Origin of the sequence: Citricoccus sp. GCM10030269 (assembly GCF_042665635.1) — a bacterium.
Taxonomy (GTDB): domain Bacteria; phylum Actinomycetota; class Actinomycetes; order Actinomycetales; family Micrococcaceae; genus Citricoccus.
The window spans coordinates 569,839-626,015 of the sequence record NZ_JBHTCV010000002.1; the positions used below are offsets into that span (position 1 = coordinate 569,839).

A 56,177-nucleotide genomic window follows, 5' to 3' on the forward strand; every position below is an offset into this window, starting at 1 on the left:
CGCGACCATGCCGAAGGTGCCCAGTTCCTGGAACGTCTTCAGGTCGGCCTGGGCTCCGGCGCCGCCAGTCGCTTCCGAACCGGCGATCGTCAGGGCGAGGGCGGGGTTGTGCACGTCGTACGAAGCAGAAGAAGGCATGCCCACCATGTTAGGCCTGTGGGGACTCCGCTGACATCCGCGCAGGTGACGCCGTCGGTTGCGGACGGACCACGGCCACCAACGGCCGCGCGACGCTGCGTCCCAAGGCCATGAGAATGGCGGCGGGGAACCCGATCACCGGGATCAGCATCGGAACCAGCCCGCCGGCTCCCGTGAACAGCACGGCGACTCCGTACAGCATGCCCACCAGGGCATAGCCGAACACATGGACCCACTGGTTGGTCTGATACCGGAAGAACCAGTTCACCAGCAGGCACAGCGGCAGACCGATGACCAGTCCGGCCAGCCCGACGACGGCCAGCAGAGGTGACAGCGAGCCGTACACCTGGAGGGCGGGAACCAGATTGAGTACCACCACGATGGCGGCCATCACGAGATTCGGCGCCAGCCAGGCCACCAGGAAGCCGTAGAGGGACATGCTCAGTCGAGGTCGAGAACCAGCGGCGCGCGCCGATCGTGTGCGTCGGCTCGGCGCGACCGGAATGGGGGTGGTCATGGCTGCTCCAATGGTGACGGCGGGCTGAAGGCCCGTGCCAGTCTACCGATCAGGCGAACGCCGTGCCGTCCATCAGCTTGCGGGCGGTGCGGACGCTGCCGGTGACCAGCACCGTGACGTCCTCCGCGGTCACGGAGCTACTCGCGGGACTAGCAGGCCGGCGCTCGTCGGCGATCTCGACCTCCACCTTCAGGTCGGTATGGCCGGTGGGGTGCTCCACACGGACGTCCTGCACTGCGTGGTCGCCCTCCAGCCCGGCGACGACGGTGCCGGGAACGGCCCAGGCCACGGCCACGGAGGCTCCCGCGAAGACACCGATCGCCTCGTGTACGCGCTTTGGAATGAAGCACCGCGTGTTGAACGTTCCACCCTGACGTGCCGGAGCAACCAAGCAGACCTTCGGCACCGTGGCCGCCGCGACGTCCCCCAGCCCCATAGCGGCGCCGGCTTCCAGTCGCACGGCCTCCACGGTGGCGCACAGCCGCTCGTCGGCCTCCAGCTCGGACGGTTCCTCCGTGCCGTCCACGCCGAGTTCAGCCGCATCGATCACGACGACGGGCATCCCGTTGTCCACGCAGGTGACCGGAACGCCGGCAAAGGTGTCACTCAGGTTCCCCGTGGGGAACAGGGCGCCGCAGCTGGAGCCGGCCGTGCCCTGGTAGTCCAGGACGACCGGGGCCGCCGTGCCGGGGACACCGGCGATCTCCGTGTCGCCGACGTACGAGACGCGACCGGCCGGCGTCGTGACCGTGGCCAGGGCGTCCGATCCGGTGTTGAGCATGTGGATGGGAACCTCGGTGGTGCCGTCCTGTGCTGGGACCAATCCCCGCTCGATCGCGAAGGGTCCGACGCCCACGAGGATGTTGCCGCAGTTCTGCTGGTCAGAGACGACCGCCTCGTCCACGGCGACCTGCAGGAAGAGGTAGTCGACACCGCCGTCGGGACGGGTGGAGACGATGGCGACCTTGCTGGTCAGCGGGTGGGCGCCGCCCAGGCCGTCGATCTGCCGTGCGTCCGGCGAACCCATGAGGCGCAACAACAGGGCATCGCGTTCGGCCCGATCGGCGGGCAGATCATCGGCGAGGAAGTACAGGCCCTTGGAGGTCCCGCCGCGCATGATCATGCAGGGAACTCCGTGGGTGGAGTACTCGGCAGTCGAGATGTTCGTGGCGTTCATCGGAGCAGCTCTTTCCTTCGGTGGAAGTGACTCGGGGTGTCCGTGACAAAATTGTTTACAATCGGAACCATCATGACTGACGAGCGGGGGAGATGACCAGTGGCAACTGCAGCGCGCGGCAGTACCGCCGTGAACGCGTCTGAGGTCGCGGGGAAGATCCGCCGGGCCATCTTCGCTGGCGAGCTCGTCCCCAATCAACGTCTGGTCGAGGCGGACCTGGCCGAGATGTACGGGGCCAGCCGTGGTCATGTGCGCACCGCCCTGTCGGAGCTGACCGTCGAGGGTCTGGTGGAGCGGATCCAGAACCGCGGGGCGCGCGTTCGTTCCGTCCCGCTGGAGGAGGCCCTGGAGATCATTGAGGTTCGTGCCGCTCTGGAGGCGCTCTGTGCCTCGCGGGCAGCGACGCGGATCACCGATGGTCAGATCCAGGATCTGCGCGAGATCGGTCGGCGGATGGAGCGGGCCGTGGAGGCGGGGGATCAGGGTGCGTATGCCCAGGGCAATACCGATCTGCACTCCACGGTGATTCGGCTCTCGGGACAGCAGACGGCCGCTGCCACCATCGACCGGCTGAGAGCCCAGGCCGTCCGGTTTCAGTACCGACTGTTCGCCAAGCCGGGGCGGGCGCTGCAGTCACTCCCGGAGCATCTGGAAATCATCGAAGCGGTCTGTTCGCGCGATCCCGAGCGGGCTTCGCAGGCCATGGAGGTCCACCTGCTCTCCGTGGGCGCGGCCATTCAGGAGTCGGTGGAGGAGGCAGGTCAGGAGGCAGGCCGGGAAGCAGGTCAGGAGTCCTCCCGGGAGCCGGTGCCCTCACGGTCCTGAGTGCGGGAGACCCGTCTGCTCTTGCGGCGCTACGGCGTCGAGGAGTTGATGTCCTGGACGTTGTTGCGCAGGGTGCGGAGAGCGGTGGAGAGGGACTCTCGCTGGTCATCGTCCAGGCCGGCCAGCAGGCGTTCCTGGAGTGCTGCCACACTGTCGTGGAGATGTGTCACCGCTTCCCGGCCTTCCCTCGTGGCATGCAGGAGCAAGCGCCGCGCATTTCCCGGATCCGGCGCGCGGCTGATCAGCCCCTGATCGATCAAGGGGCCGATGGTTCCGGCCATCGACTGCGGCCGGACGAAGGAGCGTCTGGCCAACTCTGACGAGGTCACCCCCGGCCGGGACAACAGGACGGTCAGGGCCGTGTACTGAGCCGCCGTGAATCCCTGCTCTCCGACGGTTGTCTCGAACACCGGGCGCACGCCGGTGTCCAGCAGCTTGATCATGTAGATGAACCAGCCGTCAGCGTCACCGCTGAGGCCGTCATGGCCGTCGTGACCGTGGGCGGATCCGGTCGCGTGGGCGGACATGGCGGCTCCTTGGTCGGTGGCTCTTGACGATTGTTTCAGGCTACCTGAGACTGAGGAGGTTCCCGATCATCATGATCATCAACTGCTGGAGACAAGGGCCCCTTCATGCACGAAAACTACGCCGTGCTCTGGAACGAGATCGCGCGCCGCGCTCCGGAGCGACTGGCCGTGCGATCCCCCTCGCAGGACTACACCTACGGGGAACTGGACACGACGGCTCAGCGCGTGGCTGATCGGTTGTCGGATCACGGCGTCGGGTCGGGGACCAGGGTCGCGTTCTTCCTGCACAATACGGTCGAGTACCTGGTGGCCTTCTACGCCTGCTTGAAGCTGGAGGCGATCCCGGTCTCGGTGAACTACCGCTATCTCGGTTCCGAGCTCGCTGAGCTGATGAGGGTCTCCGATCCGGTGGCGCTGATCTACGGAAGCGCCTATCGAGGGCCGGTCGACGATGCGATGGACCGCCTCGTCGACGGAGGCGGCCGTCCCCGAGTGCTGTTCGAGGTTGGTGACCCCGAGGAGGGCGCCCGCCCCGGGGATGACGGCGACGCCCGACACGCTGGTGTGCACGAGACGCACTTCGCTGACCTTGCCCGGCCCGACCTGGCCCGGCCCGCCCTTGCCTGGCCCGACGGCGACCGGTCACCTCAGGCACCATCGGCTCCGGATCGCTCTGGGCCTGAACGCCCTGCTCCTGAACGTCCCGATCCGGAGGCGGAGCTGTACATCTTCACCGGCGGAACCACGGGCACCCCCAAGGCCGTGGTCTGGGGCATCGGCGATCTGCTGCACATCCAGCAGTCCTCCATCTACGGGCCGATCGGGGTGCCCTTCCCGAAAGAGGTGGAGGGCGCCGTGCGCATCGCCGTGGACGAGAACCGGCCGCCGGTGAGGACCCTGCCACTGGCGCCATTTATCCACGCCACGGCCCTGTTCAGCGCCATGAACACCCTGGCCTTGGGCGGCACGGTCCTGATCAATCCCAACCCGAGCCTCGTGCCGGGCGACGTGGCACGGCTGATCGTGCGCGAAGAGGTGACCCGCCTGATCGTCGCGGGGGACGCTGTCGCCATTCCCCTCCTCGATGCCCTGGAGGCCGAACTCGCCGGTGCTGAGTCGAGTCTGTCCTCCGTGATCAGCTCCGGCATGCGATTCAGTGATGACACCAAGCGACGCCTCCACGCCCTGGGTCAGGTGACCATCGTGGATATCCTGGCCTCGACCGAGGGTGGTCCCTATGCCATGGCCACCACGACGCGGGCCGAGGAGCTGCCGGCGCGGTTCCGGCTGACCGAGGACGCCGTGGTGCTGGATGCTGACCAGCGGGAGGTGCAGGACGTTCCCGGATCCACGGGTGTGCTCGCCTACCGCGGAGCCCTGCCCAAGGGGTACCTCAACGATCCGGAGAAGTCCGCCGAGGCGTATCCGGTGATCAACGGGGTCCGGCACTGTTCCCCGGGGGACTACGTGCGGGTGGAGGAGGGCGGCTACATCGACCTGCTCGGCCGGGGAAGTTCCGTGGTCAACACCGGCGGGGAGAAGGTTTTTCCCGGTGAAGTCGAAGAGGCGCTGCTGTCGCACCCGGCGGTGGCCGACGTCGTGGTGTTCGGCGTACCGGACCCTCGGTGGGGCGAGGCGGTGGCCGCTGTCGTTGAGGTGGAGCCCGGCGCGGAGGTGACTGAACGCGACCTCCTCGACCACGTTGCGGGACGGTTGGCCGGCTTCAAGAAGCCGCGGACGCTGGTGCTGCGGCACAGCCTCGATCGCGGTCCGACCGGGAAGCTGAACATGGCCCAACTTAAATCGTCTCTTGGAGCACGGGCCTCATAGCCGTTGCAAACAACTATTGGCAGGGTGTTGCCCGAATCACACTCTGATACCTATGCTCATAGGTATTGAAGGCCAACGGAGACCACAACAGCAGGAGAGAAGACATGTCAGAACAGAAGTCGTTGCAGCAGGCCATGGAGGCCGCTGGGAACCCCGTCGAGATGATGCGGAACTCGAAGGTGGGCGCCTACATCTACCCGGTGGTCGCCCCCGAGTTCACCAACTGGCGGGACGAGGTCAAGGCGTGGCGCGAGACCGCGGTCATGTTCGACCAGACGCACCACATGGACAACCTGATCATCAAGGGCCCTGACGCCCACAAGCTGGTGTCCTACACCGCGATCAACTCGCTCGAGAACTTCCCGGTCAACCGCGCCAAGCAGTACGTTCCGGTGACTCCCGCCGGCTATGTCATCGGCGACGGCATTCTGTTCCACGAGGAGCAGGACCAGTTCACCTACGTGGGCCGCGCGCCGGCCACCAACTGGCTGAAGTTCCACGCCGAGACCGGCGATTACGACGTCGAGCTGATCGAGGACCGTCGTTCCCCGTCGCGTCCGATGGGCAAATCAGTGACGCGCGAGTACTGGCGTCTGCAGATCCAGGGTCCCAAGGCCTGGGACGTCATCGAGAAGGTCAACGGTGGGCCGGTGGAGCAGCTGAAGTTCTTCCACATGGACACCATGAACGTGGCGGGACTGACCGTGCGCACCCTGCGTCACGGCATGGCCGGCGCTCCGGGCCTGGAGCTGTGGGGCGACTACAAGGACTACGACAAGGTCCGCGAGGCGATCATGGAGGCCGGCGAAGAGTTCGGTCTGGCCGCCGTCGGCGCCCGCGCCTACTCCTCGAACACCCTGGAGTCCGGCTGGATCCCCTCGCCGCTGCCGGCCATCTACTCCGGTGACGGAATGCTCGCCGACTACCGCGCCTGGCTCGGTGCCGACTCCTACGAGGCCAACAACGCCATCGCCGGCTCCTTCGTCTCCGACAACATCGAGGACTACTACACGACCCCGTGGGAGTTGGGCTACGGCAACTTCATCAAGTTCGACCATGACTTCATCGGTCGCGAGGCCCTGGAGAAGATCGACGCCTCGACGCAGCGCCACAAGGTGACGCTGGCCTGGGACGACGAGGACATGGCGCGGATCCACGCCTCCATGTACGGCAAGGATGAGCTGCCCTTCAAGTTCTTCGACCTGCCCAACGCCAACTACGGCTCCTCCAACTTCGACTCGGTCGTCGACGAGTCCGGCAAGGTCGTGGGCTTGTCCATGTTCACCGGCTACTCGTACAACGAGCGCACGGCGCTCTCCCTGGCCGTCGTGGACCCGGACGTCAAGGTCGGAGACCGCCTGAAGGTCATCTGGGGCGAGCCCGACGGCGGCTCCGGCAAGACCACCGTGGAGCGTCACCGCCAGACCGAGGTCAACGTCACCGTCTCGCCGGTGCCGTACTCCTCCGAGGTGCGGGACAACTACGAGGGCTCCTGGCGCAAGAAGGGCGAGGTCTGATCCTTCGCTGCTGTTAGTTTCTGTTTGATCTACTGCTGATCGCACGAGGCCACGCGGGTGAACCGCGTGGCCTCGTGCGTTTCGGAAGCGCTCAACACACCGTCACACCCGGTCTTTGAGCTTCCGGTCCCGGCCGTAAACGATCATGGCCAGGATGATGATGACCCCGTAGAGAATCTGTTGGTCAGCGGTGGTGAATCCGTGGCCCACCATCACCGTGGACACCACCATGAGCATGAGCGCACCGCCGACGGTGCGGGTGTAGTCACCCGGTCCGCCGAGGACGGTGCCGCCGACGACCACGGCGGCGAGCGACTGAAAAAGGTACGGTCCGCCGATGGCTGTGGTGACCGTCCCGGCGAAGGCGGCCAGCATGACCCCGGCCAGGGAGGCGGCCAATGCAGAGAAGGCGAACACGAGAATCCACGTGGTGCGCAGCCTGATCAAGGAGTAGCCCGCCGCGACCGGATTCGCGCCGGCGGCCTGGAGACGCCGGCCCGCCACCGTCTTGTGCAGAAACACCCACATGAGCACGATGACGATTCCCCAGATCACCAGCAGAGGTGGGATGGGGAGGCCGAACGTCGTCGACTGTTGCGACGTCAACTTCGTCAGCCACTCTGGAGCACCGCCGGCGATGACTCCTTCGCTCTGGACCTGGACCACACCGAGTGCCAGTGAACCCATCGCCAAGGTCGCCACCAGCGGGTCGACGGAGAATCGGTGGCACAACCACCCCACGAGCCCGCCGAGTATCAGCGCCACAGGAACCATGATGGCGAAGGCGATCCAGAAATGAAGGCTGTACATCACCGCGATCTGCGTCACCATCACGGCCCCGAAGACGATGAAGTTCGCCACGGACATGTCCACACCGCCGATGAGGACCACCAGGGTCTGACCGATCCCGGCCAGTCCGACGAGAGCAGTCAGAATGAGGATCGACTTGAGGGTTCCAGCCGTGCCGAAACCGTCGATCGTCAGGGCACCGAAGGCGAACGCCAACACCGTGATCGCTAGCTGGAGGAGAGGGAACCTCTGTTGCCAGAGTGCCAGGCGTTGCCAGGGGGAATTGCTCTCACCGGAACCCGGGCCGGAGGGGGTAGCTGCCTCCGCACTCTCCGGCGAAGCGGGGTGCGTCAGTGACGTGGTCATGTCAGTGGGCCTTTCGTTGGGGAGACAGGACCGAGCTCAGAACGATGGCGAAGAGCAACAGGGATCCGGAGACGAGACTCATCCACGTCGTGGGGACATGGAACACCGAGAGCATGTTCTGCACGAGGAAGACCACAGCGGCGCCGCACAGCGCGCCGATGACGCCGCCACGGCCACCGCCGAGCCGGACGCCTCCCAACGCCATGGCCGTGATGGCTCCCAGAATGTAGGCCTGGCTGGAGGACGCATCGATGGAACTGGTCAGCCCGGCCAATGCCAGACCTCCGAGGGCCGCCAGCACACCGCCGAGCACGTACGTCAAGATACGTACAGCGCCGACAGGAATGCCGGAGGAGAACGCGGTGGCATCGTTTCCGCCGACGGCATAGGTGTTCCGGCCGAAGGCGGTTCGGGCGAAGGCCCACCAGATGAGCAGAGCGGTGCCGATGGACAGCAGACCTCCGGGGATAATCCACACCGAGCCGCCCAGCATCTGCACCCAAGACCACTGCAGGTTGAACGGTGTTGGCGCGAGCCGCAGGTTGATCCCGGACAGTACGAACATGCTCGCGAGGGTGGCGACGATCGCCGGAACGCGTAGCCACACGACGATCACTCCGTTGATCAGACCGATGACGGCGCCCACGCCGAGCAACAGAGGGATGGCCGGCCAGCCTCCTATTCCGGCGGGCGTGAGATAACCGATGAACAAGATCGATGTGAGCGTCATCTGTGCGCTGATGGACAGATCGATCCCTCCGGCCACCACCGCCGGAGTACTGGCGATGGCAGCCAGAGCCAGGGGAGCGAACGAGGCGAGCTGAAAGACCGGACCGAAGTTCGGCTGAAGGATCAGATTGATGACCAGCATGACCACGGAGGCCGCGAGGGCGAACGCGAAGGGATAGTCTCGGAGCATTTGCCCGATACGACGGTGTCTGGCGGCCGCCGCGGTGGCTGCTTCGGCCGGGTGTGTAGTGGTCGGATTCTCAGGGGTCGTGAGCACGGTCAAGAGGTCACCTCCATGTCTGGGCTCCTGGGAGAGCTGGAGTCCTTCGCCGTCTCCAACGTGGCGAAGAACGACGTCACGAGGCCGTCCCGGGTGATCTCGTGCTTGCGATGTTCGGCCACCACGTGGTCTTCGTGGAAGACCAGGACACGATCCATGAGCTCAAGGTGCTCGTCGACCTCCGTGGACAGCATGACCACGGCCAGTCCGTCACTGGTCAGCTCGTGCAGCAGGCGGTATAGATCCCGCTTGGCATTGATGTCGATGCCCCGGGTCGGGTCGTTGAGCAAGAGAATCTGCGGGTTGGCTGCGAGCCAGCGCGAGATGACGACTTTCTGCTGATTGCCGCCGGACAGCGTGGTGATGGCGTCACTGCTGCGTCGGAACGTGATGTTGAGCCGGTCGACATAGTGCTCGAATCGGCGTCGAGCAGACCGATCGTCGACGAGGCCGGCGGTGCTGTCACGGGAGAGCGTCGGGATGGAGAAGTTGTCCAGGATACTCATCCACGGAAACAGGGATTCGGCCCGACGTTCACGGGGAACATAAGCGACTTTTTGCCTGGCTGCCTCGTGGGGGTTGGTCAGCGGGTGGTTCTGTCCATTGACGGTGACGACCGAACCACTGACTTGTCCCATTCCGGCCAGCGCCCGCAGGAAATCCGCTTGCCCCTGACCTTCCAGTCCGGCGAGACCGACCAACTCGCCGGCATGAAGGCGAAATTCGATGGTTCCGCCGTCAGGGGAGGTCTGCAGGTCTCGCGTCTCCAGAACGACAGGTGCCACGGTCGCGGCCGGCCGAACCTCGTCCCGGACCGACGCTGGTGCCAGCGAGCCGCTCCCCGTCATCAGCCGAATCACCTCGTCCGGGGTCCAGTTCGTTCCGGACAACGTCCCCACCGTGCGTCCGGACCGCAGAACCGTGATGCGGTCGGCGATCTCTTCGACCTCATCCATGCGGTGGGTGATGAGGATGATGCCCGTGCCCTCCTCGCGGAGTCCGCGCACCGCGTCAAACAGCCTGGACCGCCCATCGAAGTCCAGTGCGGATGTGGCCTCATCGAGGACGAGCAAACGGGGCCTTCGCAGCAGGGCACGCGCGATGGCGCACCCCTGTCGGTCGCTCAAGGACAGTGATTCCATCGGGCTGTCCAGGGAGGGTGGAGTCTGGAACAGCTGGTCCAGAACCTCGCCAGCACGCTCGATCTTGGTCCGCCGGTCGACCACCGTGGAGAACACGCCGTCAACGCCGAGCCAGAGATTGTCGAGAACGGACATCGGCTCCACGGAGAGCACCTCCTGGAAGACCGTCGCGACTCCAGCCGTCATGGCCTGCCGGGGAGAGGCGAAGCCACGCTGAGATTTCCCCGCCAAAGTCAGGGTCCCGGTGTCCGGAACGTGGATGCCGGCGAGCATCTTGACGAGACTCGACTTGCCCGAACCGTTCTCTCCCATGATGGCGAGAACCTCGCCGGGCCTGACGTCGAATTGTGCTTGGGCCACTGCCGTGGTCGGTCCGAAACGCTTCGACACGTCTTCCACCGTGAGTAGGGCGGTGGCGGAACGCTGGGCTTGGCCGGTCTGGCTGGTCTGGTTGGTCTGGTTGGTCTGGTCAGACATGGAAGGCACCACTACTCGCCGGGATGCGTGAACATCAGGTCGGTCTGCTCCTGGGGCAGGAGCTCTCCGTGTGACTGGATCTCCTCTGAACTTGTGGTGGTGGCATCGGGAACCGCGAAGTCGTCCAGATTGTCCTCGGTGATCAGCAGATTGCTGGTCACGATGTGGTTGAACTTGGGGCCCTCTCCCTCAATGATCCTGGTGGAGATGTCGAAGACAGCTTCGGCGCCCATCTTCCCGTTCCCTCCCGTGGCGATGCCCTCGTAACCATCCGGTTGGAGCTTTTTCCACCAGGCCAACGACGCTGCAGAGGCGATGTGGTCGACAACAATCGGCATCGGGCTTCGGCCAGCACTGTCGAAGGCCGAGAACACGCCCGTGCCCATGGAGGCCACCTGATACGCCATATCGATCTCCTGCGGGTGAGTCGCCAGGAAGGTGGAGACAGCTGACTTCGCGGCCGCCTCGGAGAAGTCCCCCGCCGGGGTTCCGACGATGGACACGTCCGGGCAGAGTCCGATCACCCTCTTGGCCGATTCCACGGAGACGGTGTTGACGGACATTCCCTCCATGCCCTGGACAATCATCACATTCCCCTCGCCATCGATCTTCTCGAGGCCTCGGGAAACGGGTTCAGCCACCGTGGTGAACGTGTTTGGAGCGACATCGACGGCATACTCGGAGGGAATGAATCCGGTCCAGGTCACCGTAGGAATACCCTTCTTTCCGGCATCGTTGACCGCCTGTACGAAAGCGTCTCCGGAAACGGGCTGGGCGATGATGATATCGGCGCCATCCTGGACCAACTGACTGTAGGCGCGGAGTTGATCGGCCGCGGTGACCGATCCCCCCGTGCCGCCGGGGTTCTGAACGATCAGCCGATCCACGAGTCCTTCGCTCTCGGCCTCCTTGAATGACGCGGTGATCTGCCCGGCGAACGCGTTCGCATAGGTGCTTCCACTGTCCAGCTGCAGATAGCCGACGGTAGCCGGCTCACCGTCATTCAGCGGGCCTGCGTCAGCCCAGGCAGACGCGTCGATCCGGTAGGGGAAGCCGTTGAACAGCTCCTTCAGTTCCGGGCTTTCCTCCGCCAAGAGGTCGTCGGGATCGTTGGGTTCAACGGTCGGCACCGTCCCGCAGTCGCCCTGCAGTGCAGCGGCGGTCCCGTGGTCGCCGCTGCCGGCGGAGTCGCCGGCGTCGGCCGCCGGTCCCGATTGCCCCGAGCAGCCGGACAGCACCAGAGACAGGGAGGCGACGGCGGAACAGGTCAGGAGTGCGGTGCGGTGGTTGGACTGGCGACCATGGCCAATGTTTGCCTTCATGTGAATTCCTTTAGATGACACGAGTGAGTAATTCTCACGGTGGGTGGAGAAGAGTCGTGACGCCGGACCGCAATGCGGGTGCGGGATATGGAGCGAACGTAGTGTGCTCTGAGTGGGTGGAGGACTCACATGGCCAAGGGGTGCACGCTGAGGCAAGAATGCCGAGAACTGATTCCCCCTGGATCAAATCACTCTCAGTTCGGGCGTGACTCAGGATTGTTCTGTGTCTATGGACATAGGTGGACCATCAACCTAAGGTGATGCGGGTCACATACTGGATTTCCAGTTATGTATTGACGTGCATGGTTTGAGAAGGGTTGCCCATGACTGTCGACTCACGATCTCCTGCGACCGCGCAGGGAGCGGACAACGTCGTTTACAAGAGCGTGTCGGACTATGCGAGGGATGTGTCCGAAGCCATCGCGCCCATGGCCGTGGAGAGTGGCCGTCACCGATTCTCCGGCGCGATCTCCGCACGGCGATTCGGACTGATGGAGCTGTGCTCGATCCACACCAGTCAGCACACCATCACCAGAAGTGAAGAACATATTGCCGGAATGCGGCGCGCGTCCTACAAGTTCTGCCTGCAGATGAGTGGCAGCGGCTTGATCAGGCAAGCTGGCCGTGAAGCGGTGCTGCGCCCTGGAGACATCGCCTTCTATGACTCGGACGTGCCCTACTCGTTGGTGACGACGGATGAGAACTGGTCCATGATCATCCTCATTCCACGAAACCGGCTCGGAATATCGGAGCAGAAGGCTGCGGAATTGACGGCCGTGCGGATGCCGATCGAAGACGGCGTCACCGCAACGGTGAGCGGCTTTCTCGGCCAGTTGATCCGGATGGCCGACCGCGTGTCGACCTTTGACGGTGCACGGCTGGCCCAGAACACGACGGACCTCCTCTCGACGCTCATCGCCTCTGAGCTGGGGGATGACTCGCGGGCGCACTCGACCGGAGAACAGCCCTTGATGCAGCGGATCCTCGCGTACATCGAGTCTCACCTCGACGACCCGGACCTGAGCCCCCAGTCGGTGGCGGCAGCCACATTCATCTCAGTACGCCATCTCCACGGCCAGTTTCACCAGCAGGGCCACACTGTCTCCACGTGGATCAAGCACCGCCGGCTGGAACGCGCGAAGGTGGACCTGGCCGATCCACGGCTGCGCAGTACTCCGGTCGCCGCGGTGGCTGCGAGGTGGGGCATCTTGGACGCGCCGCACTTCTCCCGTTCCTTCAAGGCGACCTTTGGGGAAACGCCGTCGGAGTTTCGCCGGCGAATGGCCGCATAGCGCCCATCGAACGATCACTGCGCTCCTGCGCAAGGAAGATGCCCGCAGTGGCAACCCTGCTTCAGTTCGCCGCCATAGCGTGTGATGACAGCAAGGGTGATCGACGGTACATCCGGAGGTCACCACACGACCGATCCGCGTCGACGCATCGCGTCCCCGCGGTGTGAATGGAGGAATCTCATGGCTGAAACCCTGTCCCACGATCCGCAGACCCTGTCCGCGTGGCGACCGCCTCACCTCTTGGGCATGCATCGGCAGGATCTGCTGGAGCTGTTCGGTCAGTTGCCGGCGCCCGCGGACGGTGAGCTGGACGGCGAATACTCGGGGTACGACTACCTCGGCCATACCCGAGAGGGCTGGGACGCCGGCTGGGCACGGGCCGAGGCCGGCCAGGGCACCTGGTGGTTGGGAAAGGCTTTCCACGGCGATGAGGGATACAACCGGATTTTGAATGCCAACGGCAGCACGACTCGCATGATGCGGTTCGGCGTCCGTCCCGGTGAGTCACTCATCGACGGCAAGCCCGCGCTGCTGCTGGTGTACGGGGACTTCGACAACCCCACTGGCCGCGAGGGACTGGTGGATGAGGTGCGCAGAATCAATGATGACCTCTACGTGGCCGCCTGCACCTTCCCGGCGGAGAACGGACAGCGCAGCGAGCCGTCCATCATCGTGCTCTCCGGTCCCGCCCAGCCCTGGGTCGGTGTCGACGATCCCCGCGCGGAGGCCAGGCTGTGAAAGCGGCGATCACTCCCGCCGTCGGCGAGAAGTTCGTTGTTCGGGACGATGTCGTCCTGGACGAGCCCGGTCCCCAAGAGGTCCTGGTTCAGGTCCGGGCATCGAGCCTGTGCCACAGCGATATCTCCGTGGCGGAGGACTCGGTGGGCTTCCCCATGCCGGCCCTTCTCGGCCACGAGATCGCGGGTGATGTCGTGGCCGTCGGGGCACGCGTGCGGGATTTCGCCGTCGGTGATCCCGTCGTGGCCTGTGGGATCACGGTGTGCGGTCACTGCACTGCCTGCCGCAGCGGACGTCCCTATCAGTGCGAATTCCCACATGAGGTCGGTCGGGCTCCCGAGGACGGACCACGGGTGCGGACCGACGAGGGTGAGCTCTTCCAGTTCATGGGCATCGGCGGATTCGCCGAACAGGTCCTGGTTCATGAGAACCAACTGGTCGCGGTGAGCCCGGACATCCCCTACGACAAGGCGTGCCTGCTCGGTTGCGGTGTCGTCACGGGTGCCGGTGCGGCCATCAACACGGCCCAGGTACGTCCCGGGCAGACGGTGGCCGTGATCGGCTGTGGAGGCGTGGGACTGAATGTGATCCAGGGTGCCGCCATGGCCGGGGCACGGCGCATTGTCGCGGTGGACCTGCAACCGGTCAAGCTCGAGCTGGCTCGTGCGTTCGGGGCCACTGATGTGGTCAATCCGGCCGAGACGGACCCCGTAGAAGCCGTCCGAGACGTGACCGGTGGTGGAGTGAACAGCGCCTTCGAGGTGATCGGACTGACCGGAACTGCCGTCCAGGCGTTGAACATGTGCCGCACCGGCGGAACCGCCTACTTGATCGGTGTGCAGAAGCCGGCAGCGAAGCTCGATTTTCAGATTTTCGAGGATTTGATCCTCCCGCAGAAGGGGCTTCGGGGCGTGTCCATGGGTTCAACCAATCCGCGCGTGGACATCCCCTACTACGCCGAGAGCTATCTGCAGGGCCGGTTGATGCTTGACGAGTTGGTGTCACAGCACATTCGGCTGGACGAGGTGAACGACGCTTACGACTTGTTGAAGGAGGGCGCGGTGGCGCGCTCGGTGATCACTGCCTTCTGATCCATTCGTTACCACTTTCAAGGAAACTCCCATGGCGCAAGCGCTACTCATGGAGCAAGTCGCCGCTCCGTTCATTCTGGGCGACATCTCACTCGACACCCCGCTGGATCGCGAGGTGAAAGTCCAGGTCAGAGCCTCCGGGGTGTGCCATAGCGACCTGACCGCATCGACCCATGACATGGGTCTGGAACTGCCGGCCGTCTTCGGGCACGAGATCTCCGGCATTGTCGCTGAAGTGGGCAAGGAGGTCACTCGGTTCCAGCCGGGTGACCAGGTCATCGCCTGCCTGCAGGCGCACTGTGGCGAATGCCCAGACTGTATCGACGGGCAGATCAACCTCTGCAAGCACCGGGACGCCGTCGCGCGAGACCCTGGACAACCACCCAGGCTGACCTGGAACGGCCGCCCGGTCACGCAGAACATGGATCTGGCCGGTTTTGCCGAAGAGATTCTGGTACACCAGAACAACCTGGTGAAGCTGGACGAACCGGTGGAACACGAGGTGGCCTGCATTCTGGGGTGTGGGGTGATCACCGGGGCCGGGGCGGTGATCGAGGGATCCCGCATCCGTCCGTTCTCCACCGTTGCGGTGGTCGGCTGCGGCGGAGTCGGGCTCAGCGCCATCGCGGCCGCCCGATTCGCGGGGGCCGCGCAGGTCATCGCGCTCGATGTGGTGGATTCCAAGCTCGAACTTGCTCGGGAGATGGGCGCGACTCACGTGGTCAACAGCGCTCAGACGGATCCGGTCCAGGCCGTCCGTGAACTCTCAGGAGGAGGGGTGACGAACGTCTTCGACGTCGCAGGGATCCCGGCGGTGACCGCGCAGTCCTACGACATGGTGGCACAGGGCGGAGAGATGGCCATTGTCGGTATGTCCGCGCCCGGCAGTACGTGGTCCCTGGACATTGGACCGGAGGCCTTGTTCCGGCAAGCCACTATCAGGCCGGTGCTGATGGGCAACAGCAACTTCAAGCGTGACATTCCACGGTATGCCGATCTATACCGGCAGGGCCGATTCAACCTCGACGCCTTGGTCTCGCGCACCATCAACCTGTCCGAGGTGAACGGCGCTTTTGACGACATGGCTGTTCACCCCGGGCGCACCGTGGTGGTCTTCGACTAGCCCGCCTCGAAGCGGAGGGCTCAGCGTCGTCCGCCACCGCGTCGCGCGGCGCCCTCAAGCCGACTGAAGCTCGTGCTCGAGGTGTCCGTCGTCATCGGGGCCGTTGAGCGCTTCGGAGATGCGCTTCGACGTGGTCATCAGGGGCGGGATGAGCTGGTGCGGAGTGAACTGGTCCTTCGGCGCGGTGATCCCGACGGCGGCGACCGTCCGTCCGTGTGGACCGGCGATCGGAGCGGCCAGCGCAATGACCCCGTCGATGATCTGGTCGTAGGCGACGGCCACCCCCCGTTGACGCACTTCCGCCAACACCTGGCGCAACTGGCTGGGATCGGTCACCGTGGACGGCGTATAGGCGATCAACGGCTTGTTCAGCAGCTCGTCCAGAGTCTCCGGCGCCGCCGCGGCCAGCAGGACACGACCCGTGGCGGTGGCGTGCATCGGCCACCGGCCGCCGAAGCGGCTGGTCACCGGAGCCCCGCCCGGAGCGAGCATCGACTCGAGATACAGCACGTCCTGCTGCATGGACACCGAGAGGTGGATGTTCGTCTTGGTGGCGTGGTGCAGGCCGTGGAGGAAGGGGTGGGCCAGTTGCTTCAGGCGCAGACGGTGACCGGCGAGCGAGCCGAGCTCCAGAACCTTCAATCCGATGGTGTACTCACCGTCCGGCTGGCGGTGCAAGGCACCCCATTCGGTCAGCTCACCGACCAGTCGGTGAGCTGTGGGGAGGGTTAGTCCGGCGCGCCGGGCGATCGAACTCAAGGTCAAGCTGTCATGGCGGTCCGTGAACGTGTCCAGAATGGCGAGGACGCGGCCGGCTGCTGTGGGCTTTGACTGCGATGTCAAGGCGACTCCTTCAGCGTGATGGGCATCACATCAGTCTAGCCATTGATCCACTATGTGGATAGGCAATTCTGCCGTTGTGTCCGCACTGATATCGGTTTCCTCAGGACGGGCGACGAATCAGGGCGGGGATCAGCGGCGCCAGCGTGCGGTATCGGAGGCACCCGCTCAGCACGCCCCAGGCGAACGCCGCGTTCTCTGCGGCTCGTGCGGGCAGCGCTGCCGCACCGGCCACCACGGCCAAGACGTCCAGAACGTCACCGTTCCGCCGGGAACGCCGGCTGACGGTGACCACTGTGTCCACCACGAGTCCGCGGAGCAGTAGTCGGCGTGCCGGTCGGCAGACGAGCGCGGCGGGAAGCAGCACCGGCAGGCCGTAGCGCCACGACCAGGATGCTGTTTGTCCCACGTTGGCGCTCAGGCCCGCCCAGGCCAGTCGCCCGGCGACGGCATCGGCCGAGTCGAACCGGTCCATGCGCCGTCTGAGTCGCCACCAGGACAACGAATAGGCGGCCGCCGAGGTCAGTGCGAAGACGGGCCAGGGCGCCATCATGGAGGCGGCGACCGCCAGTCCGGTCGCGTTGTACCGAGCAGGAGCCAAACGTCCGGGATGGCGCTGTGCGAGGGGTGCGGAACTGAGGCCGTAGCCGGCATGCTGACGCCACCAGCCGGCCGCGTCCTCTCGGGTGGTGTGGGCCACGTTAACGTCGGGGACGTATCTGACGCGCCAGCCGGCGTCTGTCAGCCTCCACACCAGATCGACGTCCTCGCCGACGCGCAGCTCCGCGCTGAAGCCGTCGCCCACAGTTGAGGTGCGTGCCACCCAGCACGCCGACGGCACGTAGGTCAGCCGCCGGGACGGACCCACGAGGCCAGGCGTGCTGCCCACGTCCAGCGGCCCCATCCACCGCTCGTACCGTGCCAGCGCCGCGTGGACGCCCCATGCCGGGGGATCGGTTCTCGTCCGTGCCGGAGTTCTCGGCGCCACCACTCGTGGTGCCGTCACCGCCAGCAGTGGATCGGAGAACTCCGCCAGAAGCCGTTCCAACTGCTCTGCCGTCACGGCCACATCGGAATCCACGAACGCCACGAAAGGGGTCTCCACATGCGCGAGGCCGGCGTTGCGAGCACCGGCCGGCCCGACATTGACCGGGAGATCGACCTGGTGGGCGCCGTGACGCGCCGTGACCGCCGACAGTCGTGGAGCATCCGCTGAGGCGTCGTTGACGACGATCACCCGGGGCCGGCGTTCCTCCGGGAGGCCGCCGAGAAGTCGGCAGAGCAGCCGGTCCAGCGCCTCCGCGCGGTCGCGCACGGGCACGACGACGGACAGGTGGGTCAGGCACGGTGGTTCCGGCTGGGCGGAGGGCACGGTGACGGCCAGATCCTGATCCGTCAGGCGACGGGCCAATGCCGCACTGGCTGGGCCGTCCACCTCCAGGATGCCCTGGGCGGGGGGCAGTGATCGTTCGTCGACGTGGATTCGTGCCAGGGCCGGGCGCAGGGTCGATTCGAGCAGGCCACCGGGAAACCGCCGAGCGGCCAGGCGGACCCGGGAACCGTTCGGAAGGACGGCCGTGCTGTCGGGTGGCGGGGTGGGGAGCTGGTGCGTCATGCCAGGCGACCGCCGTCGTCGGTAAGGCTGTGGGTCAAGCGATGGGAGAGGTCGGCGCACGCCTGTTCGGCCAGCACCGCGCCCTCGGCGGCCGTAGCGGTGGTGGGATCGCCCAGCACCCCCGTGGGGCTCACGGCCTGCACTCCGTCGCGGACCAAGTCCGGGAGGATCTTCTCCAGTGGATCGAGCCGACCCGGAGCCGCCAGGTCCATCCGAACCAGTTCCGGCGCCAGATGCAGCAGCAGTGACGTCTCCGTGTGGCCGGCATGGGCGTCGGCGTCCGCCGGGTCCAGACCGGTCCAGGCGACGTCCCGACCCTCTCGGAGCAGGAGTCGGCAGGCACCACGCAGCGCCGGTGCGTTGCCGCCATGGCCGGTGACGAAGCGGATGCGCGGACACCACCGAGTGGCCGACCGGGCCAGCTCGACCAGGTAGCCGCCGAGCTCGGCGTGGCCGATGGAAACGGTGCCGGGGAACTGTTCGTGCTCACCGCTGGAACCGAAGGGAATCAGTGGTGCCAGGAACCACGGCGACCCGGGTCCGTCCGCAGCGGTGAGCCCGGAGGCCACCCGGCGGCACAGTGCTTCGGCGATGATTCCATCGGTTCCCAGGGGCAGGTGTGTACCATGCTGCTCGATCGAACCCAGTGGGACGATGAGCGTTCCGGCGGGACGGGGCCTGGTCTCGTGATGGGCTCCGTCTTCGGCTCGGACGGCGGTCTGCGGCGAGCGAAGCTCGGACAGCCCGGCTGCGCTCGTCACCAGCTCGCCACCGGATCAGTGACGGACAAGGAGCTGGGGTCCGTCAGCGTAGTCCGGAGCCGGGAGAGAACCCGGCCAGCGGACTCTCCGCGCAGGCCGAGGTGGGTGGCTGCGCCGGCGGCTCATCGGGCTTGCGGCGCATCAACTGCACCAGCACCGGCTCGTTCTTGGTGGCGAACGGCCGAGAGTGGTCCTGGCTGGCGTCCGGAACCGTCCGCGTCTCCTTCAGCTTCTCCTCGCTGTTGCCGAGCACGCATTCCGGGTCCGGGCCGTCCATGGGCAGTCCGGTGAAGAACTTCGCGGCCATGCACCCACCACGGCAGGAATCGAAGAACTGGCAGGAGGAGCAGGCCCCGCCCGATTGCGGATTGCGCAGCTCGGCAAACAGCGCGGAATCCCGCCAGACACCAGTGAAGCCGTTGCCGTCGAGCACATTGCCCGCCAGGAACTCCTCGTGGATGGCGAACGGGCAGGCATAGACGTCGCCAATGGGATCGATCAGGCAGACCACGCGGCCGGCGCCGCACAGGTTCAGTCCGGGAAGGGCGCCGCCGAGCGGAGCCAAGTGGAAGAACGAGTCACCGGTGAGGACGTTCTCCCCGTTGGCCACCAGCCAGTCATAGAGCTGCTGCTGCTGGTCGCCGACCAGGTGCAGTTCATCCCACACATCGGCGCCGCGTCCGGAGGGGCGCAGGCGCGTCAACCGCAAGGTGGCGCCGTAGCGGTCGGCGATCTCCTTGAACTCATCGAGTTGGCCGACGTTCTGCCGGGTGACCACCACGGAGACCTTCGCGTCCCGGAACCCGGCCTTCTGCAGGTTGTCCAGGGCTCGGATCGCGGTGTCATAGGAGCCGGGGCCACGAATGTAGTCATTGACCTCCGGGGTGGCGCCGTCCAGAGAGATCTGGACGTCCACGTAGTCCGTGGCAGCCAGTCGACGGGCGTTGGCCTCGTCGATCCGGACGCCGTTCGTGGAGAACTTCACGCCCACGTGATGGGCGACGGCGTAATCCACCAGGTGCCAGAAATCCGGGCGAACCGTCGGCTCTCCACCGCCGATATTGACGTAGAAGACGCCGATGCGCTCAAGCTCGTCGATGACCGATTCGCATTGTTCGGTGGTCAGTTCTCGGGGGTCCCGTCGGCCGGACGAGGAGAGACAGTGCGCGCAGGACAGATTGCACGCATAGGTCAGCTCCCAGGTCAGGCAGATGGGAGCCTCGAGGCCCTTCTCGAAGTAGTCGACCAGGCGAGTGGCTGGCTGGTCCTGGGTGGCAAGCGCCGTCATGTGCTCATTCCTTCGTGACTGGTGCGTACTGCAGCATTCCGATGCTCAGCAGGTGGTCGATGACGCCGACAAGGCCGGCCCGTTCTTCGGGTCCGGCCTCCACGGCGTCGAAGCATTCCGCCACGGTCCGGTCACCGTCCATTGACTCGATCACGGCGGCGAGCCGTGGGGTCTTGAGGAACATGAGCTTCCGGGTGCGGAAGTCGTACAGGAGCGCGCCGAAGCGCTCCGGTCGCACGGAGACCGAACCCGCCAGTACCAACTGGGAACGGGTCGTCTCCGCGCCGTCCGGGCGGGGCAGGGCAGTCATCAGTAGACGCCGCACATCCCGTCGATGGAGACTTCCTCGATCAGCTCCGCGACGTCCTGGGTGGTCTGGCCCTCGGTTTCGGTGACCGACTGGCGGGAGGGAAGATTGTGCTCAGGCATGGTCTGGTTCCTTTCGGCGAATCCGTGGCCTGACATGCAGGCCCCTGTGATCCAGAACACTACGGATGAATGCCGCAACTGTCTATGAAGATAGGCACTTGTTCTGCAGTGTGAGGTGGTGTTCTGGATGGCGTGTTCCGATGCTAGGGATGCCTTCTGCCAGATGGGAGGCCACATCCGTGAGGCGGAAGTGGTGGTCTTCGTGACCGTCGTTGATGGTCATTGATGGTCGTTGATGAAGAGACCGCCCAGGTGTTCACCGAGGAGGACAGCCGTGGCGGCCGGCCCTCGGCTCGGAACCTCCGGCAGAATCGACGTGTCCACCACGCGGAGCCCCTCCACGCCGTGGACTCGGCCGTGGTGGTCGGTGACCGTTCCCGGCCGTTGGTCCGGACCCATGGGCGCGGTGCCGGCCATGTGGACCGCTGTGCCCAGGTTCTCGACCATCCAGGCGTTCAGGTCCCGGTCCCGATCGAACACGGTTCGGTCCCATGACTCGGGGTCCACCCACTCGGCGAGTTCGTCCGAGACCAGGAGCTCGACGGCGGTACGCAGTCCTTCCCGCATGCGACGACGATCCTCGTCCTGGGACAGGTGGTGGTATTCCACGATGGGCGACGAGGAGGGATCCGCGTCGTTCAGGTAGAGCCGCCCCCGACTGACCGGTCGCTGCAACGCCACGATGACGGGCAGCTCGGTACCCTCGTCCGCACCCGCCAGCACGGAGAAGGGACGCAACAGGGGCAGGATCTCCAGATCTCCAGCGTGGCCGGAGCTCTCGCCCGTCTCGTTCCGGCTCTCTTCAGCATCGCCCAGACCAAGGGGGGCGGCCGCCCAATTGAGGGCCCAGGCGAACAGAGGGTCCCGCGGCCCCGGCCGCGCGGGGCGCCTCAGCGGAGCGGTGACGGTGAGATCAGCATGGTCTGAGAACGAGGTCCCGACGCCGGGGGAGTCCACCTGAACCTGAATTCTCGCCTTCGCCACGTCGTGCGCCGGCCCGATGCCCGACATCATCAGCAGATGGGGGGAGCGGACGGCTCCGGCAGCCAAGACGACCTCGCCGGCGCTGATCCGCTGTAGCCGTCCGTCCACCTCGACCTCGACCCCCGTGGCCCGTCCGGCACTGATCAGGACGCGCAGCACACGAGCCCCACCCCACACCGTCAGATTGGGTCGGCGGAGTGCGGGCAGCAGGTGGGTCAGACCGGTGTTCATCCGGACGCCGTTTTCCACGTTGAGGGGCAGCTGACCGTGTCCCGAGAGGGCATGGATGTCATTGAGATCGGGAAGAGGCTGATGGCCCAGGCCCGAGGCGGCCCGAGCGAAGGCCTCCGCCATGGGTGACGGCGCAAAGGCTTGGCGATCCACCGGGACCGGCCCCTCGCCTCCGTGACCCGCAGTGTCGGCAAACTGTCGGTCGCGTTCCAGCGCTGCCAGCACAGGCAGGACCTGATCCGGTGCCCAGTCCGGATTGCCCGCGGCCGCCCATCGCCGAAGGTCGGTGATGCGGGGGCGGACGAAGTAGGCGCCGTTGACCGCGGTCGAGCCGCCGGCACCCTGGCCGCGGCCGACGTCGTACTCCTGTCCGGGAGCCACCTCGGAGCGGTACCACCACGAATGCGGTCCCGGGCCGGTGACGGTGGGCAGCGCGGCGGCGTTCAGCACGTCCGCGGGGAATCCCGGCTGAGCCAGCGGCACCGGCCCGGCCTCCAGGACCAGTACTGTCCGGCTCTGCTCCTCACTGATCCGCGCGGCGAACGGCGCCCCCGCGCCGCCGGCACCCACCACCAGGACGTCGGGGCGGTGCTGAGGATCAGGACCTGACCGGGTCATACCCTGCCGGTCGGACTGCGCGTCGCTCATGCGCTGTAGGGACGTGTTGGCGCGTCAGGACGCCCGGGACGCTGTGCTGACGGCGCCCCCAACGCACGGGAGAGGGCGCGGGCCGTGGCGTTCAGGGCCGGGAGGACGTGGTGGACGGTCAAATCGCCGTCGCGCTTGATGGTCACACTCAGTGCCGCGATCGTCCGGTCCCGTGGTCCGCGCACGGGCACGCCGACGGCGAAGGCCCCCGTCGTGATCGATTCATGCAGGACGGCCACCCCCGTCCGCTTGACCTCGGCCAGGAGCCGGCGCAGGACCTCCGGGTCGGTGATGGTGCTGTCCGTGTAGCGCTTCAGCCGGCCGTTGAGCACCTCATCGCGCACGGCCGAGGGGGCGAACGCCAAGAGCACCATTCCCGTGGCCGTGGCATGGAGGGGCCACCGCCCTCCGAGACGGCTGAGCACGTGGGCTCCGGTGGTGCGTTGCAGGGACTCCACGTAGACCACGTCATGTTCGTCCCGCACGGCGAGGTGCACGTTGGCATCAACGGCGGACTGCAGGTCAGCCAGGTACGCCGGAGCGACGTCTCGCAATTGCAGCATCTGCGGTTCCAGGGTTCCCAGTTCCAGCACGCGCATTCCGATCGTGTAGCGCCCGTCCGGAAGGCGTTCCAGGGCCCCCCACTCCCGCAGTTCGCCGACCAGACGATGCGCGGTGCTCAGGGTCAATCCCGCGCGGCGACTGATCTCGCTGAGCGTGAGCTCCAGGTGGTCCTGGTCAAAGGTGTCCAGCACTGACAGGACTCGCCCGGCAGCCGTGCGGCGATCGTCCGGGGACTGCGCGTCCCGGAGTACCCCTGCCTCCGAGCGCTGCCCTGCGGCGGAGGCGGCGGCCTCCGAGTCCGGTTCCGTCGGCGCTTCCGGGGGAGTGGACGCCGACCCGGCTCGCGGGGTGTGCCGCTGGGCAGCGGAGGCGGTGGACGGGCTCGGCGTCATCGGTGCCCCGGCCGGCGTCGGGCCACCACACGGCATGGCTCCGCCGGTCATGCTCTCAGCCATCGGTCGGCTCCTTTCGGGGCGATGCGGGATACCGCTGTGCGGCCCGGAGACAGGTGTATCCGGAGTCATTCCATGGTGGGATGCGCCGTTCCGACACGCGACGGATTTCCATCCGGCGGAAGCAACGGTGGCCGGACGCCGTCTTCCGTCCAGGGGAATCACGGCTGTGCGCCGCGGACGCGCACCCTAGATTCACTGCTCAGATCGATGAAGCCAATGACGCCTTCACACTCATGACCTCGACAGCAGAGAGATGATCCCATGACGGACCAGAGCAACAGTCAGGGCACCGACGAGGGTGCGAACGGCGTGGCCCACGGGACGGCCAGCGGCACGGCCAGTCGCGACCAGGCCGACGGCCGTGACCTGAACGGTCAGGTGGCCGTGGTCACCGGCTGTGGCAAGCCGGACGGGATGGGCCAGGGAATCGCCCGTGCACTCTCTGCTCGTGGTGCGGCGCTGGTCATCACCGACCGCGAGCCGAGGGGCGTCGCCAATGACCGCCAGCGCCTCCTGAAGGAGACGCCACCCAGCGGTCTGGAGGAGTTCGCGGACGAGCTGCGTCAAGACGGAGTGGACGTCACCACGGCGCTGGGCGACATCTCCGACCGGGCGGACGTGGCCGGCATCATGAAGACCGTGCAAGACCGCTTCGGGCGTCTGGACATCCTGGTGAACAACGCGGCCGCTCCGCAGGGCGCCGATCGGCGGGATATTGAAGAGGTGCCGGATGAGGCCTTCGACCTGTTGATCGACGTGAATGTGCGCGGAACCTATGCCATGTGCCGTGCAGCGGTGCCGTTGATGCGTGCCTCTCGGTACGGGCGGATCGTGAACATCTCCTCCATGGCGGGGCTGTCCTCGGCACCGTTCTCGGTGGCCTACTCGGCGTCCAAGGCCGCGGTGATCGGACTGACCCGCGCGTTGTCCATGGACGTCGGCCCGTGGGGCATCACCGTCAACGCGGTCTGCCCGGGTCTCGTGGCGACCAGCCGCGCGATCCTGGACCCTTCGGCCGATCTCGATGTTGAATCGACCCTGGCCCAGCGCGGCCGCAACATCCCGGTCGGCCGCGTCGGTCGTCCCGCGGACATCGGGGCCCTGGTGTCCTACCTGGCCTCGCCCGACGCCGGCTACGTCACCGGACAGGCCATCCCGGTGGACGGTGGCGGGCTCACCCCCTTCCCCTTGCGTCAGCCTCCGGAACAGAGCTGAATCAACGCATCCCCCTGCAGACAGGAATCACCGTGGACATCAATCTGGACGGCAAAGTCGCACTGATCACCGGTTGCGGCCCGAACATCGGCAGTGGCATCGCCCTGGCCCTGTCCCGCTACGGGGCCAAGGTGGCGTGCAATGACGTCTCGACCGAGTCGATCGACGCCTGCATCCGCCGCATCGAACGCAACGGTGGCACGGCCATGGCGGCTCCCGGCGACGTCACCGACGAAGAGCAGGTGAAGGGCTATGTGGACGCCGTGCTCGAGCGCTGGGGACGGATCGACATCCTGGTGAACAACGCGGCGCTGCTGGGTGGCAAGGGCGTTCTGGATGAGACCGCCGAGGATTTCGAACGATCCGTCCGGGTGTCCTCCCTGGGGTATTTCCTCAACACCAAGCATGTGGGCCGAGCCATGGCGGAGCGGGAGATCCGGGGCTCCATCGTGTGTGTCTCCTCGTCCAACGGTTGGAGCGGCACTGCTGGCGTGATTGCCTATGCGTTCAACAAGGGCGGCGTGAACAACTTCGTCCGGGCCGCCGCCATGGACTTGGCGCCCTACGGCATCCGGGTCAACAGCTTCACTCCGACGGCGCCGACCCCGGACAATCCCGAACTCGTGGCCGCGGGAGTCACCGGCGTGCTGCAATCCCCGCCCCGCAGCGGTTCACCGGCCCAGGGGGCTCCGTCCGGCAGCGGGGGCCGGGCGACCAGTGGCGGGCTGGGCGGAGCGGTCGGCGACGAACCGTGGCGCCGTCCCACCCGGTGGTCCGGCGACCGCGCTCCCATGGTGCCCATGGGAACCACCGGTACCCCCACGGACATCGGACACGCCGTGGCGTGGCTGAGCTCGGATTACGCGCGTCTGATCACCGGCACGGACCTGGTGGTCGACGGCGGCGCGAGGGCGCGGAACTTCGCGTACATTCCCGCTGCGGCGGAGGACCTGGCCGGCCCGGTCCCACTGATCAGCCTGGACGAAGACGACGCCACCTGATCCCGGCCTCACTCCCAGCCTGACGCGGTCAAGAGGGGCCGGCTGGTCCGATGTGGACTGGCCGACCCCTCTCAATTCGCTCAGTCTGTTCAGTGCACCGGGGTGTACACCGGTGCTGGCAGACGGTTCTCCTGCTGATACACCGGGGAGGACAGCAGGAACGGAATGGCCTCTGCGCGCTCCTGGTTCAGCGGTTCGTCGGGGAAGGAGTCCTCGATGGCGCGATGGCGGGCCACCACGCCCTCCTTGAACTCCGGGTGCGTCAGGATGAACATGTCCCCACGGCGCACCCCTTCCAAGACGCGCTCGCCGGCCTCCTCGGCGCTCATGTACGGCTGGCTGAGCTGGAATTCGGTGGCCTCGGGGCCGGGCGCGGTATAGCCGGATTCGCCGTACTCGCGCGGGCGCTTCGCCACCGAGGAGGCGATGTTCGAGTGCGTCGGGCCGGGACAATAGGCCGAGACTCCGATGCGCTCCGGCAACAACTCGATGTGCAGCGCCTCGGAGAGGCCGATGATCGCGGCTTTGGACATGGAGTACAAGCCGGCCACGATCGGCAGCAGCCCGGCCATGGACGAGGTGTTGACGATGTGCCCGCCTTCGCCGCGGCGTCGGATCACGGGAAGGAACGCCTGGATGCCGTTGCCCACACCCTTGATGTTCACGTCGATCAACCAGTCCCAGTCGGCCGCGGTGGCGTCGGACACGGGGCCGGTCAGGCCGATTCCCGCGTTGTTCACCAACAGGTCCACGCGGCCCTGCTCGGCCTCGATCTGCTCTGCCGCCTGGCGCATGGCGTTCAGGTCCGTGACGTCCACCTGCAGAGTGGCCACCGTCAGTCCACGCTCGGAGAACTCCGACTGGGTCTCGGAGAGATGGTCCGGACTGCGTCCGGTGACGTAGACGATCATGCCGGCGCGGGCACACGCCAGCGCGATGCCTCGGCCGATGCCGCTGCTGCCGCCGGTGACGACGGCGACGCGTCCTGTCAGTTCCTTCATGAGCTTTCCTTTGTGTTGTTCGCGCCGGGCAATTGCAGGAGTCGGGCGGCGTTCTCCCGGAGGATCATCGGCCGCACGGATTCCCGGATGGGGAGCTTGTCGAAGGCCTCGAACCAGCGTTCCGGCGTGATCACCGGAAAGTCGGTGCCGAAGAGGACTTTGTGCTTGAGCAGCGTGTCCGCGTACTGCACCAGTTGCGCCGGGAAGTACTTCGGCGACCAGCCGGACAGATCGATGTAGACCCGCGGTTTGTGCAGGGCGATGGACAACGCCTCGTCCTGCCAGGGGAAGGACGGGTGGGCCATGATGATGTCCATGTCCGGAAAGTCACCGGCGACGTCGTCCAGCGGCAGCGGGTTCGAGTACTTCAGGCGCACTCCGCCGCCACCGCGCGACCCAGCGCCCACCCCGGTCTGACCAGTGTGGAACAACGCGATCAGGCCGAACTCCTCGATGACCTCGTACAACGGGTAGGCCATCCGGTCGTCAGGGAAGAAGCGCTGAACGCCGGGGTGGAATTTGAAGCCGCGCACCCCGTAGTCCCGCGCCAGAATTCGGGCTTCCCGGACGCCGGCAGCGCCGCGCGCCGGGTCGATGCTGGCGAACGGGATCAACACGTCCGAGTGTTCAGCGGCCTGCTCGGCGATCTCCCGGTTGCCCGGGACGGGTTCGTCACCGGTCGCGGAGATCGAGTCGACGGTGAACACGATGGCGGCCATCCTCCGGGACCTGTAGTACTCCGCCAGCTCGGGCACGGTGTATCCGTGCATCGTGCCGATGCCGAAGTACTCGCCCATCTGTTCGCCCGACTCGACGGGGCCGGCGTCGTCCTTCACCGAGCGGTGGACGTGAACGTGGACGTCGATCCCCGCCAGGTCGCGCCACTGCTGGAGAGACGGCGACGAGGACGGACCGGACTCGTGGGGCTTCTGTGGCTCTGCCGCGTCAACGCTCATGCGGCAATGGCCTCGACGTACTCGGCCGAGGTGCGCTGGCGGACATCCTCGGGAGTGATGCCGGGAGTGCACTCCACCAGGGTGAGCTTGCCGTCAATCATGTGGAAGATCGCCAGATCGGTGTAGACCCGGGTGACGACGCCGACGCCGGTCAGCGGGAAGGTGCACTCCGGCACCAGCTTGGACCGGCCCTGACGGTCGACGTGTTCCATGCACACCCAGACCTCGGGGGTGCCGGCGACCAGGTCCATGGCTCCGCCGACGGCAGGATTGCGCCCGGGAACGTACCAGTTGGCCAGATCGCCCGACTCGGACACCTGCAGTGCGCCGAGGATGGTCACATCCAGATGACCGCCACGAATGATGGCGAACGAGGTCGCCGAGTCCACGATGGCACCGCCCGGGATCATGCTGGCGGGGATCTTGCCGGCGTTGGTGAGGTCGGGATCCTCGTTTCCTTCCCCGGGATGCGGGCCCAAGCCGAGGATGCCGTTCTCGGAATGAAGGAAGACCTCGAGATCGTCGGGGATGAACTGCGGCACGGCCAGCGGGATGCCCACGCCCAGATTGACGGTGTAGCCGTCCACCAGATCTGCAGCCAGACGCTGGGCGATCTCGTTCCGGCTGCGGCCGGTGATGCGCGGCGCGTCCGTCGTGACGGTTTCGGTGTTGGTCGTAGACATGGTCAGCCCTTCTGAGTCGAGGCGGCCCGCCGTGGCAGGTCGGCTGGGACGGGGTCAGCGGTCATGACCACGTGGTCGACGAAAACGCCGGGCACGTGGATGTCGTCGGGGTCCAGGACGCCGGTGTCCACCAACTGCTCGACCTCCACAAAGGTCGTCCGGCCGGACATCGCGGCGAGAGGATTGAAGTTCTGGGCGGAACGGTTGAATCGGACGTTGCCCTTGGGGTCGGCCCGCTTCGCCTTGACCAGTCCGAAATCGGCACGGATGCCGTACTCGAGGACATGGGCACGGCCGTCGAAGTAGCGCTCTTCCTTGGCGGGCAGCATGACGTCCGGCTCCCCGTTCGAATACGAGGCGGGGAACGTTCCGTCCGACAGCATGGTTCCGGCGCCGGACGGCGTGAAGAAGGCTGCGATCCCGGCCCCGCCCGCCCGCATTCTCTCGGCGAGCGTGCCCTGTGGAATGAGCTCCAGCTCTACTCGGCCGGCGAAGTACTCGTCATAGAACTCCGGCAGCACCGGGAACGATCCGGTGATCCGGCGAACCCTGCCCTCCATGACGAGCCGCCCGATTCCGGTGAAGTCGTCCCCCACGTTGTTCACGTACAGGTGGAGGTCCTTCTTGCCCAGGTCAGAGAGTGCATTGAGGAGAGCGTCTGGACGTCCAGAACTGCCGAAACCGCCGACGGCGATCGACGCGCCGTCCCAGACGGCGTCCAGGTGCTCATGGAGATCGGTGCGGAATTTGTTGATCAAGGTTCTTCCTACTTCTCTATCTTCTGGACAAGAGGCATCTTCTGGACGAGGGGCCGGGTGCGGACCCGGCGGCACGAGGTGCGAAGCGACGGATGCGGTCCGGTCACCCTGTAGTCAATCCTCGGAAAAGGGCGCGAGCACGCCGGTTTCCACTCCGTAGAAGACCGTCCGGCACTCGGGGCGTTCAGGCCCCCAACGTGACCCCCATCACCTCGATCTCTTCCGTGCGATGGAAAGCCCATGGCAGCCCCTCATCGGACCGAGCACGGTGGAGGCAGCTGCACCATCCGGTCCTGACAACCGGTGATGCGCCCATCCCACCACCGGTGCCTGACTCAAGGTGCCATTCGCCAGAAAGGGGTCCCATGAGCATGAAGACTCGTGCGGTCGTATGCCGCGAGCCCGGACAGCCCTGGGAAGTCACTGAACTCGACCTCGATGAGCCCAAGGCCAATGAGGTCCGCATCAAGATGATGGCCGCTGGAATGTGCCACTCGGACGACCACATCCAGAAGGGCGATGCGCCCATGCGTATGCCGGTGGTGGGTGGTCACGAAGGTGCCGGCATCATCGACGCAGTGGGCGAGGGTGTCACGCGGGTCAAGGTCGGCGACCACGTGGTCTGCTCCTTCATCCCCGCGTGTGGATCCTGCCGCTACTGCTCCACCGGCCACCAGAACCTCTGTGATTCCGGCAAGAATGCCGCGACCGGCGAGTTCCCTGACGGCACCTTCCGGTTCCATCAGGATGGCGTCGACTTCGGCGGACTGTGTGTCCTGGGAACGTTCTCCGAGCACACGGTCGTCTCCGAGTACTCGGTCATCCCGATCCCGGAGGAGTTGCCCTTCGAGGTGGCGTGCCTGATCGGTTGCGGTGTTCCCACCGGCTGGGGTTCGGCCGTGCACGCCGCGGGCGTCCGCGTCGGCCAGACCGCCGTCATCTTCGGCGCCGGTGGCGTCGGCATGAATGCCGTCCAGGGTGCCGCGATGGCCGGCGCTCAGCGCGTCGTCGTGGTGGACCCGGTGCAGTTCAAACGGGACAAGGCGCTGGAGTTCGGCGCCACCCACGTCTTCGACAACGCCAAGGACGCGACGGACTTCGTCATCGAGGCCACCTGGGGCGAGCTGGCCGATCACGCCATCATCACCGTCGGCAGCCTCCACGACGAGGTGATCCACGACGCCATCAACATCGTCGGCAAGTCCGGACAGGTGACCATCACCGCCGTCGGGAACGGCTGGATCCGGGAGAACCCGGGCATGCTGATCGGTTTCCAGCGGCGGATCCAGGGCGCGATCTTCGGCGCCTGCAACCCGCTGCACGACGTGCCCCGGCTGGCCAGCATGTACCTGAACGGCAAGCTCAAGCTCGACGAGCTCATCACCAACCGCTACACCCTGGATCAAGTCAACGAGGGCTACCAGGACATGCTCGACGGCAAAAACATCCGCGGCATCATCAACATCGAGCACTAAGCCAGCGCGAGAGACGGAAGAGAGACACTCATGACTGCAGTCATCGATCCCCAGGCAGAACTCGACACCCCGCTGCTCCAAGACAACGTCCAGCTGATCGGCGGAGAGTGGGTTCCCGCGGCCAGTGGCGAGACCATCGAGGTCATCAACCCCGCCAACCGGCAACTGCTCGCGCGCATCCCCCGCGGTACCGCGGACGACGTGGACGCGGCCGTCAAGGCGGCCGAACAGGCCTTGCCGGCGTGGCGTGATCTCAACGCCACCGCCCGGGCCAGCCTGCTGTACCGCTGGGCCACTCTGGTCGAGGAGAACGCAGAGGTCCTGGACCAGCTGGAGTCCCGCGATGTGGGCCGCCCCCACTGGGGCCCCTCTCCGGTGCCGGGCATGCTCCGGTTCATCGCCGGACAGGCGGACAAGGTGCACGGGGTCTCCCTGCCCACCTATTCGCCGGACGTCATGGGCTTCACCGTGCGCGAGCCGTTCGGCGTCGTCGGTGCCATCATCCCGTGGAATGCTCCCGGTCCGATGTTCACCAATGAGGTGGCCGCATCCATCGCCGCCGGCAACACCATCGTGATCAAGCCGGCGGAGGACGCGCCGTTGGCGCCGTTGGCCCTGGCCAAGCTGGCCATGGACGCGGGCATTCCCGCCGGCGTGGTCAACGTGGTGACCGGCTACGGTTCCGAGGCCGGCGCTGCCATTCCGAGCCACCCGGGTATCCGTCGGGTCGGCTTCACGGGCTCCCCGGCCACCGGCTCCATCGTCATGGAGGCGTGTGCCCGGAACCTCATCCCGCTGCACCTTGAACTGGGCGGCAAGTCGCCGCAGGTGGTCTTCCCGGACGCCAATCTGTCCGCGGCCGCCCCCGCGATCGCCGCGGGCATCACCATGAACACGGGTCAGATCTGTGCAGCCGGTTCCCGCGTGGTCGTGCACCGCAGCGTCCACCAGGAAATGGTGGAGCGCCTGGCCGAGGCCATGCAGAAGGTCACCGTCGGCCCCTGGCACCAGCAGGTGAATATGGGTCCGCTGATCAATGGCCGCCAGCACGAGCGCGTCATGGGCTACATCGAAGCCGGCAAGTCCGGCGGCGCCGACCTGGTGCTCGGTGGGGGTGTTCCGTCCGGCGAGGCCTTCGGTGACGGCTTCTTCGTGAATCCCACTCTGTTCGACAACGTCAAGCCGGACATGAAGATCGCCCAGGAGGAGATCTTCGGCCCGGTGCTCTCGGTCATTCCCGTGGACAACGAGGAAGAGGCCGTCGCGGTCGCCAATGGAGTGGACTACGGCCTCGTCGCCTCAGTCTGGACGGAGGACGTGGGCACCGCCGTGCGGATGTCCCGGGCCCTGGAGGCCGGACAGGTCGGAGTGAACAACGCCCTGGGCGCCGGTGTGATCGGTGGACCCTTCGGCGGATACAAGAGCAGCGGCTTCGGCCGGACCATGGGCGCTGACGCGGTCCAGAACTGGACCCAGGTCAAGACCATCTCGATGCGTGGCGCCACGCGTCCGGGCAACTGAAAGGAACACCAACACCATGGCAACCATCACCACGCGTGCAGCCGTAGCCCGAGGACCCCATGACGGCTGGCAGGTCACGGACCTGCAGTTGGACCCGCCGCAGGAGCACGAGGTCCGGGTCAAGCTCCACGCGGCCGGTCTGTGCCATTCGGACCATCACATCACCGCCGGCGACGCCCCGGTCCGGTTTCCCATCGTCGGCGGGCACGAAGGCGCCGGCGTGGTGGAATCCGTGGGCCCGAGCGTCACCCGGGTGAAGCCGGGCGACCGAGTCGTCTGCGCCTACATCCCGGCGTGCGGTGCGTGCCGTCCGTGTTCCACCGGTCACCAGAACATGTGCGTGAAAGGTCTCAACGCCGGGACGGGCATGTTCCTGGACGGATCCTTCCGCTTTCATCAGGGCGGCGAGGACGTCGGCGGCTTCTGCACTCTGGGCACCTTCTCCCAATACACCGTGCTTTCCGAGTACGCCGCGGTTCCCCTGCCGGATGACATCCCCTTCGAGATCGGCGCCCTCGTGGGCTGCGGAGTTCCCACCGGCTGGGGCTCAGCGGTCTACGCGGCCGAGGTCCGCGCCGGGGATACCGTCGTCATCTTCGGTGCCGGCGGTGTCGGCTCCAACGCCGTGCAGGGCGCCCGGTACGCCGGTGCCAAGAACGTCGTGGTCGTGGACCCGGTGCAGTTCAAGCGGGAGTCGGCCGTCGAGGTGTTCGGTGCCACCCATGCGTTCGCCACGGCGCAGGAGGCCCACGACTTCGTGGTCGAGACCACGTGGGGGCAGTTGGCGGACAAGGTGATCATCACCGCGGACGCCGTCACCGAGGAGATGGCCAACGCCGGCATCGCCATGACCGGCAAGGGCGGAAAGCTGACCATCACCTCGGTCGGACACCTCACCGAGCAGGCCGTCACCATCCATGCCGGCATGCTGATCAGTTACCAGCGGCAGATCCGCGGCGCCCTGTTCGGGGACTGCAATCCGCTGTATGACATCCCCAAGCTGCTGGGCTTGTACCGCGCCGGGGACCTGAAGCTGGACGAACTCATCACCCGCAAATACACCCTGGACGAAGTGAACACCGCCTACGAGGACCTGCTGGCCGGCAGGAACGTGCGCGGCATCATCGTCCACGAACAGTAGGAGAGCGGACATGACCCAGACGATCCTTGACCCCACGGGCCTGCGCGTGCAGTCCGGGGACACCGCCGGTGCCCAGGGCCAGCCAGCCCCCGGGCTGGTGGCACGCCCCGACTCACTGGCCGGCGCCCGGATCGGGCTGCTCGACAACACCAAACACAACGCCATGCTGCTGCTGCAGACCGTGGGCCGACTCCTGGTCGAGGAGCACGGTGCCGCCGAGGTCACGCTGGTCGAGACCAAGCGGAACTTCTCCGTCCCGGTCGACGACGAGATCGTCTCGCGCTACCGCGAGGCCTGTGACGTCGTGATCACCGGCGTCGGGGACTGCGGGTCCTGCAGCGCGGCCGCCGTCGCGGATGGGATCAACTTCGAGCGAGCCGGGCTGCCGGCCGCCGTCGTGCTGACCGACGCCTTCGACGTCACCGGGCGAACGATGGCCGGCGTTCAGGGCGCCCCGGACTACGAATGGATCCGGACCGAACACCCGATGGCCGTGTTGGCCGAGGACCAGGTCCGGGAACGGGCCCGCCAGCTGTTGCCGGAGATTGTCAGTACGCTGACGGCCTCCTCGGGGCAGGAGGGAACGGCTTGAGCGCAACACCGGCAGATCAGTTGGATCCGGCGGCCGCTCAGGCAGCCATCGAGTATGCCTATGAGCAGGGCTGGACGGACGGATTGCCCGTGGTTCCGGCCACGCAGGAGTTGCTCGAGCGCTTCCTGGCCGCCGGCGGACGTCCGGCCGATGAGGTCCTCAGCCACTTGAAGCAGGTGGACCGTCAGGTGACGGTGGAACTGTTGGCGATCAACGCCGCCATGGCCGGCTGCAAGCCCGAGTACTTTCCCGTGGTGCTAGCCGCGTGGGAGGCGCTGACGCTGGAACGGACCACCGGCGGAGGTGGCTGGCAGTCCACGAGCGGGCCGGCTCCGTTGATCATCGTCAACGGCCCGATCCGACAGGAACTCGGCTTCAACAGCACCGGCGGTGTGTTCGGTCCCGGTTTCCGGCCCAACGCCACCGTGGCCCGGGCGATCGGGCTGACGGTGCGCAACGCCTATGGGATCCGCCCTCACGAGCTGGAGCAGGCGACTCAGGGGTTGCCGGGACGCTGGTCGATCTGCCTCGCCGAGAACGAGGAGGAGAGCCCGTGGGCGCCTCTGGCCGAAGACCTCGGGGTCAGTGGCAACGCCGTGACCTCCACCCTGCTGCGCACCAGTGAGTTCGTGGACAACCGGCACACCTCCGACCCGGAACAGCTGCTGGCCGACTTCGCGGACACCATCGGCCGCTCGGGCCCCTGGATCTTCAAGCACGCGATGGCCGGAGTGGTGCTGTGTCCGGAACACGCCAACCTGCTGGCCCGTGCCGGATGGTCTCGCTCGGATGTGGCCGCTTGGCTCACCGAGCAGTCGGGGCGCACGACGGCTCAACTGGCCCGGGTCGGCAAGGACCGGGCCAATGAAGGCGGAGTCCGCTTCCCCGGAGACAACGCGAACCCCGAAGAATTCCAACGCACCATTGCTGACCCCGCGTCGATGATCGTGGCCGTGGCCGGATCTCGTACCGCTGGCATCTCGATGGTGGTGCGGTACTTCGCCGACTGGTCCGGGCAGTCCATTCCCGTGCGCGCCGTCGGCGCTTCCACGTCGGGTTCCGATTCGGCCGCACCCGTCGGTGCCGCCACCGCAACAACAGGTGAGGACGCTAGATGAGCAGCTCCGCTTTCGAGAGCCGATTGGTAGAGACGCCGCTGGAGGATCCGCTGGCCGAACAGGGGACGGCGCGGATGGCCGGACGACGAGCCCTGATCACCGGCGCCGGGCAGAACGGGGACCTGCCCGGCGTCGGGTACGGCATTGCCCGGCTGCTGGCCGCCCGCGGTGCCTCCGTGGTGGTCCTGGACCGCAGCCCGGAAGCCGCGCAGCGGACCGTCGACCGCATTGCCGCTGACGGAGGCCAGGCCTACCCCCTGACGGCTGACGTCACCAGCGACTCTGCCTGTGAACAGGCGATCGCCGAGGCGGTTCAGCTGCTGGGTGGACTGGACACCCTGGTGAACAATGTCGCCAGCGGGGACCGTGCCGGCATCTTCGAGATCACGCCCGAACGGTTCGAAGAGTTGCTGGACATCAATCTGAAGTCCGCCTGGTCCGTGACGCGCCACGCGGTGCCGCAGATGCCCAGCGGCAGTGCCATCCTCAACATCTCCTCCGTGGGCGTGCGCGCCCGGGGCCCGGGAATGCCCTATTGCGTGGCGAAGGCCGGCCTCGAGAACTTCAGTGAAGGCGCGGCCACGACGCTCGGGCCTCAGGGTATCCGGGTCAACTGCATCGAAGTCGGCGCCATCTGGGGTTCCTTCGCGGCCGCGAACATGGACGAGAAGTTCCGGGAGTCGCGCCGGGAGAGCACCACGCTGAAGAAGGAGGGCAGCGCGTGGGACATCGCTCACGCTGCGGCCTTCTTGCTCAGTGACGAGGCCCGGTGGATCACGGGTCAGACCCTGGCCGTCGACGGCGGCCCCTTCGGCCGCGGCCCCGGCGGGCCGCCGGTCACCTCCGTGGCGCGATAAGCACGTGACCGGTCGCACCGACCGGAGCGACCGGACCGAGTGATCCGGCCCATCCCCACCCCATCCCACGGGTCCCACCAGCGCGACCCTCGTCAGGACTCATCCGAGGAACCTGACGGACCAGACCGAGAGGTGCCCACCATGCCAGAACGTTTGCACGAGAACCTGCCCGACACCGTCCGGGCGGCGGTCCAGACCGGACCCAGCACGATGGAGGTCCGCGAGTTCCCGCGCCCGACCATCGGACCGGACGACGGACTGCTGCGCGTGGAGGCCAACGGCATCTGCGGTTCGGATGTGGAGATCTACCGCGGCCATCTGCATGGCCGCAGCGCCGATCCGTTCATTCCCGGCCATGAACCACTGGGCATCATCGAGGAACTGGGCGAGCGCGCCGCGGAACGTTGGGGTGTCCAGGTCGGGGATCGGGTGGCCCTGGAGGTCATCGTTCCGTGCCGTTCGTGTGAGGACTGCCTCGTCGGTCGGTACCAGGCGTGCCGCAACAAGCAGAACGGCCACGGCGTGACGCCGTTGGACGTGGAGCCGTCCCTGTACGGAGGCTTCGCCGAGTACCTGTACCTGGCCCCGAACGCCGTGATGCACAAAATCGACAAGTCTCTGCCGATCGACATCGCGGCCATGTACAACCCACTGGGGGCGGGCGTCCGCTGGGCCGTGGACCTCGGTGAAGTCGGCATGGGCGACACCTTGGTCATTCTCGGCGCGGGTCAGCGCGGACTGGGAGCCCTCATCGCGGCGAAGGCCGCCGGGGCCAGCAAGGTCATCATCACCGGGTTGGAGAGCGACCGCCACAAACTGTCCGTGGCCGAGCAGCTCGGAGCGGATCACACCGTCGTGGTGGACGGGCCGAACGGCCAGGACATCGTCGACGTCGTCGCCGAGCTGACCGATGGACGCATGGCCGACGTCTCGCTGGACCTGACCCCCATGGCGGCCGGTCCGGTGACCGACGCCCTCAAGGTCGTCCGGCACGGTGGGCGAGTGGTGCTGGCGGGGCTGAAGGGCGGCCGGGAGATTCCGGTCAGCACGGATCTGCTGATCAACCGTGGTCTGACCGTCCGGGGCGCCTTCGGCGTCGATGCCGCCGCCAACAAGAAGGCGATCGCGCTGCTCGAGTCCGGACGGTTCCCGCTGGAACTGTTGCACACGCACACCTTCGGCCTGGACCAAGTCGGCGAAGCCATCGACACGCTGGCCGGAGCCGGCGAGGACAAATCCGCCATCCACGTCACCGTCCAGCCCCACCTCGACCGCACCGCCTGAGCGGCACACAGCAACAGAAAGTACGTGCACCATGATCATTGACGCCCACGCGCACATCCTGCCCGACGACTATCCCGCAGACGCACCGGAGTGTTTCCCCTCGATGGAGGCCGTCTCCGGATCGACGGACCGCACCCTGGTCTTCGGACAGATGCGCTTCCAGGCCAAGGACGCCTTCTTCGCCGCCGAACGGCGGATCGAGGAGCAGGATGCCTCGGGAGTGGACATGGAGGTGGTCAGCCCCATGCCGCCGTTGCTGAAGTACGACCTGCCGGCGGCGGACGGACTGGCCCTGGCCCAGCACGTGAATCACTTCACGGCGCAGTTGTGCGAACACGCTCCCGACCGACTGACCGGCCTCGGCATGGTCCCGCTCCAGGACCCGGACGCCGCGACGGCCGAACTGTCCGCCATCAAGGACGCCGGGCTGGCCGGCGTCGAGATCGCCTCGAACATCCTGGGTGACTCGATCGGTGACGAGAAGTTCCTGGACTTCTTCAAGGAAGCCGAGAGGCTCGGGGTGTCCGTCTTCGTGCACGCCATGCCCTCGCCCATGTCCCGGTTGCCGATGTCCGCCATGGGCACCTATGTGGTGGGCGTGGAGGGCATCTTCGCCGCCGGTTCGATGGCGTTGGGCGGCACGGCCGCCGCCTGCCCGGACCTGCGGATCTCCTTCAGCCACGCTGCCGGCGGTTTCGCAATGATGCTGCCCCGGGCCAACTACTTCTGGGGCGGTTCCTGGAATGAGGAACCGGTGAATCCGGAACGGGCCGTGATGCCCGACGACGGCCCGTCACCCCTGGAGATGGCGCGCCGGTTCTACTACGACTCGATGGTCTTCGACCACCGCACGATCCGCTATCTCATCGACCTCCTCGGCGCCGACCGACTGCTCGTCGGCTCCGACTTCCCGGCGATGCTGCGAGAGGAGCCGATCGCCAAGACGCTGAAGTCGATGGATCTGCCCCCTGAGGAATGGGAGAGCATCAGCTCTCGCAATGCACTGCGCTGGCTCGGCCGGGAGTAAGCCGAGAGTCAATCGCTGCCGCGTCGACCGCGACGGCGACTTTCGAAGCACTGCTTCGTCCGTGGTGAGCGGCCCTCTCCCGCCGTGCCGGGAGAGGGCGGCTCGGCATGCCCGGAGGAAGCCCTGGGTGCTCCGGAAGAGCACAACCGACGAACCGCCGACTGACTTTCATCCGGCGGAAACCGCGTGGGACCGCCCGATGGTCTAGGCCAGACTTCTAGCCGTCGGATGTGCCACAACTCACATCAACCCGTCTCGCTATCCACCACTGTGGGGAGTCGTTATGAATTTGAATCCACGCCAGAAGAGGCCACGCCGTGGTCTTCTCGGCACCGTGGCTCTGGTCGCCAGCCTGAGCCTCGCCCTCGCCGGCTGTGGCGGCGGTGACGCCGGAACGAACGGCGCGGGCAACGGTGAACCGTCCGACGTCGGAGAACCCCAGGCCGGTGGCGAACTGACTGTCCTGCTGGACGCCGGATACTCCGGGGGCTGGGACACCGGATTGGACCCGGCCACGAGCAATTCGATCGGCGCCAACCAGTCGCTGAACTCCGCCATCTTCGGCGGTCTGTTCAATCTGGAGGCCGACGAGAACGGGGAGAACGCCGAAATCGTCCCGAACCAAGCGGAGAGCTACGAGTTCTCCGACGACGGACTGACCTTGACCGTGAAGCTCCGTGAGGGGATCACGTTCACCGACGGCACGCCGATGGACGCCCAGGCCGTGCTCTGGAACTGGATTCGCAACCTGAACTCCGGCAGTACCGGAGCGCCGCAGCTGGATCTGGCCCAGGACGTGGAGATGCCCGACCTGGATCAGCAGTTCCTCGATGATCTCTACGCGGCGCTGCCCGAAGACGTGGACCAGGACAAGATCGAGAACGATCTCGGGGCGATCCAGGCCGTGGACGACCACACGCTGGAAATCCAACTGGCCACGCCCAATGGCGCGCTGGTCAACGCGATGCCGTACAACAACCTGAACCTCATCGCCTCGCCGACGGCGTACAAGGAGATGGGCGCCCAGGAATTCGGCCGGGCTCCGGTGGCGGCGGGCCCGTTCACCGTCGAGGCGAACCAGCTCTCCGAGCGACTGGACCTGAAGAAGAACGGAGAGTACTTCAAGGACGGCCTGCCGTACCTCGATGAACTCTCCTTCCAGTCGATCGCCGGCGACCAGGTGCTGTACCAGACGCTGCAGGCCGGCCAGGGCGACGCCATCGAGGGCCTCAGCTCGGTGACCCTGATCAAGCAGGCGCAGAACAATCCCCAGCTCACCACCACCCTCGGGGCGCCGACCTCGCCCTATGTCATTCAGTTGAACACCCGCAAACCGCCGTTCGATGACAAGAAGGCGCGAGAGGCGATCTACTACGCCACCGACTTCGAGGCCATCAACGAGGGCCTGTTCAACGGTCAGGGCGACATGTCGCAGTCGTTCACCGCCTCGGGCGGGCTGTTCCACGAGCCCGAGGTCGAGGGGTACCGCGAATACGATCCGGAGAAGGCCAAGGAGCTGGTCGATGAGCTCGGAGGGCTGACGGTCGAACTCGGCACCACGGACATCGTGACCGCCCGCCAGGTCACCACCGCCCTGCAGACGCAGTGGCGCGAGGCCGGCATCGACGTCAAGATCGACTCCAAGCCGCTGGGTGACATCATCACCAAGTTCGGCAGCGGTGAGTGGGAATCCATGTTGCAGACCGCCGGTGCGTGGGATCCGGCGGCCGGCATCGGCGTGGACGTGCGCTTCGGCTCGACTTCGACCTACAGCGGCACCCCGTTGCCCGAAGGTGCGGACACCGCGTCCGAGGCGCTCGAGAAGGGTTTGCAGACGGACCTGGACAAGCTCTTGGCGGACGCCGCAGCCACCGTGGACGAACAGGAGCGTGCGGAGCTGTACCAGCAGGCCGCGAAGATGATCTCGGATGAGGCCTACGGCCCGTTCGGGATGGCCTTCTCTCCGGCCCAGGTGGTCCGCAAGGGTGTGCACGGTCCGGGTCTGACCACGCCGATCCCGGCGCTGGCCGTGAACCCCGGAGTGATCTACGACCGGGTATGGGTTGAGCAGTGACTGACACCGCAACGCGGGAACCGCAGACCCGGCCGGAGGCAGCCAAGTCCGCCGGCCGGGGAGGCGGATCACCCCTGCTGAGACTCTTCGGCCGCCGCCTGTTGATGACCATTCCGCTGCTGCTGGCCATCAGCGTTCTGGTCTTCACCCTGCTGGAAATGATGCCGGGCGACCCGGCGCGGAACCAGGCCGGTATGGACGCCTCCGAGGAACAGGTCGAAGCCGTCCGCCATCGGATGGGTCTGGACCGGCCCGCTCCCGAGCGCTATTTCGGCTGGTTGTTCGGCATCTTCCGCGGGGATCTGGGCCAGTCCTCGGTCAGCGGCCAGTCGGTGGGCGACATGCTCGCCGACCGGGCGCCGATCACCCTGGAGCTGGTCATCCTGGCTTTCGTCGTCTCGCTGGGGATCGCCATCCCGGCGGCGCTGCTGGCCGCCCGCAAGCCCGGTGGACTCTTCGACCGAGGCACCATGGTGGTGGCGATGACCATGCTCGCCGTGCCGAACTTCGTGCTGGCCATGCTGCTGGTCCTGATCTTCTCGATCGCGCTGCAGATGCTGCCGGCCATCGGGTTCGTCCCGTTGGAGGACGGGCTCATACCCAACCTCAGATCGGTCATCCTGCCTGTCCTGGCGCTGGCCGTTCCGCTGGCGGCGTTCTATACCCGGTTCCTGCGCGGTGACCTGGTCGAGCAGATGAACTCTGCCGACTACGTGGACACGGCCCGGTCCAAGGGCGTGCGTCCCGGGCTCGTGCTGTGGATCCACGCCTTCCGCAATTCATCGTTCGGCCTGTTGACCATCGTGGGTCTGAACATCGGCACCCTCGTCGGCGGCACGGTGATCATCGAGCAGATCTTCGCCATGCCCGGCATGGGCATGATGATGCTCGAAGGCGCCATGTCCCAGGACGTGGCCGTGGTGCAGATGTGCGTGTTCATCTTCGCCGCGGTGGCCGTGCTGGCGAACCTCGCAGTCGACCTGATGTATGCCGTCCTCGACCCAAGGATTCGTTATGGCAGTCACTGATGCCTCCGCGGTGGTCGCCGCGTTCCCCGACACCCACGACGACTCCGATCTGCGCTGGTCCAGGATCCGGCAGCGACTGGTCGTGATTCTGCCGCTGGCCTTCGTGGCCTTGTTGCTGTTGGCCTGCTTCGTGGGGCCCCTGGTATTTCCGCTTCCCGCTCCGGTGGGAGGCAGCATCCTGGAGAGTGCCCTACCGCCGGGAAGTCCCGGTCACCCACTGGGCACGGACATCAACGGCAACGACGTCCTGTCGCGATTGCTGCACGGTGGCCAGTCGTCGCTCATCGTGGCCGTTTCGGTGAACGTCATCGGTCTGGTGATCGGTGGCGGCATCGGTGCGCTGTCCGGATACATCGGGGGCCGGATCGACAACGTGATCATGCGCGTGCTGGACGTGTTCATCGCGTTCCCGTCGCTCGTGCTGACGATCGCGATCGCCCAGGCGCTGGGCCCGAGCATTCCCAACACGATCCTGGCTTTGACCGCTTTCAGCATCCCCGCGGTCGCTCGTGTCTCCCGCTCGGCCACCTTGCGCGTCATGACCATGCCCTTCCTGCAGGCGGCTGAACTCAGTGGCAGTCCAGCGTGGAAGATCCTGCTGCGCCACGTGGCCCCGAACATCACCCCGCAGATGCTGAACTTCGCCATGTTGGGTATGGGCATCGTGATCGTGACCGAAGGTGCGCTCAGCTTCCTGGGTCTGGGCATCCCGCCACCGGCTCCCAGCTGGGGCAACATGATCTTCGAGGGCCAGCAGTCCATGTCGGCCACGCCCTTGTTGGTGCTGTGGCCCAGCCTGGCGCTTCTGGCCACGGTCCTGTCCTTCAACCTGCTGGGTGAGAACATCCGCGACGAGATGAGTGGACGATGAGTACGACCATGACCGCGACCCCCGAACCCCAGACCAGCGACGGGCCGGGCGAGAAACCAGTACTGAAGGTCCGGGACCTGAGGGTGACGTTTACCCGCGCAGGTAAGCGGATCCGGGCTGCCAAGGGCGTCTCCTTCGACGCCAAGCCCGGCAAGATGCTCGCCATCATCGGTGAATCCGGTTCGGGAAAGTCCGTCACCGTTCGCGCGCTGATGGGACTGCTCCCGCCCAGTGCCAAGATCTCCGGTTCGGCCGACCTCGAGGGCAAGGAACTGGTCGGACTCAGCGACAAGAAGATGCGCATGGTGCGCGGCCAGGAGATCTCCATGATCTTCCAGGACCCGGCTCGGTCACTGAACCCGACCATGTCCGTTGGCGCCCAGATCGTGGAATCCGTTCGCACCCACCGGCCGGTGAACCGCAAGGACGCCGCGGAACGCGCGATCGAGTTGCTGAAACTGGTTCGCCTGCCCGCCCCGGAGAAGCGGTTCCACCAGTTCCCGCACCAGCTCTCCGGTGGCATGCGCCAGCGCGTGATGATCGCCATCGCCCTGGCGTCCGATCCCAAGGTGCTGATCGCGGATGAGGCGACCACCGCCTTGGATGTGACCACGCAGGCCCAGATCATGGAACTGCTGGTGGATCTGCGCGAACGCCTGGGAACCGCTGTCATCATGATCAGCCACGACCTCGGGCTCGCGGCCAGCTACGCGGACGAGGTCTTGGTGATGTACGCCGGCAAGGTGGTCGAACAGGCCGCCACCTCAGAGTTGTTCAGCAACGTCCGGATGCCGTACACCCGGGCGCTGTTGGAGGCGATCCCGCAGGTGACGCGGCCGTCCCACGCTCCACTGACGGTCATCAGCGGTCATCCGCCGGACCCCAGTCAACGGATCGAGGGCTGCCCCTTCAAGCCACGGTGTATTCGTTCCACCGACCAATGTGCGACCGCTCCGCTCCTGGAAGAGCATGAGCCGGCTCATTGGTATGCCTGTTGGCATCCGGTAGACGGGGCCCTGGCTCCGATTCCGGAGAAGGCCGGGACCGTGCCCGGCGAAGCGGCCGCCGTGGCCGCCGATGTCGACGCATTACCCGGTGAGCGTCCGCCGACAACCTCCGCGGAGACGACGGGAACGCCGGCAACAGGAGAGGAGTCGACGCCATGAGTTCCAACGCGCAAACAGTGGACGACGCGGAAACCGGGCTGGGCCATCGGCCGCAGACTCAGGGTGGCGCGGCGCAGCCGGAGCAGGAGCCGATGCTCTCCGTCCGGAACATCGTTCAGGAGTTCGAGAGTCGAGGTCCCGGCGGGGTCAAGGAAGGCGTGGTGCACGCCGTATCCGATATCTCCTTCGACCTGATGCCGGGGGAGACCCTGGGCATCGTCGGCGAGACCGGATCCGGCAAGAGCACCCTGGCCCGCGCGATTATCCAAGTGGACCGGCCCAAGTCGGGCTCGGTGATCTTCCGGGACCAGGACCTGACAGACCTGCATCGCAAGGACCTCAAGAAGGTCTGGGCGAACTTCCAGATGGTGTATCAGGATCCGTTCAGCTCCTTGAACCCGCGGTGGCGCATCGAGGATGTGGTCGCGGAACCCCTGGACAGCCACCGGAACCTGAGCCGGGCGGAACGCCGAGCCAAGGTCCGCGAGTTGCTGGAACTGGTGGGGTTGGATCCGGACGCCTACATGAGGCGACGGCCGATGGAGCTCTCCGGCGGCCAGGCGCAGCGAGTCGCCATCGCACGGGCGATCGCCTTGGATCCGGCCGTGATCATCTGTGATGAGGCGATCTCCTCCCTGGATGTGCTCATCCAGGCCCAGGTGATCAACCTCTTCGAGAAGCTCCGGGTCGAGCTGGGGCTGTCCTATCTCTTCATCGCCCACGATCTGGCCACCGTCAAGCAGGTCAGCGACCGGGTGGGTGTGCTCTACCTCGGGCAGCTGGCGGAGATCGCTCCCTCGGACCGGCTGTACGAGACCCCGCGTCATCCGTACACCCGAGCCCTGTTGGACTCCGTCCCCGGACTGGACCCGGACACGGGTGTGACCAAGCGGCCGATCACGCTCCCGGGAGACGTGCCGAGCCCCTTGGATCCGCCGTCGGGATGCCGTTTCCGCACCAGGTGCCCGTTCGCTCAGGAGGTCTGCGCGACCAAGGAGCCCCTCCTGGAGCCCTGCGACGGCGGCGGGATGGTCGCGTGCCACTTCCCGTTGGATGATGAGGGACGGCCGACCAACGGCCATCCGGCCCGTGCCGGAATGGGAGAGGGTCGGTCACCGGAGGCGGTCGACGCCTGACGAATCGCACGCTCCTCTGACCACGAGAGAACCCCGGGTGTACTTCGGTACGCCCGGGGTTTTTGTGTCGGTGGGACCAACGTTGGCGGGGCGGGCTTTCGCGGGGTGGAAAGCGTCTAGGAGCAATGACCTGCCTGGGAAAGACTTTCGCGAAGCCGGGGTGTGATGTACGTCACGTCGGTGGATCCTGATACATCCTGATACACCGTCCAGTGGGAGTCATCATGAAGACGAAATCGCACCAGAAAGGGCCCGGCCGGACACTCTTCAGTGCCCTCGCTGTGGCCGCCAGCCTCAGTCTCGCCCTCACGGGATGCGGCGGTGGGGACCCGGACGCCGAGGGGAGTGCCAACGGCGGATCCTCGGATGCCGGCGAACCCCAGGCGGGCGGCGAGCTGACCGTCCTGCTGGACGCCGGATTCGCCGGCGGGTGGGCCACTGGCCTCGACCCGGCGACCTCCAACACGGTCGGCGCCAACCTGCCCCAGAGCATTGCCATCTACGGTGGACTGTTCGCGCTGGAAGCCGATGAGAACGGGGAGAACGCCGAGGTCGTCCCGGACCAGGCGGAGAGCTATGAGTTCTCTGAAGACGGGCTGACGCTGACCGTCAAGCTGCGCGAGGGCATCACGTTCTCGGATGGCACGCCCCTGAATGCCGATGCCGTCGTGTGGAACTGGATCCGGGCCCTGAGCTCCGGCAGTACCGGCGCGCCGCAGCTGGAGCTCGACCTCGAGCGGGAGATGCCGGACCTGGACCAGCAGTTCCTGGACGACCTCTATGCAGCCCTCCCCGAAGACGTGGACCACGCTGTGATCGAACAGCGTCTCGGTGCCATCCAGGCGGTCGACGACCTGACCTTCGAGATCCACTTTGACGTCGCCAACGGCGCCTTCGTCAACGCCATGCCGGCCACGAGCCTGAATGCCATCGCCTCGCCGACGGCCTACAAGGAAATGGGGGGTGAGGAGTTCAGTCGCGCTCCGGTGGGTGCCGGGCCGTTCACCGTGGAGGCCAACCAGCTCTCCGAGCGTCTGGACCTGAAGAAGAACGAAGAGTATTTCAAGGAGGGCCTGCCGTATCTCGACGAGCTGTCCTTCCAGTCCGTGGGCGGCGATCAGGTGCTGTACCAGACGCTGCAGGCCGGCCAGGGTGACGTCATCGAGGGCCTGAGTTCGGTGACCCTGATCAAGCAGGCTCAGGACAACCCGCAGTTGACCACGACCCTGGGTGCGCCGACGTCGCCCTATGTCATTCAGTTGAACACCCGCAAACCGCCGTTCGATGACAAGAAGGCGCGTGAGGCGATCTACTACGCCACCGACTTCGAGACCATCAATGACGGTCTGTTCGACGGCCAGGGTGATATGACCCAGTCGTTCACCGCCTCGGGCGGGTTGTTCCACGAGCCGGAGGTCGAGGGGTACCGCGAATACGATCCGGAGAAGGCCAAGGAGCTGGTCGAGGAACTCGGTGGCCTGACGGTTGAGTTGGGTACCACTGACATCGTCACCGCGCGCCAAGTGACCACGGCTTTGCAGACGCAGTGGCGTGAAGTGGGGATCGACGTGAAGATCGATTCCGTGCCGCTCGGTGACGTGATCACGAAGTTCACCAGTGGCGAGTGGGAGTCCATGCTGCAGACCGCCGGAGCCTGGGAGCCGGCGGCCGGCATCGGCGTCGGCGTCCGGTTCGGGTCGACCTCTCCGTTCAGTGGCACCCCGCTGCCCGAAGGCGCCGAGACCGCGACTCAGGCCCTGGAGGAGGGACTCAATACCGAGCTGGACGATCTCTTGCTGGATGCCTCCGCCACCGTGGACCAACAAGAGCGTGGCGAGTTGTACAAGGAGGCCGCGAAGATGATCTCAGACGAGGCCTACGGGCCGATGGGCATGGCGTTCTCGCCGGCACAGGTCGTCCGCAAGGGTGTGCACGGTCCGGGTCTGACCACGCCGATCCCGGCTCTCACCGTCAACCCCGGAGTGCTCTACGACCGGGTGTGGGTTGAGCAGTAGTCCTCCGGGAGCGACCTCTTGAGCACTGACCTCAACCGCTGTGCGCCCGGGGGCTTGGTTCGTCCTCGGGTGCGCGGTGGTGAGGAGGGTGACTGCCTTTCGCGGGATGGAAAGCGCATAGTACCGGTTCTCCGGCTGGGAAAGACTTTCGTGAAGCCGAATGTGACCTCGATCACGCCGGTGAATCCTGATACACCGTCCCATGGGGAGTCATCATGAACATCAATCCACGCCAGAAGGGGCCCCGCCGGACCCTCTTCGGCGCCGTTGCACTGGCCGCCAGTCTCAGTCTCGCGCTCACCGGTTGCGGTGGCGGCAATGCCGATGCCGAGGGAGGAAACAACGGCGAATCATCGGAGGTCGGCGAGCCACAGGCCGGCGGTGAACTGACCGTCTTGCTGGACGCCGGGTACTCCGGCGGGTGGGCCACGGGTCTGGACCCGGCCACCTCCAATACCGTCGGCGCCAACCTGCCCCAGAGCAATGCGATCTTCGGGGGCCTGTTCAACCTGGAAGCCGATGAGAACGGGGAGAACGCGGAAGTGGTTCCCCACCAGGCCGAGAACTATGAGTTCTCCGAAGACGGAAAGACGGTGACCATCACACTCCGTGAGGGCGTGACCTTCTCCGACGGCACACCACTGGACGCCGATGCCGTGGTGTGGAACTGGATCCGCGCGCTGAACTCCGGCAGCAGCGGTGCGCCCCAGCTGGAGCTGGCCCAGGACATCGAGATGCCGGATCTGGATCAGCAGTTCTTGGACGATCTCTACGCGGCGCTGCCCGAGGACGTCGACCAGGCCGCGGTCGAACAGGACCTCGGCGCGATCCAGGCCGTGGACGACCTGACCTTCGAGATAAATTTCTCCACGCCCAACGGCGCTTTCATCAACTCCCTGCCCGCCACCAGCTTGAACTTCCTTGCGTCGCCGACGGCGTACAAGGAGATAGGCGGCGAGGAGTTCAGCCGGGCTCCGGTCGGGGCCGGGCCGTTCACCGTGGAAGCCAACCAGCTCTCCGAACGACTGGACCTGAAGAAGAACGAGGAATACTTCAAGGATGGCCTGCCGTACCTTGATGAACTCTCGTTCCAGGCGGTCGGGGGCGATCAGGTGCTGTACCAGACGCTGCAGGCCGGCCAGGGTGACGTGATCGAGGGCCTCAGCTCGGTGACCCTGATCAAGCAGGCGCAGGACAATCCCCAGTTGACCACCACCTTGGGTGCGCCCACGTCGCCGTACGTGGTGCAGTTGAACACGCGCAAGCCACCGTTCGATGACAAGAAGGCCCGCGAGGCGATCTACTACGCCACCGACTTCGAGACCATCAACGATGGTCTCTTCAACGGTCAGGGTGACATGACCCAGTCGTTCACCGCGTCGGGTGGTCTGTTCCATGAACCGGAGGTCGAGGGCTACCGCGAATACGATCCGGAGAAGGCCAAGGAACTCGTGGAGGAGCTCGGCGGCCTGACGGTCGAGTTGGGCACCACGGACATCGTGACCGCCCGACAGGTCACCACCGCCCTGCAGACGCAATGGCGTGAGGCGGGCATCGATGTGAAGATCGACGCCGTACCCCTCGGTGACGTGATCACGAAGTTCACCAGCGGTGAGTGGGAATCCATGCTCCAGACGGCCGGTGCGTGGGAACCGGCCGCCGGCATCGGCGTGGGGGTGCGTTTCGGCTCGACGTCACCGTTCAGCGGCACCCCGCTGCCCGAGGGCGCGGACACCGCGTCCGAGGCCCTGGAGAAGGGGCTGAACACCGAGCTGGACGACCTGCTGATGAACGCGGCTGCCACCGTGGACGAGCAGGAGCGTGCGGACTTCTATCAGCAGGCGGCGAAGCTCATCTCCGATGAGGCCTACGGCCCGTTCGGTCCGGCCTTCTCGCCGGCCCAGGTGATGCGCAAGGGTGTGCACGGTCCGGGTCTGACCACGCCGATCCCGGCCCTGGCGGTCAACCCCGGAGTGCTCTACGACCGGGTATGGGTCGAGCAGTAGGCCCAGCAAAGGCTCTCGAGCAGTAGTCGAGAGAGCAGCTGTCGCACGCCGGCCCGGGGCGTCTCACATTGAGACCCACGGGCCGGCTGCGGTGGCGATAGCGTGACCGCAGAAGCCGGGCAGGGCCCGGGAAACGGACGCCGAGGAGGGCAGGCCGATGACTGCCAGATCGCTTGAACACCGTGGACTCGAACAGGTGGACTCGGGCAGATTCCGTGAGGTGGTGGGCCATTTCGCCACGGGAGTGACCGTGATCTCCACCCGTCTCGGAGAACGCTCGTTCGGGACCACAGCGTCGTCGGTGGCGTCGTTGTCCGTGGACCCTCCGATGATGCTGGCGTGCTTGAACCGGGGCAGTGCGACCCACGGTGCCGTGAGCCAGACCGGACGGTTCGCCGTCAACGTCCTCAGCACGGATCAGGCCGGACTCGCCCGTGCTTTCGCTCAGAAGGGGGACGACAAGTTCCAGGGGGTAGCGCACGCCCTCGGAGCCCAGGGAATGCCATTGCTCGACGGCGCGCTGGCAGCCTTGGAATGCGAGGTCACGGAGGTGGCCACCGGCGGCACTCACACGGTCTTCATGGGCCGGGTGCTGTCGGCTGAGGCGCGACCGGGCCGGCCCCTGGCCTACTTCCGCGGCCAGCTCGGCACGCTGCATCCGGACCTGGAAACGGCGGCAGTAGCGGCAGTAGCGGCGGGCCAGGATGCCGCAGGCGTTCGGACGGCCTCAGCGCGATGACGGTCCAGAGGGCACGCCACTCTGGATGGCCTCATGCCGGGCAAGGACCTGCGGCATGACCTCGACGCTGGTGTTGAGGTACAGCTGGTTCCGCCGGACGGCATCCACCACCATGCGGCCGACGTCGAGGGGATCGAGCCAGCTGAACTCGCGGCCACTGGCCGCCAGATCGACGTTGTGCAGCGCCGTTCGCTCGGTGGCCGGGCGCGAGCGCAGCGAGTCTTTGATATTGGTCCGGACGAAACCGGGCAACAGGGCGGTCGTCCCGACGACGGACTCGTCTTGTTCCAGCTCGGCGGAGAGGACTTCGGTCAATCCCAGCACGGCCGCCTTGCTGGTCACATAGGCGCCGGCCTCGGCGGGCGTGACGTGCACGGACATGGAGGAGGTGTTGACGACGTGACCCCAGTCAGCGTTCTTTTTCAGGCGCGGCACAAAGGAGCGGATTCCGTGGATGACGCCCCAGAGATTGATGTCCAGGACGAACTTCCAGTCCTCGAGCGTCATGCCCTCCAGGGGTCCGAAGGGACCGACGCCGGCGTTGTTGCACACCACGTGGATCCGTCCGTACTCGGCCAGCGTCCGATCGGCGAGATCGTCCACGCTGGACTGGTCGGTGACGTCCGTGCGAACGCCGAGGGCACCCAGCTCACCAGCAGTGCGGGACAGGGCCTGCTCGTCGATGTCCGCGAGCACCACTCTCGCCCCTTCCGCGAGGAAGGCCTCGGCCATGCCGCGGCCGATGCCGGAGGCGCCTCCGGTCACCACGACGACGGCCCCCTTGAGTTCTACCGTGCGTGCCATGGTCGTGCTCCTTCGGTCGGTATCAGCGCTGCTCGGCGGTCCGTCGTTCGGCCGGCAGTCCTGCTGACGATGGTGGCAGGCGCCACCGTGATCTGGGAGTCGCAGATTGAGACCGCGGCCGGCCGGGGTCCCACTCGTGGCGAGTCGGCCTGTGGCGAGCGGGCCTGTGGCGAGCCCAGGGAGCCCCGATGACGCATCCGTCGTCCTTCACCACGCGCCAGTTCGCTCGGGCCTTCGTCACGGACCCCGAGGCTCAAGGTGCCATCGGCCGGGCCAAGGAACGCTTTCTCCACGATCCGGATGCGGTGCTGAAGTCCCCGCCCGAGGTGGTCCGTCCAGAGATCCTCCAGTCCTGGAAACGCTCTCTGGATGCGGGGGTGGACTCTCACGGAGACGCCTTGCCGCCGCAAGAGCGCCGCGTGGGCGGCGCTGCGCTGCAACGGGTGGTGGAAGCCCAGCGTGAGAGCATCGCGCAGGACTTGGACGGGACGAATGGCTGGGTCATGGTGATGGACCAACGCTGCCGCACCATCGGTTCGGCGATCGGCGCTGACGACGACGTCCGCCTGACCGCGCTGGTCGGCGGCGCCCGCCACGGGGCGGTCTTCCGCGAGGACACCGTGGGGTCCAATGGTGCGGCGGTCGCCATCGAGCGGATGGACGCCTTCGCGGTGATCGGTGCGGAGCATTTCCAACGGTCGACACACAACCTGGTGACGGTGGGCGCTGCCATCCGCGATCCCGTGGGGCGAGTGGCCGGCGTGGTCTCCTTGAACGCCCGGCTCGCCGACGCCCACCCGGTCATGCTTCCCCTGGCCCGGGGCATCGCCCGGACCATCTCCGACGGACTGCTGGAGATCGTCCACCGGGGAGAGCGGTCGCTGTTCATGCAGTTCATGCAGAGCGCTCGGCGCCCGTCTCGCCCCGTGCTCGCCGTGGGTGACGACGTCTTGATGCTCAACAGCGCCGCCCGGCAACTGCTCACCGGACGGTCGGCGCTCGACGAGGTCGCCTTGAGGGCGGAGGCACAAGGCCAGTCGCGGACCCGCTCCCAGGGAACCGTCCGGCTCGACGGCGGCGACTATGAGCTGCGCACCCAGCGGCCGCCGTCGGGCACGGCTGGGGTGATCGCCAAGCTCGCTCGCGCTCACCCGCGCCCGGAGACCATCTCGGAGCTCAGTCGGGTGCAGCGGGCGCGCGCGGACGGCATTCCGGCCTTGATCCGCGGGGAACACGGCAGCGGACGGGCATGGATGGTCCATCACGCAGCGGACGGCTGCCCCGTGACCGAACTGGCGGCCGGTGAGGAGGCGGACGACGGCGAACGGTGGTGCGATCGACTCCAGCGGGCGTTGGCCGTGCCGGAGGCGGTCGTGCTGATCAGGGACATCGACCGACTGCCGGAGCGGCTGCGTGCCGTTGTGCTCCGTACACCCCTTTCCCGGGGTGAGGCCTGGGTGGCGGCCACGGCGGCCACCGACGCCTCGGATGCGGAGCTGCTGGACTCGTTTCCCGTGGTGGTCGAGCGCAGCCCCCTGCGTCAGCGCCGCGACGAGATGCCACAGCTGATCTCCGCCGTCCTCGCCGACCTGGAGGCGCCGCAGACCCGCGTGACCCCGGAGGCCCTCTCGATCCTCATCCGTCATCCCTGGCACGGGAACTTTCCGCGGTTGCGCTCTGTGCTGGCCACGGCTCTGGCCAGCGGGGGCCGTCGGCAGATCGAACTGACGCACTTGCCGTCGTCGGTCATCACGGAGGCCAGCGCGCCGCGATTGTCTCCGGTGGACGATGCGCGCCGCAGACTGCTCGTCGAGGCGTTGCGCGCCTCGGGTGGGGACCGGGAGGCGGCCGCCGCATCGTTGGGCATCTCCCGAGCCACGGTGTATCGGCAACTGAAACGGTTCGGCATCCGTGCTCCGGGCCGTCGTCGGTGACTGTCGCACAGTGAGACTAACCGGGCCGGGGCCGCGTGCTTACGGTATGGACGTCATTACCGGACGGGTGTGACGGTCAAGACAGCGAAGGAATCTCATCATGCATATCGGTCTGAGTTTCGGTTTCGGCAAAGGCGATCCCGCGGTGACGGACGCCGAGACGTACCAGGGCGAGACAGCGCTGGCCGTGGAGTCCGAGGGCTTGGGATTCGACAGTGTGTGGGCGGTGGAACACCACTTCGAGGACTATTCGTTCTGCCCGGACAACCTGTTGTGGCTGGCTCACATAGCGGGGAAGACCTCGCACATCCGACTCGGTACCGGAGCCGTGATCCTGCCGTGGAACAATCCCCTGCGCGTCGCGGAGAAACTGCTCATGCTGGATCACCTTTCCGGCGGGCGGGCGATCTTCGGGATGGGCCGAGGGCTGTCCCGGCGTGAGTACCGGGCGTTCAACATCCCGCTGGACGAGACTCGGGAGCGCTTCGATGAGGCCTCGGCCATGATCATCCAGGCGATCGAGACCGGCGTGATCGAGGGCGACGGGCCGTACTACCCGCAGCCGCGCACGGAGTTGCGCCCTCGGCCGCTGGCCAGCTGGCAGGACCGCCTGTACACGGTGGCCGGCTCACCGGACTCGATCGTCTCCGGGGTCGCCAACAAGGCCGGTCTGATGTCCTTCGTCACCAAGCCGGTGGATAAGCTCGCTGCCACGTTCCAGAGTTATCGGGACCAGTTCGAGGAGCGCTGGGGCGAGCAGGCGCCACCGGTCGCCGTCAACGTGAACTTCTACACCCACGAAGATGAGAGCGTGGTCAACGAGCGCTTCTACGAGTACGTGGGGACGTTCTACAACCAGAACGTGGATCATTATGAGTTCAACGGGACGCACTTTGCGACCACCAAGGGCTATGAGCGTTACGCGGAGGGCGCTGCCGCCCTGCGGGAGACCGGCGTCGATCAGGCCGGCCGTGACTATGCGGACAGTGCCCTCTCCGGAACGCCCCAGCAGGTGCTGGACAAGGCGATCTGGATGAGCGAACAGCTCGGGGAGTTCGTGCTGCTGATGGCGCCGGCCTTCGGCGGAATGCCGTACGACCAGGCCCAAGCGAGCCTGCGGCTGTTCTCCGAGCAGGTGGCGCCCAAACTGCGCCAGCACGTGGACTCGCTGCATCCGGTCGGCGTCTGAGGGCGAGCGGTGACTCAGGCGAGAACAGAACAGCAGACCGACGCACGCCTGCTGCGCGAACTGGAGATCCCGATGCAGGACGGCACGATCCTGCGGGCCGATGTGTACCTTCCGGCCGAGCGGGACGGACCGGTGCCCACGCTGTTGTCCCGGACTCCCTACGGCAAGACCGGCCCGCTCACGCAGTTGTCCGACCCCGAGATCCTCACCGCAGCGGGCTTTGCCGTGGTGGTCCAGGACAAGCGTGGCCGCTTCGCCTCGGAGGGCACGTATTCGCTCTTGCGAGACGACAGCACCGGCCCTCATCAGGACGGTCATGACACCGTCGAATGGGTGGCCGCCCAGGACTGGAGCGACGGCCGGGTCGTCGCGCACGGGCTGTCCTATCTGGGGCATACCGCCCTGGGGGCGGCGATTGCGGCACCCGAGCATCTGAGTGGTGTGGTGGCGCTGCAGCCGGCCACGGACGAGTACACCGCCCGCACGTTTATCGACGGCGTGCTGAATCTGGAGAATGTCGCGGACTGGCCGGCCAGTGGCATCGTGGCCCCCGACCTGCTGGCCCGGCTGCCGGAGGACCAACGCGCCGTGGTCGAGACCGAGCTGCAGGGCTTCTCCTCGGCCGGACCGGAGAAGTTCGGACGGCTTCCTCTGGTCGACTGGCCGTTTCTTCGACATTTTCCCGGGCTCTGGGCCGATCCACTGGCCCACCGGGAAGATCCGGAGTACTTCGCGGAGAGCCGGATCGGAGCCGCTGAGGTGCCTCGCATCCAGGTCCCCGTCGTCAGCGTGGGTGGCTGGTTCGACTTCTTCGCCCGCACCACTCTGCGGCATTTCGAACTGACCTCGGTTCGGCCCTCGGGCGGACAGGACCGGCTGATCATGGGCCCGTGGTCCCATGGACAGCTCGGCCAGGACACCTTCGACGGCGTCGTGTTCCCGGGCTCGGCCGTCGACAGTAGCGCCGTGCTCGTCGAGGCGGCCGGGAAGCTGCTGCAGGAGGAGGCGCCTGACCGGGGGGAGGCACCTGACCGGGCGGCCCACCCGCGGGCCACGATCTACGTTCTGCGCGAGAACCGGTGGCGGCACGAGCCGGAATGGCCCATCCCCGGGACACAGACCCTCCGGTTGCCGCTGGGAGCGGACGGGTCACTCGGTGCCGCATCGGCGCAGGAGGGATATCGAGACTTCGCGTATGACCCCGCATATCCCTATGTGGCACCGGGTGTGCTCGGCGGACCGAAGGACATCACGGATTTCCGTGCCGGTGAGCAGTTGTTGGTCTACCGGACGGCGCCGCTGGACCGCGACTGGGAGATCACCGGGCTTCCTCGACTCGTGCTGCAGGCCGTCACCACGGCCCGAGACACCGACTGGCTCGCGGAGTTGAGCATCTCCGGTGCGGATGGTCGGTCGATCCTCTACAGCGAGGGCATCACACGTGCGCGGTACCGGCATGGTCGAGAAGATCCACAGCCGGTGGAACCGTCGTCGATCACGGACTACATCATCGAGCTACGGCCGATCAGCGTGCTCGTACGTCAAGGAGAGCGAATCGAGCTGACCGTGACCGCCGGGAAGTTCCCGGTCTACGAACGCAATCCGCAGTCGTTCGTCGATCCCGCGACCGCCACAGAGGCAGATTTCGTGGTTGCCCGGCACCGGGTCCTGTCCGGCGGCCCGGAGGGGTCCGACGGTCCGGAGGGATCTGGCGGAGCGTCCGGAGCGACCGGATCCCATCTGGAATTGCCCGTCGTCCCGCCCGAGGCACAGGGCACCTGGGCCGAGAATCCCTGGCCGGTCGGCGCTATCGGTTGAGAGACGGAGATATCCGGGGGAGAGCCGCTCAGATGATCTGACCGTCGTCGTCGATCTCCGTGGGGTAGGTGATGTCGATGGCGTCGGCCGGCTTCTCGGTGGCATTGGCGATCATGGCCGCCATGAGGTTCTTCGGCACGAGGCAGTCACCGCAGACGCCGTCTTCGGCGCTGATGCGGGCGTCCAGTCGTCCGCCGTCGACTTCGTCGATCTGCAGGATGTAGCCGTCCGCCGCCAGGGTCTGGCGCAAGTCCTCGAGGGGCTGGGTGGTCATGGGTCCTCCGGTGGTGAGGCAGGAACACGTTCCTGGATGGGGATAGTCAACGTGCGTCTTCAGTATGGCCGTGACAACGCTTGTTCTCCATGGTGATTCCCCGGTGAGGAAGGGCGCCGCCGTTCTTCCGCTCCATGGAATAGCGAGCGGATCTGCCCTTCCGAACATCGGAATCGATCGTTGAGCAGACGGTGGCGTGGTGATTGTGTGATGGTCGTCTCAAGAATGAAAGGGAGGCCCGGACATGACCACCATGGAAGTGTTGATCGACCCCACAGGCGCTTCCGAGCGCGAGAACGACATGACTTTGTCGCCCCGGCCCGGCAGCCTCGAAGGACTGACCGTGGGTTTGCTGGACAACACCAAACCCAATGCGACTGCCTTGCTCGAGAGGATCGCCGAGGAACTGAAACAGCGGGACGGCATCGGCGAGGTCCGGATGTACACCAAGGACTACTTCGGCACACCGGTCAAAGACGAACTGCGCGATGACATCGTGCGGGAGTGCGATGTCGTCATCACCGCGGTGGGCGACTGTGGGTCGTGCAGCGCGGCGACGGTCCATGACGGAATCATCTTCGAGCGGCACGGACTGCCGGCCGTGAGCATCGTCAGTGACTCATTCCTGATGTCCGGCCAGGCCATGGCGTCCCTCCAGGGGTTCCCGGGCTACGACTTCCTCGCGGCGGCCCACCCGGTCGCCAGCCTGTCGTCCGAGGAACTGCAGGCACGAGCGAAAGAGCTCGTGGCCGACGTCGAGCGAATCCTCAGCGCGGAGGTGGTCTCGTGAACAGCGCCG

Annotated in this window: 52 protein-coding genes (2 of these 52 only partly in view); 30 read left to right on the forward strand and 22 right to left on the reverse strand. The window is 66.4% G+C overall.

Annotated elements, in window-relative coordinates; genetic code table 11:
• The 3 genes in view from thiD to ACFQQD_RS05720 are tightly spaced (at most 49 nt apart) and all read right to left on the reverse strand, a layout consistent with a single transcriptional unit that may run on beyond the window.
• Window positions 1-147, reverse strand: the 5' end (the start) of a protein-coding gene (thiD, locus tag ACFQQD_RS05710; protein WP_378087127.1) for a bifunctional hydroxymethylpyrimidine kinase/phosphomethylpyrimidine kinase. It extends 699 nt beyond the left edge of the window; 147 of the gene's 846 nt are visible here — the first part of the coding sequence; its start codon is at window positions 145-147; the stop codon falls past the left edge of the window.
• Window position 148: 1 nt separating this feature from the next.
• Complete coding sequence (locus ACFQQD_RS05715; RefSeq protein WP_378087129.1) at window positions 149-655, reverse strand: hypothetical protein; 507 nt, start codon at window positions 653-655, stop codon at window positions 149-151.
• A gap of 49 nt (window positions 656-704) precedes the next feature.
• Complete coding sequence (locus ACFQQD_RS05720) at window positions 705-1,832, reverse strand: 4-oxalomesaconate tautomerase (protein ID WP_378087132.1); 1,128 nt, start codon at window positions 1,830-1,832, stop codon at window positions 705-707.
• A 99-nt stretch (window positions 1,833-1,931) separates the two neighbouring features.
• Between ACFQQD_RS05720 and ACFQQD_RS05725 the strand changes: the two genes are divergently transcribed.
• Window positions 1,932-2,657, forward strand: coding sequence for a GntR family transcriptional regulator (locus ACFQQD_RS05725; RefSeq protein ID WP_378087134.1), 726 nt, complete (start codon window positions 1,932-1,934; stop codon window positions 2,655-2,657).
• A gap of 29 nt (window positions 2,658-2,686) precedes the next feature.
• Here ACFQQD_RS05725 and ACFQQD_RS05730 read toward each other — a convergent pair whose 3' ends face one another.
• The gene (locus tag ACFQQD_RS05730; protein ID WP_378087136.1) at window positions 2,687-3,184 is read right to left on the reverse strand and encodes a MarR family winged helix-turn-helix transcriptional regulator; all 498 of its coding nucleotides are present in this window, start codon (window positions 3,182-3,184) and stop codon (window positions 2,687-2,689) included.
• 105 nt (window positions 3,185-3,289) lie between these two features.
• Here ACFQQD_RS05730 and ACFQQD_RS05735 point away from each other — a divergent pair, with 105 nt between their 5' ends.
• Entirely contained in the window at window positions 3,290-5,014 is a 1,725-nt protein-coding gene (locus tag ACFQQD_RS05735) for an AMP-binding protein (protein ID WP_378087138.1), read from the forward strand.
• 104 nt (window positions 5,015-5,118) lie between these two features.
• Entirely contained in the window at window positions 5,119-6,531 is a 1,413-nt protein-coding gene (locus tag ACFQQD_RS05740; RefSeq protein WP_378087140.1) for an aminomethyl transferase family protein, read from the forward strand.
• Between the two features lie 102 nt (window positions 6,532-6,633).
• Here ACFQQD_RS05740 and ACFQQD_RS05745 read toward each other — a convergent pair whose 3' ends face one another.
• From ACFQQD_RS05745 to ACFQQD_RS05760, 4 genes are all read right to left on the reverse strand, one after another.
• The gene (locus ACFQQD_RS05745) at window positions 6,634-7,686 is read right to left on the reverse strand and encodes an ABC transporter permease (RefSeq protein WP_378087142.1); all 1,053 of its coding nucleotides are present in this window, start codon (window positions 7,684-7,686) and stop codon (window positions 6,634-6,636) included.
• Between the two features lies 1 nt (window position 7,687).
• Window positions 7,688-8,605 carry an ABC transporter permease gene (locus ACFQQD_RS05750; RefSeq protein ID WP_378087144.1) on the reverse strand — a complete coding sequence of 306 codons (918 nt, stop codon included), beginning with the start codon at window positions 8,603-8,605 and terminating at the stop codon, window positions 7,688-7,690.
• A gap of 89 nt (window positions 8,606-8,694) precedes the next feature.
• Window positions 8,695-10,314: a sugar ABC transporter ATP-binding protein gene (locus ACFQQD_RS05755; protein ID WP_378087146.1), complete on the reverse strand. Its 1,620-nt coding sequence runs from the start codon at window positions 10,312-10,314 to the stop codon at window positions 8,695-8,697.
• Between the two features lie 11 nt (window positions 10,315-10,325).
• Window positions 10,326-11,636 carry a substrate-binding domain-containing protein gene (locus tag ACFQQD_RS05760; RefSeq protein ID WP_378087149.1) on the reverse strand — a complete coding sequence of 437 codons (1,311 nt, stop codon included), beginning with the start codon at window positions 11,634-11,636 and terminating at the stop codon, window positions 10,326-10,328.
• A 323-nt stretch (window positions 11,637-11,959) separates the two neighbouring features.
• On the opposite strand from ACFQQD_RS05760, the gene ACFQQD_RS05765 reads away from it, so the two are divergent.
• The 4 genes from ACFQQD_RS05765 to ACFQQD_RS05780 all read left to right on the forward strand — a co-directional run bounded on the left by ACFQQD_RS05765 (window position 11,960) and on the right by ACFQQD_RS05780 (window position 15,880).
• A complete protein-coding gene (locus ACFQQD_RS05765) occupies window positions 11,960-12,928 on the forward strand; it encodes a helix-turn-helix domain-containing protein (RefSeq protein WP_378087151.1) in 969 nt (322 codons plus the stop codon).
• A 180-nt stretch (window positions 12,929-13,108) separates the two neighbouring features.
• Window positions 13,109-13,666, forward strand: coding sequence for a hypothetical protein (locus ACFQQD_RS05770; protein ID WP_378087153.1), 558 nt, complete (start codon window positions 13,109-13,111; stop codon window positions 13,664-13,666).
• On the forward strand, window positions 13,663-14,757 hold the full coding sequence (locus ACFQQD_RS05775; protein ID WP_378087155.1) for a Zn-dependent alcohol dehydrogenase: 1,095 nt from the start codon (window positions 13,663-13,665) through the stop codon (window positions 14,755-14,757). The genes ACFQQD_RS05770 and ACFQQD_RS05775 overlap by 4 nt, the downstream gene beginning before the upstream one ends.
• 31 nt (window positions 14,758-14,788) lie before the next feature.
• Entirely contained in the window at window positions 14,789-15,880 is a 1,092-nt protein-coding gene (locus ACFQQD_RS05780) for a zinc-binding dehydrogenase (protein WP_378087157.1), read from the forward strand.
• Window positions 15,881-15,934: 54 nt separating this feature from the next.
• On the opposite strand, the gene ACFQQD_RS05785 is transcribed toward ACFQQD_RS05780, so the two are convergent.
• The 8 genes from ACFQQD_RS05785 to ACFQQD_RS05820 all read right to left on the reverse strand — a co-directional run bounded on the left by ACFQQD_RS05785 (window position 15,935) and on the right by ACFQQD_RS05820 (window position 23,695).
• Window positions 15,935-16,723: an IclR family transcriptional regulator gene (locus tag ACFQQD_RS05785; protein ID WP_378087159.1), complete on the reverse strand. Its 789-nt coding sequence runs from the start codon at window positions 16,721-16,723 to the stop codon at window positions 15,935-15,937.
• 100 nt (window positions 16,724-16,823) lie between these two features.
• A complete protein-coding gene (gene mftF / locus ACFQQD_RS05790; RefSeq protein ID WP_378087161.1) occupies window positions 16,824-18,335 on the reverse strand; it encodes a mycofactocin biosynthesis glycosyltransferase MftF in 1,512 nt (503 codons plus the stop codon).
• A complete protein-coding gene (gene mftE / locus ACFQQD_RS05795) occupies window positions 18,332-19,096 on the reverse strand; it encodes a mycofactocin biosynthesis peptidyl-dipeptidase MftE (RefSeq protein WP_378087163.1) in 765 nt (254 codons plus the stop codon). The genes mftF and mftE overlap by 4 nt, the downstream gene beginning before the upstream one ends.
• 43 nt (window positions 19,097-19,139) lie before the next feature.
• A complete protein-coding gene (mftC, locus tag ACFQQD_RS05800; protein WP_378087165.1) occupies window positions 19,140-20,384 on the reverse strand; it encodes a mycofactocin radical SAM maturase in 1,245 nt (414 codons plus the stop codon).
• A gap of 4 nt (window positions 20,385-20,388) precedes the next feature.
• On the reverse strand, window positions 20,389-20,694 hold the full coding sequence (mftB, locus tag ACFQQD_RS05805; RefSeq protein WP_378087168.1) for a mycofactocin biosynthesis chaperone MftB: 306 nt from the start codon (window positions 20,692-20,694) through the stop codon (window positions 20,389-20,391).
• On the reverse strand, window positions 20,694-20,813 hold the full coding sequence (gene mftA / locus ACFQQD_RS05810; RefSeq protein ID WP_378087170.1) for a mycofactocin precursor MftA: 120 nt from the start codon (window positions 20,811-20,813) through the stop codon (window positions 20,694-20,696). Before mftA ends, mftB begins: the two co-directional genes overlap by 1 nt.
• Window positions 20,814-21,032: 219 nt before the next feature.
• Window positions 21,033-22,676: a mycofactocin system GMC family oxidoreductase MftG gene (gene mftG, locus ACFQQD_RS05815; RefSeq protein WP_378087172.1), complete on the reverse strand. Its 1,644-nt coding sequence runs from the start codon at window positions 22,674-22,676 to the stop codon at window positions 21,033-21,035.
• A complete protein-coding gene (locus tag ACFQQD_RS05820) occupies window positions 22,673-23,695 on the reverse strand; it encodes an IclR family transcriptional regulator (RefSeq protein WP_378087174.1) in 1,023 nt (340 codons plus the stop codon). The genes mftG and ACFQQD_RS05820 overlap by 4 nt, the downstream gene beginning before the upstream one ends.
• A gap of 261 nt (window positions 23,696-23,956) precedes the next feature.
• On the opposite strand from ACFQQD_RS05820, the gene ACFQQD_RS05825 reads away from it, so the two are divergent.
• Together ACFQQD_RS05825 and ACFQQD_RS05830 are read left to right on the forward strand one after the other, a co-directional pair.
• A complete protein-coding gene (locus ACFQQD_RS05825) occupies window positions 23,957-24,910 on the forward strand; it encodes an SDR family NAD(P)-dependent oxidoreductase (protein ID WP_378087176.1) in 954 nt (317 codons plus the stop codon).
• A 32-nt stretch (window positions 24,911-24,942) separates the two neighbouring features.
• A complete protein-coding gene (locus ACFQQD_RS05830) occupies window positions 24,943-25,911 on the forward strand; it encodes an SDR family NAD(P)-dependent oxidoreductase (protein ID WP_378087179.1) in 969 nt (322 codons plus the stop codon).
• Between the two features lie 89 nt (window positions 25,912-26,000).
• On the opposite strand, the gene ACFQQD_RS05835 is transcribed toward ACFQQD_RS05830, so the two are convergent.
• The 4 genes from ACFQQD_RS05835 to ACFQQD_RS05850 are packed head-to-tail and all read right to left on the reverse strand — an operon-like array spanning window position 26,001 to window position 29,309.
• Window positions 26,001-26,912: an SDR family oxidoreductase gene (locus ACFQQD_RS05835; RefSeq protein WP_378087181.1), complete on the reverse strand. Its 912-nt coding sequence runs from the start codon at window positions 26,910-26,912 to the stop codon at window positions 26,001-26,003.
• Window positions 26,909-27,868, reverse strand: coding sequence for an amidohydrolase family protein (locus tag ACFQQD_RS05840; RefSeq protein ID WP_378087183.1), 960 nt, complete (start codon window positions 27,866-27,868; stop codon window positions 26,909-26,911). The genes ACFQQD_RS05835 and ACFQQD_RS05840 overlap by 4 nt, the downstream gene beginning before the upstream one ends.
• Window positions 27,865-28,551: a 3-oxoacid CoA-transferase subunit B gene (locus tag ACFQQD_RS05845; protein WP_378087185.1), complete on the reverse strand. Its 687-nt coding sequence runs from the start codon at window positions 28,549-28,551 to the stop codon at window positions 27,865-27,867. Before ACFQQD_RS05845 ends, ACFQQD_RS05840 begins: the two co-directional genes overlap by 4 nt.
• Window positions 28,552-28,553: 2 nt before the next feature.
• On the reverse strand, window positions 28,554-29,309 hold the full coding sequence (locus ACFQQD_RS05850) for a CoA transferase subunit A (protein ID WP_378087187.1): 756 nt from the start codon (window positions 29,307-29,309) through the stop codon (window positions 28,554-28,556).
• 365 nt (window positions 29,310-29,674) lie between these two features.
• On the opposite strand from ACFQQD_RS05850, the gene ACFQQD_RS05855 reads away from it, so the two are divergent.
• From ACFQQD_RS05855 to ACFQQD_RS05930, 16 genes are all read left to right on the forward strand, one after another.
• Complete coding sequence (locus ACFQQD_RS05855) at window positions 29,675-30,784, forward strand: NDMA-dependent alcohol dehydrogenase (protein WP_378087189.1); 1,110 nt, start codon at window positions 29,675-29,677, stop codon at window positions 30,782-30,784.
• 30 nt (window positions 30,785-30,814) lie between these two features.
• On the forward strand, window positions 30,815-32,305 hold the full coding sequence (locus tag ACFQQD_RS05860; protein ID WP_378087191.1) for an aldehyde dehydrogenase family protein: 1,491 nt from the start codon (window positions 30,815-30,817) through the stop codon (window positions 32,303-32,305).
• Window positions 32,306-32,321: 16 nt separating this feature from the next.
• Window positions 32,322-33,446, forward strand: coding sequence for an NDMA-dependent alcohol dehydrogenase (locus ACFQQD_RS05865; RefSeq protein ID WP_378087193.1), 1,125 nt, complete (start codon window positions 32,322-32,324; stop codon window positions 33,444-33,446).
• A 10-nt stretch (window positions 33,447-33,456) separates the two neighbouring features.
• Window positions 33,457-34,038 (forward strand): UGSC family (seleno)protein, encoded by a 582-nt coding sequence (locus ACFQQD_RS05870; RefSeq protein ID WP_378087195.1) that lies wholly within the window; start codon window positions 33,457-33,459, stop codon window positions 34,036-34,038.
• Window positions 34,035-35,156, forward strand: a complete 1,122-nt coding sequence (locus ACFQQD_RS05875; RefSeq protein WP_378087197.1) for a hypothetical protein — start codon at window positions 34,035-34,037, stop codon at window positions 35,154-35,156. Before ACFQQD_RS05870 ends, ACFQQD_RS05875 begins: the two co-directional genes overlap by 4 nt.
• Window positions 35,153-36,013 carry an SDR family NAD(P)-dependent oxidoreductase gene (locus ACFQQD_RS05880; protein WP_378087199.1) on the forward strand — a complete coding sequence of 287 codons (861 nt, stop codon included), beginning with the start codon at window positions 35,153-35,155 and terminating at the stop codon, window positions 36,011-36,013. The genes ACFQQD_RS05875 and ACFQQD_RS05880 overlap by 4 nt, the downstream gene beginning before the upstream one ends.
• Window positions 36,014-36,154: 141 nt before the next feature.
• Window positions 36,155-37,297, forward strand: coding sequence for a zinc-binding dehydrogenase (locus ACFQQD_RS05885; protein ID WP_378087201.1), 1,143 nt, complete (start codon window positions 36,155-36,157; stop codon window positions 37,295-37,297).
• Window positions 37,298-37,328: 31 nt separating this feature from the next.
• On the forward strand, window positions 37,329-38,324 hold the full coding sequence (locus ACFQQD_RS05890; RefSeq protein WP_378087203.1) for an amidohydrolase family protein: 996 nt from the start codon (window positions 37,329-37,331) through the stop codon (window positions 38,322-38,324).
• A gap of 283 nt (window positions 38,325-38,607) precedes the next feature.
• Window positions 38,608-40,398 (forward strand): ABC transporter substrate-binding protein, encoded by a 1,791-nt coding sequence (locus ACFQQD_RS05895; RefSeq protein ID WP_378087205.1) that lies wholly within the window; start codon window positions 38,608-38,610, stop codon window positions 40,396-40,398.
• Window positions 40,395-41,426 carry an ABC transporter permease gene (locus tag ACFQQD_RS05900; protein WP_378087207.1) on the forward strand — a complete coding sequence of 344 codons (1,032 nt, stop codon included), beginning with the start codon at window positions 40,395-40,397 and terminating at the stop codon, window positions 41,424-41,426. Before ACFQQD_RS05895 ends, ACFQQD_RS05900 begins: the two co-directional genes overlap by 4 nt.
• On the forward strand, window positions 41,413-42,297 hold the full coding sequence (locus ACFQQD_RS05905; RefSeq protein WP_378087209.1) for an ABC transporter permease: 885 nt from the start codon (window positions 41,413-41,415) through the stop codon (window positions 42,295-42,297). The genes ACFQQD_RS05900 and ACFQQD_RS05905 overlap by 14 nt, the downstream gene beginning before the upstream one ends.
• Before the next feature lie 8 nt (window positions 42,298-42,305).
• The gene (locus ACFQQD_RS05910; protein ID WP_378087211.1) at window positions 42,306-43,463 is read left to right on the forward strand and encodes an ABC transporter ATP-binding protein; all 1,158 of its coding nucleotides are present in this window, start codon (window positions 42,306-42,308) and stop codon (window positions 43,461-43,463) included.
• The gene (locus ACFQQD_RS05915) at window positions 43,460-44,599 is read left to right on the forward strand and encodes an ABC transporter ATP-binding protein (RefSeq protein ID WP_378087213.1); all 1,140 of its coding nucleotides are present in this window, start codon (window positions 43,460-43,462) and stop codon (window positions 44,597-44,599) included. Before ACFQQD_RS05910 ends, ACFQQD_RS05915 begins: the two co-directional genes overlap by 4 nt.
• Window positions 44,600-44,823: 224 nt before the next feature.
• The gene (locus ACFQQD_RS05920; RefSeq protein WP_378087215.1) at window positions 44,824-46,614 is read left to right on the forward strand and encodes an ABC transporter substrate-binding protein; all 1,791 of its coding nucleotides are present in this window, start codon (window positions 44,824-44,826) and stop codon (window positions 46,612-46,614) included.
• A gap of 215 nt (window positions 46,615-46,829) precedes the next feature.
• Complete coding sequence (locus ACFQQD_RS05925) at window positions 46,830-48,620, forward strand: ABC transporter substrate-binding protein (protein ID WP_378087217.1); 1,791 nt, start codon at window positions 46,830-46,832, stop codon at window positions 48,618-48,620.
• Between the two features lie 157 nt (window positions 48,621-48,777).
• Window positions 48,778-49,359 carry a flavin reductase family protein gene (locus tag ACFQQD_RS05930; RefSeq protein WP_378087219.1) on the forward strand — a complete coding sequence of 194 codons (582 nt, stop codon included), beginning with the start codon at window positions 48,778-48,780 and terminating at the stop codon, window positions 49,357-49,359.
• On the opposite strand, the gene ACFQQD_RS05935 is transcribed toward ACFQQD_RS05930, so the two are convergent.
• Complete coding sequence (locus ACFQQD_RS05935) at window positions 49,348-50,163, reverse strand: SDR family NAD(P)-dependent oxidoreductase (protein WP_378087221.1); 816 nt, start codon at window positions 50,161-50,163, stop codon at window positions 49,348-49,350. The genes ACFQQD_RS05930 and ACFQQD_RS05935 overlap by 12 nt on opposite strands.
• Before the next feature lie 188 nt (window positions 50,164-50,351).
• Between ACFQQD_RS05935 and ACFQQD_RS05940 the strand changes: the two genes are divergently transcribed.
• The 3 genes from ACFQQD_RS05940 (at window position 50,352) to ACFQQD_RS05950 (ending at window position 55,104) form a co-directional block, all read left to right on the forward strand.
• A complete protein-coding gene (locus ACFQQD_RS05940) occupies window positions 50,352-52,097 on the forward strand; it encodes a helix-turn-helix domain-containing protein (protein ID WP_378087223.1) in 1,746 nt (581 codons plus the stop codon).
• A gap of 100 nt (window positions 52,098-52,197) precedes the next feature.
• Entirely contained in the window at window positions 52,198-53,286 is a 1,089-nt protein-coding gene (locus ACFQQD_RS05945; protein ID WP_378087226.1) for an LLM class flavin-dependent oxidoreductase, read from the forward strand.
• A 9-nt stretch (window positions 53,287-53,295) separates the two neighbouring features.
• Window positions 53,296-55,104, forward strand: a complete 1,809-nt coding sequence (locus ACFQQD_RS05950; protein WP_378087228.1) for a CocE/NonD family hydrolase — start codon at window positions 53,296-53,298, stop codon at window positions 55,102-55,104.
• 28 nt (window positions 55,105-55,132) lie between these two features.
• Here ACFQQD_RS05950 and ACFQQD_RS05955 read toward each other — a convergent pair whose 3' ends face one another.
• Window positions 55,133-55,378 carry a hypothetical protein gene (locus ACFQQD_RS05955; protein WP_378087230.1) on the reverse strand — a complete coding sequence of 82 codons (246 nt, stop codon included), beginning with the start codon at window positions 55,376-55,378 and terminating at the stop codon, window positions 55,133-55,135.
• A gap of 244 nt (window positions 55,379-55,622) precedes the next feature.
• Here ACFQQD_RS05955 and ACFQQD_RS05960 point away from each other — a divergent pair, with 244 nt between their 5' ends.
• Both ACFQQD_RS05960 and ACFQQD_RS05965 read left to right on the forward strand, forming a co-directional pair.
• Window positions 55,623-56,168: a UGSC family (seleno)protein gene (locus tag ACFQQD_RS05960; RefSeq protein ID WP_378087232.1), complete on the forward strand. Its 546-nt coding sequence runs from the start codon at window positions 55,623-55,625 to the stop codon at window positions 56,166-56,168.
• A protein-coding gene (locus tag ACFQQD_RS05965) for a hypothetical protein (RefSeq protein ID WP_378087234.1) crosses the window boundary here: on the forward strand, window positions 56,165-56,177 show its start. The gene runs 1,112 nt beyond the window's last position; the window shows 13 of its 1,125 coding nt (coding positions 1-13); it begins with the start codon at window positions 56,165-56,167; its stop codon lies beyond the right edge, outside the window. The genes ACFQQD_RS05960 and ACFQQD_RS05965 overlap by 4 nt, the downstream gene beginning before the upstream one ends.

What these genes read in the sequence shown, in the direction of transcription:
- ACFQQD_RS05715 (WP_378087129.1), bottom strand. Translation starts at nt 655, where the DNA reads ATGACCACCCCCATTCCGGTCGCGCCGAGCCGACGCACACGATCGGCG.
- ACFQQD_RS05720 (WP_378087132.1), bottom strand. Translation starts at nt 1,832, where the DNA reads ATGAACGCCACGAACATCTCGACTGCCGAGTACTCCACCCACGGAGTT.
- ACFQQD_RS05730 (WP_378087136.1), bottom strand. Translation starts at nt 3,184, where the DNA reads ATGTCCGCCCACGCGACCGGATCCGCCCACGGTCACGACGGCCATGAC.
- ACFQQD_RS05735 (WP_378087138.1), top strand. Translation starts at nt 3,290, where the DNA reads ATGCACGAAAACTACGCCGTGCTCTGGAACGAGATCGCGCGCCGCGCT.
- ACFQQD_RS05740 (WP_378087140.1), top strand. Translation starts at nt 5,119, where the DNA reads ATGTCAGAACAGAAGTCGTTGCAGCAGGCCATGGAGGCCGCTGGGAAC.
- ACFQQD_RS05745 (WP_378087142.1), bottom strand. Translation starts at nt 7,686, where the DNA reads ATGACCACGTCACTGACGCACCCCGCTTCGCCGGAGAGTGCGGAGGCA.
- ACFQQD_RS05750 (WP_378087144.1), bottom strand. Translation starts at nt 8,605, where the DNA reads ATGCTCCGAGACTATCCCTTCGCGTTCGCCCTCGCGGCCTCCGTGGTC.
- ACFQQD_RS05755 (WP_378087146.1), bottom strand. Translation starts at nt 10,314, where the DNA reads ATGTCTGACCAGACCAACCAGACCAACCAGACCAGCCAGACCGGCCAA.
- ACFQQD_RS05760 (WP_378087149.1), bottom strand. Translation starts at nt 11,636, where the DNA reads ATGAAGGCAAACATTGGCCATGGTCGCCAGTCCAACCACCGCACCGCA.
- ACFQQD_RS05765 (WP_378087151.1), top strand. Translation starts at nt 11,960, where the DNA reads ATGACTGTCGACTCACGATCTCCTGCGACCGCGCAGGGAGCGGACAAC.
- ACFQQD_RS05770 (WP_378087153.1), top strand. Translation starts at nt 13,109, where the DNA reads ATGGCTGAAACCCTGTCCCACGATCCGCAGACCCTGTCCGCGTGGCGA.
- ACFQQD_RS05780 (WP_378087157.1), top strand. Translation starts at nt 14,789, where the DNA reads ATGGCGCAAGCGCTACTCATGGAGCAAGTCGCCGCTCCGTTCATTCTG.
- mftF (WP_378087161.1), bottom strand. Translation starts at nt 18,335, where the DNA reads ATGACGCACCAGCTCCCCACCCCGCCACCCGACAGCACGGCCGTCCTT.
- mftC (WP_378087165.1), bottom strand. Translation starts at nt 20,384, where the DNA reads ATGACGGCGCTTGCCACCCAGGACCAGCCAGCCACTCGCCTGGTCGAC.
- mftB (WP_378087168.1), bottom strand. Translation starts at nt 20,694, where the DNA reads ATGACTGCCCTGCCCCGCCCGGACGGCGCGGAGACGACCCGTTCCCAG.
- mftA (WP_378087170.1), bottom strand. Translation starts at nt 20,813, where the DNA reads ATGCCTGAGCACAATCTTCCCTCCCGCCAGTCGGTCACCGAAACCGAG.
- mftG (WP_378087172.1), bottom strand. Translation starts at nt 22,676, where the DNA reads ATGAGCGACGCGCAGTCCGACCGGCAGGGTATGACCCGGTCAGGTCCT.
- ACFQQD_RS05820 (WP_378087174.1), bottom strand. Translation starts at nt 23,695, where the DNA reads ATGGCTGAGAGCATGACCGGCGGAGCCATGCCGTGTGGTGGCCCGACG.
- ACFQQD_RS05825 (WP_378087176.1), top strand. Translation starts at nt 23,957, where the DNA reads ATGACGGACCAGAGCAACAGTCAGGGCACCGACGAGGGTGCGAACGGC.
- ACFQQD_RS05835 (WP_378087181.1), bottom strand. Translation starts at nt 26,912, where the DNA reads ATGAAGGAACTGACAGGACGCGTCGCCGTCGTCACCGGCGGCAGCAGC.
- ACFQQD_RS05840 (WP_378087183.1), bottom strand. Translation starts at nt 27,868, where the DNA reads ATGAGCGTTGACGCGGCAGAGCCACAGAAGCCCCACGAGTCCGGTCCG.
- ACFQQD_RS05845 (WP_378087185.1), bottom strand. Translation starts at nt 28,551, where the DNA reads ATGTCTACGACCAACACCGAAACCGTCACGACGGACGCGCCGCGCATC.
- ACFQQD_RS05855 (WP_378087189.1), top strand. Translation starts at nt 29,675, where the DNA reads ATGAGCATGAAGACTCGTGCGGTCGTATGCCGCGAGCCCGGACAGCCC.
- ACFQQD_RS05860 (WP_378087191.1), top strand. Translation starts at nt 30,815, where the DNA reads ATGACTGCAGTCATCGATCCCCAGGCAGAACTCGACACCCCGCTGCTC.
- ACFQQD_RS05865 (WP_378087193.1), top strand. Translation starts at nt 32,322, where the DNA reads ATGGCAACCATCACCACGCGTGCAGCCGTAGCCCGAGGACCCCATGAC.
- ACFQQD_RS05870 (WP_378087195.1), top strand. Translation starts at nt 33,457, where the DNA reads ATGACCCAGACGATCCTTGACCCCACGGGCCTGCGCGTGCAGTCCGGG.
- ACFQQD_RS05880 (WP_378087199.1), top strand. Translation starts at nt 35,153, where the DNA reads ATGAGCAGCTCCGCTTTCGAGAGCCGATTGGTAGAGACGCCGCTGGAG.
- ACFQQD_RS05885 (WP_378087201.1), top strand. Translation starts at nt 36,155, where the DNA reads ATGCCAGAACGTTTGCACGAGAACCTGCCCGACACCGTCCGGGCGGCG.
- ACFQQD_RS05890 (WP_378087203.1), top strand. Translation starts at nt 37,329, where the DNA reads ATGATCATTGACGCCCACGCGCACATCCTGCCCGACGACTATCCCGCA.
- ACFQQD_RS05895 (WP_378087205.1), top strand. Translation starts at nt 38,608, where the DNA reads ATGAATTTGAATCCACGCCAGAAGAGGCCACGCCGTGGTCTTCTCGGC.
- ACFQQD_RS05905 (WP_378087209.1), top strand. Translation starts at nt 41,413, where the DNA reads ATGGCAGTCACTGATGCCTCCGCGGTGGTCGCCGCGTTCCCCGACACC.
- ACFQQD_RS05910 (WP_378087211.1), top strand. Translation starts at nt 42,306, where the DNA reads ATGACCGCGACCCCCGAACCCCAGACCAGCGACGGGCCGGGCGAGAAA.
- ACFQQD_RS05915 (WP_378087213.1), top strand. Translation starts at nt 43,460, where the DNA reads ATGAGTTCCAACGCGCAAACAGTGGACGACGCGGAAACCGGGCTGGGC.
- ACFQQD_RS05920 (WP_378087215.1), top strand. Translation starts at nt 44,824, where the DNA reads ATGAAGACGAAATCGCACCAGAAAGGGCCCGGCCGGACACTCTTCAGT.
- ACFQQD_RS05925 (WP_378087217.1), top strand. Translation starts at nt 46,830, where the DNA reads ATGAACATCAATCCACGCCAGAAGGGGCCCCGCCGGACCCTCTTCGGC.
- ACFQQD_RS05930 (WP_378087219.1), top strand. Translation starts at nt 48,778, where the DNA reads ATGACTGCCAGATCGCTTGAACACCGTGGACTCGAACAGGTGGACTCG.
- ACFQQD_RS05935 (WP_378087221.1), bottom strand. Translation starts at nt 50,163, where the DNA reads ATGGCACGCACGGTAGAACTCAAGGGGGCCGTCGTCGTGGTGACCGGA.
- ACFQQD_RS05940 (WP_378087223.1), top strand. Translation starts at nt 50,352, where the DNA reads ATGACGCATCCGTCGTCCTTCACCACGCGCCAGTTCGCTCGGGCCTTC.
- ACFQQD_RS05945 (WP_378087226.1), top strand. Translation starts at nt 52,198, where the DNA reads ATGCATATCGGTCTGAGTTTCGGTTTCGGCAAAGGCGATCCCGCGGTG.
- ACFQQD_RS05955 (WP_378087230.1), bottom strand. Translation starts at nt 55,378, where the DNA reads ATGACCACCCAGCCCCTCGAGGACTTGCGCCAGACCCTGGCGGCGGAC.
- ACFQQD_RS05960 (WP_378087232.1), top strand. Translation starts at nt 55,623, where the DNA reads ATGACCACCATGGAAGTGTTGATCGACCCCACAGGCGCTTCCGAGCGC.